The following is a 41,005-nucleotide window of genomic DNA, read 5'->3' as shown; positions in this document are numbered from 1 at the left end:
TAATGCCACGGATAGAAGGAGTTCTCACGTGAAAAAGGTTGTTAAAGCTAAAAATTTGATTGCGTTTCGTATTTGGTTAGAAAAGTTAGGGTATTCAGTTAAAAATCTCGCTGACGGGAAAGGTTTTACTTTTAGTTTTAAAAAAGAATATGGTTTGGTCACTTGTGAGTTAGCAGGTAATTCATTAGCTATGCAATTAGGTGAAGAGTTTGAGGATCACTTAAAAGCATAATTTTTTTACGACTTGATTTTAATTACAGTACTGTCTTTCCTGAAAGACAAGTAATGTTGCAGAACTTTAGAATGGCTTAATTAAAATATATTTTTTAGTTATTAAATAAAAAATCTGTAGCAGGGCTACTCTCCCAAATTGCCCTTAGCTACAGATTTTTTTATTTTGTAAGGTTAATCTGCTTTATGGTTCTTTAATGCTTTATCAAGAAGATCTTTATCTAAAGCCTTATCCCAACGTGCCACCACAATTGTTGCACAAGCATTACCAACTAAGTTTGTTAATGCACGGCATTCAGACATAAAACGGTCGATACCAAGAATTAAAGCCATACCTGCGACAGGAACAGCCGGCACAACGGATAGAGTTGCAGCCAGAGTAATAAAGCCTGCACCAGTCACCCCTGCTGCACCTTTAGAACTTACCATTGCAACAAGAAGTAATGCAATTTGTTCACTAATTGATAAATCTACATTACACGCTTGTGCAATAAACAGAGCTGCCATAGTCATGTAGATATTTGTACCATCAAGGTTAAATGAATAACCTGTTGGAATGACTAGACCTACCACCGATTTTTCACAACCTGCTTTTTGCATTTTGTCCATTAAAGATGGTAAAGCTGCTTCTGAAGAACTTGTTCCTAAAACCAACCAAAGCTCATCTTTGATATAACGAATTAAGTGAATAATTGAAAAACCGTTGTAACGAGCTACTGCACCTAAGATCACTACGACAAATAACACCGCAGTAATATAGAACGTCATAATTAATAATAATAAATTACCAATTGATTCGATTCCATAAGCACCGATTGTGAAAGCCATTGCACCAAAAGCACCAATTGGAGCAAGCTTCATTAACATACCAACCAAGTAGAAAACTGGAGCTGTTAAGTTATTTAAAAAATCGGTAATTGGGCGCGCTCGGTCGCCTAAAGCAGCTAAAGAAATACCAAATAACACCGCTACAAATAATACCTGCAAAATCTCGCCACCAGCCAGAGGACTGACTAAGGTTTGCGGGATAATATTCATGAAGAAATCGGTAATATTTGTTGCATGTGCCTTCTCAACATAAGTATTTACTTTGTCGTTGACTAAGGTAGCAGGATCGATGTTAAGGCCTTTACCCGGTTGGATAATATTTGCCACAATCATACCAACCACAAGAGCCAAGCTTGAGAAGGTCAGAAAATAAAGCATCGCTTTACCAGTTACACGGCCCACACGGCTCATGTTTGTCATACTGGCAATGCCTGTAACAACTGTTAAAAAGATGACGGGAGCAATAATCATTTTAACGATCTTGATGAATGCATCACCAAGCGGTTTTAAACTTTCGCCAAGTTCTGGGTAAAAATGACCAATTAAAATGCCCAAAATAATTGCAAAAATGACCTGTACATACAAAATTTGATGAAATTTCTGTTTTTTCTGTACCGTTTCTTGGTCAAGGGTATTGAAATCCATTATCTAAATACCTTTTCAATGGGGATAAAAAAATAAAATATAAAGCCAGCACCACAAGCTGCTTTAACAAGGAAAAGCCATTGTAAAGAATAAAAAACACCCTGTGTTATAAATTTAAAAAATGTCAAATTCAAAAATCATGCATTAATTTGTATAGAATACTTTTTATTTTAAGATTTAAAAAATTATTAAAATTATTAAAAATAAGATTAAATTATTGTTTATATTAAAATTTAACCCTATTAAAGGTAATAAAATCGGCTTTAACAACTTGTTTCACTGAGTCAGAACCATCATTTATTAAATAAATGATTTTATTAAAAACATGTAAATTATAAATTATGAAAATTTAATTTAAAAATAATAAGAAAAATTGATATATAATTTTTTAACAAGAGAAAATGTCTATTTCTTGTTAAAAAATTACCCTAATAAGCTGTGATAAATTAATTAAAATTAGGGTGGGCCTTAAATAACCGCTCTAATAAAATATGGACGTAGTCTAAGCTTAATGTACGATCAGTGAATAAGATGCGGAATAACATAGGTGCAATCACAGCTTCGATAATTTCTTGATTTTCTATAGTTAATTCACTACGCGCCTTAGCTCTGGCTTGAATAATATCAAGTTGTTGAACGATTAAAGTTTCACACTTTCGAGCGTTTGAAGATTCAGTTGCATATAGCAAATCTCGTAGCAATGTTTGCCCTACTTCAGAAGAGTACTCTTCGAAATATTGTTCGACCCATGTCGTGATATCAAGCTGAAATGAGCCTAAATCTTTTGGCTCCATATCGGGTTTAAGCTCATTAAGAGCAACATCTGAAAATAACTGATTGATATCTCCCCAACGACGATAAATTGTAGAAGGTGTTACACCTGCTTCATCAGCAATCATGGGTATAGTAATTTGGCTTTGCTCCAGATTTTTTTGAAGCTCTTTTACTGCTTGATGTACCGCAGTTTGAATTCTTTCACTACGACCACCCGGGCGTAACCCAGTAACGACTTTTGCCATTAATTAGCTCTACTTCAATAAAAACGATTAAAATAATATTTGTATATACAAAATACACTAAAGCTAATGATTTGCTTTAGTGTAAAAATCATGTATAAAAGCTAAATATTCGCTTTTATGTTATTCATCTTATATGAACAATTCAAGTTCAAAACGGTCTGGATCAGTTTTTCAGTTAGATTCAACAGTAGCATTGACCTTAAACACAATCACGCTTATGACCTTTATGGCGGCGTCTAGTGCCCCTACGCCTTTATATCGTTTGTATCAGCAGATATGGCAATTTTCGCCCGTTATCTTAACTTTAATTTTTGCAACCTACGCGTTTACCTTACTTGCTTCTTTACTCATTATTGGCTCTTTATCTGATTATATCGGACGTCGGCCCGTCATTATTTCAGCAATTTTTTTGCAAATCGCTTCAATGAGCTTTTTCCTTTTTGCCTCAGATGTTTCTATGTTATTTATTGCGCGTGGCCTACAAGGTATCGCAACAGGTCTTGCCGTTTCTGCAATTGGAGCTGCAATCTTAGATTTTAGTAAGCATCATGGTTCCTTAATTAATAGTATTGCCCCAATGGTCGGCATGGCAGTAGGCGTTTTTATTACATGTTTTATTCTGCAATTTTCAGCTCAACCCTTACATTTGGTTTTTGAACTCTTATGTGTTTTGTTTGCACTTGAACTTATTTTAAGTTTCTTTAATCCTGAGACTGTACGTAAAAGATCTGGAGCTTTGGCTTCTTTAAAACCCAACATGGCTATTCCTCATCAAGCAAGAGGTGCTCTATTAAGTATTAGCCCTATTAATATTGCACTTTGGATGGTCAGTGGTTTTTTCTTATCACTTATGCCCTCTTTACTGGCAAAAATTTTTCAGACATCTTCAGCTTGGCTAAACGGCAGTATGTTTATGGCGCTCGCTCTTTCAGGTGCGGCAGGGATTCTGACTCTTAGAAAATCTACCAATTTTCGTATTTTGCTCACGGGCACCTTATCCATCATTATTGGTGCAACCGTTTTATTTTTAGCGATCAATTTTACAAGTGCTGTGGTTCTACTTATTGGTTCTATTATTACTGGAGTCGGTTTTGGTACAGCTTTCATGGGAGCAATTCGCACAGTCATGCCGCTCGCTTTACCGGAAGAACGCGCAGGTTTAATGGCTGCATTCTTTGTTGAAAGCTATTTGGCTTTTAGTGTTCCAGCAATTCTGGCAGGCTACTTTGTGGGTAAAATCGGACTTATGAACAGTGCCAATATTTATATGAGTTTAATTATTGCTCTTGCACTGATTGCCCTTCTAATGATTTTTAAAAATATTAAAAGTAAATAAGGATGTGTTAAAAAGTCAGCCTCAAATGAAGCTGACTTAAATAATTTAAAACAAATGATACTTAAATAAATAATTTAACTTCCGATTACTACATTGATGTCTATTGAAATTCGTTAGACTATTTTTAATATCAAAATTCACTCGTGAGCTGAACTTCGATACTAAATAAATAAAATGCTCAAAAGGATTTTCTATTTATCATTATAAAATATAAGGAAATTTATTATGGATAATTTCATTTTGACAACTTTTGACTGGGTTCCAGAATTACCACGAGGTTTTGTACGAGATATAAGGATAAGATGGGCATTAGAAGAGGCAAAAATGCCCTATCAAATAAATAGCGTATCTTTTTATGAACGAGGAGCTGATCATTTTTCTCACCAACCTTTTGGGCAAGTTCCTTGGTTAACAGATGGTGATATTTCAATTTTTGAAAGTGGCGCTATCTTATTTTATTTGGGTGAACGTAGTCGTGTACTTTTACCTACAGATCCGAAACAGCATAATGAAGCTATAGAATGGTTATTTGCAGCACTTAATTCAGTAGAAATGGCGAGCCTTCCTTGGGCTTTATTAAGATTTTCTAATGCTCAGACAGATAGTCCCGCACACAAACAATTTGATGCCTTTCTTCAGTCTCGCCTTCAACATATGGAGTCATTTCTTGCAGAGCGTGAATGGTTAGCTCAGTCGTTTTCTATTGCCGATATTGTTATGGCTGACGTATTACGTTTGGTGAATAAATTTGATGGGTTGACAGAATTCCCCCATTGTCTCGCATATGTTCAGAGAGCGACTATACGCCCTTCTTTTCAAAAAGCGTATGCTGACCAAATGGCTCATTTTGCAGTGGCAGATGCCAAGAAGAATGCTTAAACATGTCATCATTTAAGCATTCTACATTTATTAAGCTAAAACTTAAGATTTACTGATCACGCCAAGGCTTCAAAAAACGTTTTACATATTTTTTAAAAGGCCACGTAAACTGTTTTACAAAACTATTTGGGATTTTATAGCCCACGGTTCCATATACACTCGCCAAATGACTAGGCATATATACGCTTTTAAAAATGACATCATAGAGTGGAATAAACGCAGCGTAATTTTTATCAATGGCAGGTTTTTCTGAAGAATGATGCCAATGGTGAAACTCTGGCGTTGCGATAATCCAGCGCAAATATGGAAAACGAAAACGCACATTAGAATGAATAAAAATAGCGTGAAATGAAATAAAAACTAAATAAGCAAAAACTGCTGAAGTATGAAAACCTAACAGAAAAATCGGTAAAGTCGCAATAAAGCGAGTCATTAGCACTTCAATGACATGCAAACGAGAAGATGCTAACCAATCCATATATTCAGTCGAATGATGAATTGCGTGAAAACGCCATAAGAAATTAACTTCATGCATAGCGCGGTGCAACCAATACACCGTAAAGTCGACCACAATTAATAGTTCAATAAATTGCAGCCAAATTGGCTGAGCTTGTACATAAGGCACAATTGGATTATCAGGTAGATGCGTAATCCAATATTGAATCGGCATGACGGTTAAAAAGCTAAATAATTGAATGCCAATATGACTGACCATGAAATATTTCATATCAGTCACCCAGCCTATCCTTAATATTTTCTGTTCAGGATTTTTAGCAAAAAAACCTTCAAGCGGAATAAAAATGAACGCTAAAATGAATAAGGTTAGTACAAAATAATCGATACCTGCATAAAACGGTACACTTGGTAAAACGGGTGCTTCAATTACCCCACACCCCAAAACCGCTGCTAAAAGTGAAAAACATAGTCCGTAAAAGCCATATCGGTTTTGACGGACAATTGCACTAAATGCACCGAAACCAGCGCTAATAATAATGCCCGTAATCAAGCCATAATAAAAAATATGATAATGTTTTGCGTAAAGAGGACGGAGTTCTGGAGTCGTTAATACACTAGGAAATAAAAAGCATAATGCACCAAACAGACAAAGTAAGCTGAGTGACATCGAAATAAAGGCGCTGATTTTCCCTAAACCTGCGTTCAGTTCTAAATTCTCAAATTTTGCTCTTAATTGATCTGTCATAATTCATATACAATTCTTATTCTGTATAACGCGAATGCTATCAAAATTTAATAATAAATTGGAAAGAACTTTAAGTTCTCAAATCAAAGCGCTTAATCTGAAAATGAAATTTTAAATAGCTGTAAATAGTTTTTATAAAACTTCAAATATTTGACCGACAGATTGAATCAGCCATTTTCTAGCAATAATATCATCACTACGATTAAACCAGTTCAAGCTCACTTTAAAAGAATCCATAGCGAAAGGTAATTCAAACATTTGGACATTACCATGTGCTAAATAATGTCGAGCTGCTCGCGATGGTAATGTAACCAACATATCTGAACTCTGCAAAACACCTTGTAAAACACTAAAATGTGGAACCTCTAAACGAATTCGTCGCTTCAAATCCATTGTTTTTAAATATTGCTCAACTTGGATATGCCCTGTCGATGACTTGATGGCAACATGATCTTCTTGCAAATATTGCTCTAACGTCAGTTGCTGTTGTAGCCTTGGATGGTCAGCTCTAGCAATGCATACATATCTTTCTTCAAATAAAGTACGCGTTTCTATTTTGGGCATTATGGTCTGTGTACTATTAAATACGGCTAGATCTAAAAAGCCATCAATAAGCCACTGTTCAACCTTAGACGACTGAATCTCTTCAATCTCAATTTGAATATAGGGCGCTGTTTTCTGCAAAAAGGCCATAAGACTAGGCAATAGGCAAATCTCCCCTGCGTCGGACAGTCCGATTCGGAAAGTTTTATTGGAGTTTTGAGGATGAAACTCCTGTGCTTGAGCAATCGCTGATTCAATATTAAAAATTGCTTGATGAAAAATTGGATAAAGCTCATGTGCAACTTTTGTAGGTTCGACGCCACCTCTGCTTCGGGTGAACAACTCGTCATTTAATTGACGGCGTAAGCGGTTCAAATTATAAGTCACAGAAGGCTGACTCAAATTCAATTTATCAGCAGCTTTACTAATATGCCGAGACTCATAAATACAGACAAAAACTTTAATCAAACCTAAATCCATGGTTCTGATCCTTTAAATACTCTAAACAAAGACTTTAACTTCTTTGTTTAGAGTTTAGTTCCTTTTACAGGAATAAAAATGCTTAATTCTTATGGAGATATACTTGAATTTAGCATTACACGTTTGGTTCGATTACAAATACTTATGGCAATAACACTTAAGGTTGCCAGTACGCAAGGAATGGCTAGTGCGATAAAATTATATTCAATCGGTAGGTGCAAACTTAAAAGCCAGCCGCATAAAATTGGACCTAAAATCGCCCCAATACGGCCTACACCCAAAGCCATACCAATGCCAGTACTGCGAATTGGTGAAGGATAAAACTGAGCCATATAAGCCAGCAATAAAATTTGCCCGCCAATAGACGCCGCTCCTGCAATGGCAATACAGAAATATAAGATGACCATGGGTAAAGCATAGCTCAGCAAGTAAAGTGAAATTGCACCCGCTAAGAAGAGTGAACAAATAACTTTACCTAAATGAAAACGATCAGCAAAATATCCTCCACCGATTGCGCCCAACATCCCACCTAAGTTTAGCGCTAATAAAAAGACCAGACTGGTTGATAAATCATATCCTGCCTCGACCATGAGTTTTGGTATCCAGTTACCGAGCGCATACACCATCAATAAAGCCATAAATACACTCAGCCAGAAAAACACAGTGACTAAAGCACGGTTTTCGGTAAAAAGAGCAACCAAAGGTCGAGCCGCAGTTTGTTGATTTTCTTGGTGTAATACGATGCTCGTATAATCAGCTATGTTTTGTTCTGGCGCTAACTGTTTAAGTAAATCACGCACCTCATTCCATTTTTTCTGGCGAACCAGATAATCAATTGATTCGGGTAAAAATTTCCAAATAATAGGTAATGAAATGAGTGGAATACCCGCCAAAATAAACATGATTTGCCAACCAAATTTAGGAACCAACCACATGCCTAAAAGCGCTGAGCTCATACCACCAATCGCATAGCCACTAAACATAAGCGATACTAAAGTTGATCGTAATTTCTTTGGGGCAAATTCGGTCATTATGGCAATAACATTTGGCATTACGCCACCCAAACCTAGGCCGGCAATAAAACGATAAATGGCAAACTCTTTAGGACTGTTGGCAAAACCACATAACACCGTAAAACCGCTAAAAATGAAGACACAAAGCATAATTAAACGCTTACGGCTAAAGCCATATGACTCTAATTTGTCAGCCAAGCTACCGAAAATCATGGCACCAAACATCATGCCAAATAATGCAACACTGCCCAGCAATCCAGCAGTCATACTATCTAACTGCCAATGTTGCATGAGCTTAGGCAATGCAACACCATAAATAACTAAGTCATAGCCATCAAAAATAATAATGAGCGCACTCAGCAAGATCACCCGCCAATGTAATGGTGTTAATCTTGCATCATCAATCAATTGATTTGCATTTAGTTTTTCCATAATTGCTTTCCTTAGCAAATTGTGTGTAAAACAAAAATTTATTTAAATGGTTGCCATTCCTAGCTGATGTAATTGTTGCTGTGCTTCTACAACATCCTGTTCTAGATCGTGTTGCCATAACCAGTCAAATCGATGCTCAAGATGTTCGCCAATTTCGGCAAACGTTGGGTACTGAGTCGAATAACACTCATAAATTTCGCCAGACTCACGAGAAGTTTGTTGAACACGACAAGCACGTTTTAAACGGAGCTTTTCATATATTGAAGACACATCGGCTAACTGATCTGCTTGTAAGTTTTTTGTCGACAATAAGGCCGCAAGGATTAATGCATCTTCAAGACCTTGGCCTGCTCCAGCACCTTGGTGAGGTAACATGGCATGTGCAGCGTCGCCCATGACAATGACATGACCTGAGGTACTTTGATAAGTTGGAAGCTCTTCAATTTCATGTAAGGCCCAAATGGTAGGCTGTTCAATTAAACCGAGTAATATTTGGCAGCTTTCGCTCCATTCTGAAAAATCGGAAAGCATTTGAGCTTTATCGACAGGCTTAGTCCACGGTGTATCGGCTGGTAGTATTGTATCTTCGCGGTTTGAGCAGAAAGCAACGATATTAATTTGCTCCCCCTTACGAATTGGAAACGTTAAAATATGTTTGTCTTTGCCCAATAACATTTGTGGAATATCTGCTAAATCTGTATCGCCATTTATTTGTTGCAAAGCTTCTTTAAATGAAGCGTGAGAAATAATGCCACGATAAGCCCAAGTTCCTGAAAAACGTGGATGAACTGGTGGTAAATGATGAGAAGCTAAAACATATTGGCGAGCCACCGAGCGGATACCGTCAGCCCCTATCAAATAATCGCACTCATGCTGACTACCATCATTAAAGTATAAAATCACCTGATCATCTTGTTCTTCAATCGCCTCTAGGCGTTTAGAAAAGTGGACATTTTGCGTAGGCATGTGAGGAATAATGGCATCAAGAAAGTCAGCACGATGAACAGATGACTGCCCTACACCTGTTGCGATCGATGCAGATAAATATTCATCGGTATAACCATTGCGCCATTGAAACCAAACATCTTGAAATGGTGGCGATACTTTATCTGCAATTGCATGATATTCGTTAGCTAAACCTAACAATTCAATGGCTTTGACTGCATTGGCACCAAAAGAAATCCCTGCCCCAATTTCAGAAAACTGAGGTGCAGATTCAAACATTTGGACATCTAAATGGGCGTGTTTACTTAAATTACTTGCTAAAGCCAGACCAGCAATACCACCACCGACCACGGCAATTCGAATATGTGTATTCATGTGTTTGTTCCTTAAACATCATTATCGTTTTCACATATTCATTTTTGAGAAGTTGGCTTATAAAGTCCAATTAGTATTTTTTTTGTTCAATTATTTAAAAATTAAATAATCGTCATTTGGGCGAGCCTCTATAAAGCCTAAAGGCCGCCCATGCTAATAAATGATTATTAAAACACTTTATGGTGTGCCTGGCGGGGTTCCAATAGCATATTTCATTGGAGCTTCATAAGTTGTCTCTGCAACTGGCGAAACGCGCCAAATCGTATTGCCCACATCATCTGCAACTAACACAGCACCTGAGAAATCAATTGCCACACCCACAGGACGACCATACGCTTTGCCTTTATCGCTGAGGAATCCCGTCAAGATATCTTGCGGCGGACCAGAAGGTTGACCACTTCTAAATGGGACAAAAATGACTTTATAACCACTGTGAGGCTTACGGTTCCAAGAACCATGCTGACCGATCAATGCACCTCCTCTAAATTGCGGCATGAGTTCGGCTGCATAAAATGTGAGGCCTAAAGAAGCCGTATGGTTACCTAGTGCATAGTCTGGTTTAATTGCACGGGCAACCATTGCTGGATTTTGTGGTTTAACTCGTACATCAACATGTTGACCATAGTAGCTGTAAGGCCAGCCATAAAAAGCTCCATCTTGAACTGACGTCATATAATCGGGTACTAGGTCACTCCCAATTTCATCTCGCTCATTAACCACCGTCCAGAGTTTTCCACTTTGAGGTTGCCAAGCCATACCATTTGGATTACGCAGACCTGTTGCAAATGGGCGTGACTGACCACTTGCGATGTCAAACTCCGTAATTTGTGCTCGGCCTTTTTCTTGATCTAAACCATTTTCAGCAACGTTACTGTTAGAACCAACGGTAATGTACAACTTGGTACCAGCTGGGTTAGCAATCACATTTTTGGTCCAATGGTGATTTAAAGGGCCACCTGGTAAGTCCAACACTTTGGTTCCACTGGCCGTAATTTGAGTTTCACCTTCTTGATAAGGAAAACGCACCAGTGCATCTGTATTGGCGATATATAAGTTATTACCGACCAATGCCATACCAAATGGAGAATTTAAGTTTTGAAGAAATACTGTTTTTTGGTCAGCGATGCCATCCCCATTGGTGTCACGAAGTAAGCTAATACGGTTTGCACTTGGATGAGATGAGCCTGCACGTCTCATCACAAAAGACATAATTTTACCTTTAATTCCTTTACTGTCTTCTGGTTTAGGCGGGGCATCCGTTTCAGCAACCAATACATCGCCATTTGGTAATACATAAAGCCAACGTGGGTGTTCAAGTCCTTTGGCAAATGCTTTGACCTTTAAACCTTCTGCTGGTTTTGGCATTACCCCACTCGGCCAGCCTTCTGCTGGAGCTATATTAACAGTTGGTAATAAGCTTGATTTAGGTTCAGGTAATTTTGGGTCTGGCCCATAACTGTCGGTAATTGGATATTGAGAGGATGAAGCGCATCCAGCTAATGTAATTAAAACCGTAGTGCCAAAAATTGGCAGTAAAAAACGTGTCGCCATGGGTTATCTCCATTTATTTTTTGTCGTCATGGAAATAGCGTAATTTATGTTTGCAATTAAACAAGCAACTTTAATGGAGTCTTTTGTTTATGGCTTGAAAAAAACGTTCTTTATCTTTTGGTGAAATCATCACTGAAGTAATTTCTCCATTTTTCATATAATAAATTTTGAGTCGATCTAATGAGAGTGCTGGAGATGAAAGTGGATTATGAGTAGGCTCTATTTGGGTAATATCATCAATATTAATTTCCCATCGGAATACCAAACTCTTAATCATTAAAGTTTTGTTCTCTATCAAATAATAAGTATTAAAGATGGGAAGCCAAATAAGAAAAATGATTAAACTATAAATGAGGAGATGTGGAAAATTTGAAGCTAAAGAATAATGATAATTTGCTTCATAAATCTTCATAAGGATATTGGCAGTGATAACAACAAATATTAATAAAAGCCACCAATCAATTTTTGATCTAAATTTCAAAAGTTATCCTCCACGTCTAAATCTCATTTATAACAAGTATTTCTATATATTTTTTATAAAATAATTGAACTAAAAATTAGCTTTAAATGTTAATGATACAAAATCTCGATCATCTATCGTGCTAAATTCATTAGAACCAAAAAAGTTATTATAGGCAATCTCTGTTGTATATTTTTGCTGATAAGTCATAGCTAACGCTGCACTTACACTCATTTGCCCTTCTTGAAAGTTTTGGCTATATCCATAAACATCATGTCTAAAACTAAGACTTGGCGTAATCACTGTAGAGGGTAAAATATCTTGATAATTTAATGCGCCACGTAATCGGTAGCCAAAGGACCATTCATTAAAAAAACCATTTTTATTACAAAAGCGTTCATTTAAATTGTCTATTTCTGCATTTGTAAGATGAGCTGTACCATACGGCGTACATTTAAACTCGCCTGTTTCAGGATTATATGCCCCTGTTGACAGCTCACTACGGCCAAATGCGCCTGTCCGTCCAATCCGATGATTACCAATATCTGCAATATGGTTTAAGGCAAACTCTGTAGACCATGTCATCGAGTTTGCGCCCCAAATATTGAATATGCTATCAGTTGCTCCAACTGAAAATTGTGTTACGGGCAAGCGTACATGTCCTTGAATATATTGACCTAATTCAACAGTTTTTCCCGGCGGCGCAAATGGTGTTCCTTCCGATAGCACTTGAGCATAGACAATGTCTGTACCGTTTAGTTGTAAAGGTTGATTAGGTTTGTGGGTTAACTCACTAAAAACAGTTGTTGTTCCAACTTTCCCAGTCAAACTTAATCCAAACATTTTGATATTTTCAGGATAGATAGAAAAATAACTCGCGGTATTAAAATGTTCAGGTCCCGATGCCGTTACAGCGGTTCCATCAAAGTTTGCATTACGGCTATGGTAGTTCGCATAGTAAATACCTAACTCAGCATTATTTAAACTTGGTAATGTCTGTTTTAAAGCAATACCATATTGGCCATTATCCTTTGCTTTTCTACTTTCTGCACGTGGAATATAGGTACGTAAACGAATTGCGGTATCTGATAATTTATCTCCCCCTCCAGCAATCAGAACTGGACCTGCATTTTCGGGCACAAAGTCTGAAATCTCAAAAAAAGTTCCGTTACCATCAACAACTGAAGGTCTAAATTTAAATTGATAGAACCCTTCTATTTTCAAATTTTTATTAATGCTTGTGTCGAACGAAAACATTTCGGTTGGAATGATTCTTTCTTTTGCATCACCACCCGGTCGGTTAATTGCAGCAAAATCAAAGGCACTCACCGAATTTAAACCGTTTTGAAAAAACTGAGATTTCCCCCAACTTAATGTCTGTTTGCCTAATTTTAAATTGATGCTTTTTCCACCATCTAATTCAAAATCTTTCCATATATAGGCATTCCATAAATCGATACCTTTAAACTTTGCGAGCCTTGGCCACGCTGAATCATTAAAGGGTTTAAAGTCTCCTTGTCCTGTCTCATAGGCATGGTCATACCAGTATTTAGTGCTAATGACCGCACCTTGTTGTTTTCCATTTAGCTTAACTTCAGTTATGCCTCTAATAATCTGTGAAATGGCATCATATTTACTAAAATTCATACGCCCATCATCACCATTCACATCAATGCTAGCGCCTTGTTTCCCTATTTTGTTTGCGTCAGGCCGATAAAGTAATGAAACAGATGGATCTTGGGTACTCCAACTGGCACCTAGGCTTAATGTCGTTTTTGTATCGACCTTCCAGTCTTTATCAATATCAAAACTGGCTGCGTTCGCTTTAGACATGAATAAAATTAGGCTTAATGAAACACCTATTTTTTGAATATATAAAACGTGATTATTTCTTTGATTTAAATAGACGTAATGACCCATCATATTATCTCCTTATCAATATGATTTTTCTTATTTATTGCTTATTACTCAAAGCCATCCATTGGCTTTTAAATGGTTTACCTAAGCAGGTATTTTTTGTACTAGGCTGGTTGTTCGACCTGATCTAACTGTTGAATAAATTGTTCAGCTAAAGGCCAATAGCCAAAGCCAGATGCAGGGTTTAAATGTCCTACTTCACCCAAATTTACGAGTTGACTCCCCCACTTTTCTGCCATTTCACTTACAGCCTCATAACAAGCTAAATGGTCATTGGTGCTTGCAACCAAAATGCTGGGGAAAGGTAGTGTTTGATTAGGTAAAGGACTCCATCCTTCTTGATGAAGTACAGTTGGGCTTGGATAATTTTCTGGCCAGCTTTCGTTTAAGTCAGGCGGAGCTACAAGTAAAGCACCCTGAATTGGTCTTTGATATTTTGCAGCCCAGTGTGTTGTCATCAATACGCCTGCGCTGTGTGCAACCAAAATGACAGGCCCTTGTATTTGTTCTAGTTGTGCTTGTATTGCAGCAACTCTATTTTCACAATTGAGTTTGTTGGTTTCTACAGGTGGTACAGAACGAACCTTTGCTAGCTTTGTTTCTAAGATCGTTTGCCAATGCTCGGGAACATGATCGCGTAACCCCGGAATAATTAAAATTGTTGCTTTGGTTTGTATTTTTTCCATTTCGACGCCTGTGAATTTTGCCATCTAGGAGGCTTAAGAATTTTTATAAAACTCCATTCACAATAAAGGCTCATTTCAGTTAATGGTGTACATAAGGCGTCACGGACTTTTCATTTGACGACACATCTTTTTAAAATTTAATAAATTAATTACAATAGTTTTTGTAATTACAAGTGAATTAAAAGAACAGGTTTAAATTGAATCGACATCACGATTAGGCGCTTAAATAAAAGCTTTTGTAATGCAGATATTTTAGTTATAACTAGATATCAGCTGTAAGGAATATGGCTGATTAAGAACAGGAGATAATAAAATGGTGCCTCTTGCGCATACCGCCTCTTTAAAAAATTATTTGGCAGTTGCTCAGCAATTAGATCTAAATCCCTACCATTTATTATCACGTGTTGGGCTTAGCCAAACTCAATTGAATGATCTTAAACAACGTATTCCTGTAGATAAAGCCATTACCTTGCTTGAAGACTCAGCCCAAATGAGTAATTGCGATGTTTTCGGTTTACATATGGCAGAGCAACGCGAAATCGCGGATTTTGGTGAACTGAGCTTATTATTAAGTTACCAATATACTTTGAGAGAAGCGCTACAAACGATTGTTCGTTATAGGAATTTACTCAATAACTCACTTGAAATATATATAGAAGAAATTGATGATACGGTTGTTATTCGAGAAGAAGTTATAACCACAACTTGCGGGTATAGCCGTCAGGCCACAGAACTTGCTTTAGGAATCACCCATCGTTTTTGTGCAGCACTCATGATGCAAAAATGGCGGCCGTTAAGTGTACACTTCACTCATAACCCGCCTAGTGATTTAACTTTGCATCGGCGGATTTTTGGCTGTGCGCTAGAGTTTGGTAGTGACTTTAATGGCATTGTTTGTACGGCGGCCGAACTTGATACAACAAACCCTCAAGCAAATCTGGCTATGGCCAACCATGCACAGCGTTATTTAGATATTTTGCAGAATAGCAATGAATCGACCATGATTTTTGATATTCGTAAAAGTATTTATCTTCTTTTGCCAATGGGCCGCGCTACGATTGATCAAGTCGCTCAAACACATGGTATTCACGTACGGACCTTACAGCGTCGATTAGAAGAAGCTCAGACGAGTTTTAGTGATTTAATCAATGAAGTACGCAAAGATCTCGTATTTCGTTATTTAAAAAATCTAAATTATTCACTTGCTCAGGTGTCTGATATTTTAGGTTACTCAATGCCGAGTTCTTTTACTCGTTGGTTCATTAGCCAATTTGGTATGTCACCGAATATGTGGCGTAGTCATAACAAATCGCTACTGAATTAAGCACGTGTGTATTTAGAACAAAGAGGAAGTTTTGTGAATAACCCAAAACCTCCTCTAAAGATTTAAAATTAAGTTAAAACCACAAGCGCATAAGCCCAAGAACCAATACCACTAAAAATATGCTTTCACCGACCATGAGAAGAATTGGTTTAATCCCGACAGATGCCAATTCTTTCAACTGAGTTTTCATACCCAAAGCACTAATTGCGATGACTAAAAACCAGCGTGATAAATCATTTACTCCATTTTGAATCATTACTGGCACCCATCCTGTACTGTTAATACCAGCGAGTATTAAAAAGCCAACTGCAAACCAAGGTAGTAATGGTGGACGCTCCCCCATTGTATCTGCACCTTGCATGCGGGTAATCATTGCCGCACAAACAATCACTGGAAGTAACATTGCTACACGCATCAGTTTAACTACAGTCGCAGTATCACCTGTTTCGGTAGACATGCTATAACCAGCGCCGACAACTTGTGCTACATCATGAATGGTAGCGCCGAGAAAGACACCCGCAGCTTGTGGCGATAGCTCTAACCACTTCGCAATCATTGGATAGACAATCATTGCTAATGTTGAAAGTGCAGAGACCCCAATGACAGTAAACAAGGTCGCTTTTTCTTTTTGGGGATGATTAGGAAAGGCAGCTGACAATGCTAGCGCAGCTGAAGCACCACAAATTGCGGTTGATCCACCGGTCAACATACCAAATAGCCTTTGGAAACCTAAAATTTTAGCAGCAATCACAGAGACGGCGATTGTTACAATAACCAGAGTTATGACTAAGGCTACAGGCTGCCAGCCCAGTGCAGTGATTTGTCCTAAAGTTATACGCATGCCTAGTAAGGCAATACCCATTCGAAGCACAGTACGTGCGGTGAATTCAATACCTGCCTTACATTTACTTTCAGCTGCTAAAAAATTTAGACTCATACCTAGCAGTAAGGCAAATAACATGACTGGGGCACCATAGTGCTCAGATAAAAAACACGCAGCCGCAGCAACGACCGAACTGACCACAAAGCCTGGTGCTAATTCTCTTGTACGCTGTGAAAAATTTTTCAAAACTAAGCTAGCCATGATTTTCCCCAGAGCTCATCACAATAAATACTTTTTCCTCAATCACTTCTACGGGATAGGTTGCAACTTTGAGCTGAGAAGAATTAAGTAAACAGCCATTTGTTAAATCAAAGCGTAGACCATGGGCACAGCACTGAATTACTCGTCCTTCTAAACGTCCACTAAATAGTGATGCGCCCTGATGAGGACAGCTGTCATCGATTGCATAAAATTGAGCCGCAACGTTAAATAGTGCGAGAGTTTTATCTCCAATTTTTAAAAAAGCCCGTTCGCCTGAATTCGGTATTTTGTCTAGGGGCACTTCAAATCGAGTAGTCACATTAATTCTCCCTGAACAACAAGTGCCTCATGCATCGCTTGATAAAGTGTATCTGCTGATTGCGCTCCAATTAATGCAGCAGCCCGATCAAAAATAAAGTAAGGCACACCATTACCTCCTGTACTTGCAGAGATAAAATCTTGATGATCTTGAATAAGTAAGTTTTTGATTAGCTCAGGTGGGAAGCTACAACGTTTTGCAATTTTGTATAAAGTGGTGGTATTTCCGATGTCTAAGCCATCATAAAAATATGCAGCAAAGAGTTGTTCTAACAACGCATTGCACTGCTCAGGAGTGCCTATCTTTAAAGCTTTATCAAATAAGCGATGAGCTTTAGCCGTGTTTGGCATGCGCTTAATTTGTTCAAAATCGATCTTGAGTCCAACTTTATTTGCGGCTTTATTGACTTGTTCCTGTCTCATGCGAACTGCTGTCAAGCTACCTAATCTTTTCAAATAAAACGTTTGAAAAGGTACACCTTCAACTGCCAAGTCTGGTATGAGCTGAACACCTCGCCAATGCACGACAACTTTGACGCTAGGGTGAAGCTGATAAAATCTATTTATAGCGATCAGTAACTGACGTTTTCCGATCAAACACCAAGGACAAATAAAGTCAAAAAATACATCAATGTGTAATTGCCGAATCATCATTTATTATTCATCCTGCATTTTTGTATTTGGTTATCTGAATGATTTTTCAGTTCAGTCATTCCTTGATGCTCAAAGCGTGCAATATCTTTGTGATAATGACGTTTGGCATAAAAAAATACGGCTGCGGCTGCAATACTGACCAATGGCATCAGTTGAAATGCGCTGTGTAATCCAATCACATCAGATACTTTGCCAACGACTAAAGGACCAAGAGCTAAACCAAGAAAATTGTTAGCTAAAGTGAGTGTTGCAAATGCAGAGCCATGAACTGAGTTATGTGTGAGATTGGCCACCATGGCACTAGATGGTCCATTGGTTCCTAGGGCAATAAACATTCCGAGACAAATGAGAAGTAACTGGTTACGTCCCACAGGCACAGCAAAAGCAATGAATAAAAGAACACAACCGAGTAAGCAGTATGTAATCGCTAAACTGACCTTACGATCTGGACAGTTACGGCCCAAATAATCACACAACATCCCGCATAGAATTGTGCCTACTGCACTACATAGCAAAATGACCGCTGCCATCACACCTGCCTTGTCGGTACTCATGCCGTAATAGCGATTGAGATAACTCGGCATCCAGACAATTACTGTCCCACCAACAAATAATTGCAGACCACTACCAATGTAAGTGGCAATGACTGAACGACTTGAATATAAAGTTTTTAAAGGGCTTTTAATGTGCTGGGTTTTACTACGAATTTTATTTTGAGGTGCTGCGTTTATTCTGTTTTCTTTCACTAAAATTGGATATAGAAAAGCCAAAATGAGACCAAATAAAGCAATGCCTCCAAAAGCCCAACGCCACCCGAAGTGCTGTGCAAGTACACCACCTAAAGCCACACCCAAAAACGAGCCAAATACACCGCCTGCCATAAAAGCACTAGCAAGTGTTGCACGCATTTCTCGTGGAAAAACAGCCACAACCACCGCGATTCCAACGCTGCCATAAGCAGCTTCACCCACACCAACCATAAAACGAGCAATAAACATCTGCTCATAATTTTCAGCAAGCGCACATCCTAGAGTCGCCAAACTCCATAACGTCGCCATAATGGCCAAGCTTTTCACTCGCCCAAAACGGTCTGCCATTAAAGACAACGGCAGAGTCAATAAACCCACCATTAACGCGACAATGCCACTGAGCAAACCTAACTGGCTATCGCTAAGCAACCACTCATTTTTAAGCAAAGGAAAGACTGCGTTTAAGACTTGCCTTGACATGTAATCTGAAATGAGCAAACCAAATGTCAAAGCAAAAACAAGCCATGCATAACGGCGAGGTATACTGATTGACGTATCAACATCGCTCATCTGATCTGAATACTGATGTGCATTCATACGACCTCCTTGTATTTTTTATAATTTCTATTTAGCTAGTGCAGCAACGCACTTTTAAAAACAAAGCGAATAAGCTGCACTACATTTGAGGTCTAAATTCCGTTAGACCTTGTCACATTAGTTACGCTGCGGCACGCCCTTTTGCCCTGCTTTACGGTTGGGTGCCATACCATTTGCGATTAGGGTTTCTTCGATACTGTTGTATTGCACCCCAATACGATAAATTTCACGGGCTTCTTTTCCTGAGGCAATTTCACGGCCTAATTCATGGGCAATCCGAACGGTTTGCTTAATTTGCTCTACAGATGAAAAACGACGTCCGTGATGATCAATGATCGTGTCTTCGTTACCCACTCGAGCATGTAAACCCATTGCCATCGACATAGTGTTAAAAGGCAATACATTTTTGAGCAAAGATTCTGATGTCAAAGTACATCCATCGGGTACGCGATGAATAAAATTAAAGAAATTAAATGGATTTGGGCCATCGAAACCACCGCCAATTCCAATCCAAGTTAAGTTTAACGGCCCCATATACAATCCTTTACGCACCATACGTTCTAGCGTCTCAAGACCATGCATACCGGTTAACTGAAAGTGCGGTTGAATATTGTTTTTACATAAGCGCTTAATATGTTCGGCAACCCATGCAGGACCTGCTGGCACGGTCATTTCTGCATATGCTGCTTGAGTCGCTGGATGTGCCAATGAAGTCCCTTCTAAATATTCAGGATAGAGCAATTCCATAATATTCATTTGTGTGGTGTTAATTGCCACCGTAACCTGATCGGGCTTTGGTGTAAGTTCAGCCAACATATGTCGGGTGTCATCACTTAGCCATAGAGCTGCCTCACCTTCACTTTCTGGTGCAAATGAAATCGAACCGCCTACCTGAATAATCATGTCAGGCACAGCTTCTCGAACCCCTGCGATAAGCTCATTAAACTTTGACAAGCGTTTAGAGCCTTTGCCATCAAGCTCACGGACATGTAAATGCAGCACCGTCGCGCCCGCTTCATAGCACTCAACCGCTTTTTGTATTTGCTCATCCATGGTCACTGGAATATCTTCGGGAAAGTCTTCTGGCATCCATTCGGGTCCATACGGCGCAACGGTGATTACCACTTTTTCCATATTTTCTGGGTGCAATGAGTCGTCAAAGAATTGCATGTGCATCTCCTTATGTATTTTTAGAATTTTCAATTAGATAAAATTATTTAGCCAATAACCTTAATAGGTTGCGTCACCAATAATGCCAGCCCGCTCCATTTTTCGATGGCAAGGTGGATAATCCATGACTGCATAATGTTGTGTACTGCGGTTATCCCAGATAGCAATGCTGTTAGGCTTCCAGCGCCAACGCACTTGAAACTCTGGAATATATGCTTGAGAAATTAAGTAACGTAATAGTTCGGCTGCGCCTGGATTGGCATCTTGTCCAAATCTGACCCGCTCTTTGGTGTGATAGTTACTGAAGTGGGTCGTAAACGCATTGACGTATAAAATTTTCTCACCTGTTTCAGGATGAGTGCGTACCACAGGGTGCTCAGCATCAGGAAACTTTGCTTTTAAGTCCAAGCGTTTTTCAAGTGGCATAGCCGCGCCAAAACTCGCTTCTATGCTGTGATAAGCGCGTAAGTCTGCAATCTTAGCCTTAATATCGTTGGGTAAAGACGCATAGGCCATGACCATGTTGGTCCACATGGTGTCGCCACCTACAGGTGGGCATTCAACACAGTGCAACACGCATCCCATCGGCGGAACCTTGCGCCAGCTTGCATCACTGTGCCAAGCATTTTCATAACGATCGACAGGACTTTCCGGATGTTTATAAATCTGTACCAAACCCGGATGATCAGGATGGCTACCTACCGCAGGATGGTCTTCTAACTGTCCAAATTTTTCTGCAAATGCGACATGATCTTGACGGGTTAAGTGCTGATCTCGTAAAAACAACACGCGATGTTTAAGTAGTTGTGTGCGAATTTCAGCAAATAATCCATCATCATAAATCGCATCAGCAAGTTTGACGCCACTGAGCTCTGCACCAATATTGCAAGTTAACTGTTCAATTTGCATAAGAAATCCCTTCAAATTACAAAGATTGATGAACCTATTGTTTTACGTGCTTCCAAATCACGATGAGCTTGCACAGCATCCTTTAGCTCATAGCGCTGATTAATTTCAATTTTGATTCGTCCATGTCGAACATGATCAAATAATTCATTTGCCAGTTCTTTCTTCTCGGCAGGATCTGCAATGTAATCTGCCAAAGCTGGACGTGTGACAAACAATGAACCTTTCACGGCGAGTAATACCGGATCAAAAGCAGGAATTGGACCAGACGCTGTTCCTACACAGACCAACAAACCACGGCGTTTGAGTGAGTCTAATGAACTCATAAAAGTGGCTTGGCCAACACTATCGAAAACGACATTTACACCAACGCCACCTGTTAACTCACGTACACGTTCGGCAACATTTTCATGGCTGTAGTTAATGACATGATCACAACCATGAGCTCGTGCTACGGTAGCTTTTTCTTCTGAAGATGTGGTACCGATAACAGTCAAGCCAAGTAATTTAGCCCATTGAGAAACGATCAGCCCAACACCACCTGCGGCTGCATGTAATAAAATTGAATCGCCCGCTTTAAAGTCATAAATGCGGCGCATCAGATAAGCAGCGGTCAGCCCTCTCATGGTCATGGCTGCCGCTGTTTCACAAGAAATTTCTTCGGGTAGTTTAATTAAAGCATTTGCTGGAATTAGACGATGGGTGCTATATGCACCTAAGGTATTTAAAAAACCTGTATAAGTAACTCGATCACCGACTTTAAGCTGAGTGACTCCTTCGCCTAAAGCTTCGATTACGCCTGAAGCTTCGACGCCCATGCCATTAGGCATTGGAATTTGATAGGTTCCATTACGAAAATATGTATCGGCATAATTTAAACCGACTGCCAGATGACGTAGGCGTACTTCTCCAGCTTCTGGATCTCCTACTTCTACATCTTCATAGCGCATTACTTCTGGCGTTCCTGTTCCATAGAAACGTATAGCTTTCGTCAACGTCATGTCCTATTCCATATTTTGGTTTTTTATTGAGTGCCTATAAAAGCAATAACCAAAATTACAACAGTTAGGATATGGGCCACTTTACATTTCACGACACAAGCTTAACGTTTAATGACAAAGGATATTCCAAATATTGCTAAAGAATACTCCCAGCAATTGCAGCAGACTTATGTAGATTGGCGCTATTAGAGTTTTTATTTTCATTTAAGCTAAAACTGACCGCCTCTTTTGCATGAATGGTCGTAGTATCAAATAAAGGAACTGAGAATTTAAGCTCACCAATCAACATACAAATTTCAGTACAACCCAAGATAACGCCTTGGGCGCCTTCAGCTATGAGTCTTTCTACAATAGCAATGTACTTTTGCTGAGAATCTGGGTTGATCACACCTAAACAAAGTTCTTCATAAATGATGCTATGAACTATCTTTCTATCGGCTTCATTTGGAATAACGACATCAATTCCATAATCCTGCAATCGAGCTTTATAAAAATCTTGCTCCATTGTAAAAGCTGTCCCTAACAGTGCAACTTTACCAATGTTTTGACTCAAAATTTCTTTTGCAGTTGCGTCAGCGATGTGTAAGAAAGGAATCGAAATTGAATCTTCGATCTGTGCAGCAACTTTATGCATGGTGTTAGTACACACCAAAATACAATCTGCTCCTGCCTTTTCTAAATTTTGTGCTTGCTCAGCTAAATATGCGCCAGCTTTTTGCCATAAACCCTTCGCTTGCAAAGCTGCTATTTCTTCAAAATCGACACTATTAATAATGACCTTAGCAGAGTGTAATTTTCCTAACTTATGATGAACCATTTTATTGATTTGTTGATAATAAAGTGCTGTAGATTCCCAACTCATTCCGCCTAATAAGCCGATTGTTTTCATTATTGAATCCTTCTATTTATGCAAAACTTATCTATATCTCTTATGGGTAAAGCACAGCTAGAATAAAATTGCTTTATTAAATTTTTTCTAGCTTATCTTATTTATTAATTTTAAACGGTGTGACGTCCAAAGAAACGTCTAAGTTGAATAGACCTAATTGATGAAAATTCCAAAACAGAAAATGCTCTCCATTAAACCCAAATCATAAAACATAAGAATTCACGCAAACTTCACGACCAGCTCTTTAATTTAATCTTATAAAGTTGGCTCGGATATAGACATGAAAATTATAACTACAGCCCTAGGGCTAATTACCTTGGCAGGTTTAACAGCGTGTAAAAGTGTGCCTAGCTACTCAGGTGATTACGGCAAAGCTGAACAAAAAATTACTGGAATAGAATTAAATGACCAACAAGCGCTAGAGATTGGCAACCGTTTTGTTGCCGCATTTAATACGCTTGGTACCCCTTCTTTTGTGAATAACGCGAGTCATCTTTACGCTGATCAACTTTATATCAACGATACACTCTCGCAGTTCTCTCAGAAAGCAGATTTGATTAAGCATTTTGAAGGCATGAATGCCCGAGTGAGTAATGTCACTGTAAAACTCATTAGTGCAACTCATCACCAAGATACAGCCTACATTCATTGGTACATGACCTATGACTTTAAAATGTTAGGTCGCTCAAAAACCATGGCTTCTTATGGAATTAGTCAAATTAAGATTAATGAGCAACAAAAAATTATTTTCCAGCAAGATTATTGGGATCCGGCGAATGGCCTTTACCGTTCTTTACCAATATTTGGAGGAGTATATAAATGGGTATTACCGTTCAAAAAAGTCGAATCTTGATATTTCTAGGAATCTTAATCGTATCTCAAGCGAACGCGGCTGAACTAAAAAAATGCAGTTCAGCACCTTTAACGGTTACGAGTAAGAAGGTGGGAAATGTCAGTTACTTTGCTGAAGATTGCCTAAAAAATTGGCAAAGCCAAAGCATCAAAATGGAGTTTAGCTATAACCGTGATATTCCCGAGTGGGCATTTAAACGGGCAGCAAGCCACTTTTTGAAGAAAAATGTTAGCGGATTTGATGCAAAATCTCCGCTTAATCATATTAATGAACTATATAGACCAATTAAGAGTGGAGATCTTTACAGTCTTTACTATCAACATGAAAATCAAAAACTAGAACTAAAATTAAACCAGAAGCTGCTCGGTTCTATAGACAATCCGAATGCAAATCAATATTTTAAAATCTGGTTTGGTAGCGAACCGTTTAATGCTAAATTAAAACAACAACTATTAAATTAATGGCTTAATAAAATCTCATGGGTAATCACTTTATCCTCATGGTTGAGGACCATTTTGAACTCGCAGCAACGGTCTGCGAATTTCTTGAAATGCATGGTTATGTCGTCGACCATGCGCGTAATTTAGATGCTGCACGGACTTTTCTTAAATCTCAGCATTATCACCTTTTACTGCTCGACATAAATCTACCTGATGGCTCGGGTTATGACCTGTGCAACTGGCTACGTACCGAACAAGGTGTTGATATTCCAGTTCTTATGCTGACAGCAAGAGATACTTTAGATGACAAACTTAAAGGTTTTACTGCTGGCACAGATGATTATTTAGTCAAACCTTTTGATTTTAACGAATTAGTGATGCGGATTCGTGCATTAATAAAAAGAGCAGCTGGCGAAGTCACTCATCATAAAATTCAAATTCACGACTTAATTCTTGATAGCGCAACTCAAACTGTAGTTCGTGCCGGCAATAATATCGAGTTACCACCTATTCAATTTAAACTATTAAAAATTTTGATGCGCCAGTCTCCAAAAGTGGTGACCAAGCAAGAACTGTTGATGGAATTATGGGGCGACGAAGAACCTGAAAGCGATGCGTTACGCAGTCACATCTACAACTTAAGAAAAATGGTTGATAAACCTTTTGACCTTAAACTATTACACACAGTGGCAGGTGTCGGTTTAAAAATTGCTTTAGACAGTTCAGCAAGTTAACTCAAATAGACCACAACAATTAAGCCCGTGGTCGGCTCCAAATCGAGTTCAGGATGAGTAGTTAAATAATATTGCCGATCAAACAACTCGACTCGCCATCCTAATTGTTTACAAAGCTTTTGTACCAATTGCAAACCAATTCCATGACCTTTAGCCTTTAAAGAGAGTTGTGAATCGCTGAGCTCTTGTACTTTCACATCGTTAGGTAAAGAAATTCCAATTCCATTATCTGCAATAATTAGGCTGTTTTTTTGTTGAATGATGTCGATTTGTGAGCCTTGAGAATAGTTCAGCGCATTACGTAAAATATTGCTTAACACCATTTGTGTCATAGAGGGATATAACCAACGCGGCTGTTCAGAAAGATCGGGTTGAATATGAATATGTATCCCCTTACTCTCACTGACCCCCTCTAAACTTTCGACTAAATCCCTCACAATTCTGGATAAAAAATTCTTTTCAGATGGTAAGCTTTTTACTGTATTACGTGCGATTGCCAGTAAGGTGTCGACTAATAACTGCATATCTTCAATTGTATTATGAAGTCGAACTAGGGCTTTATCCTCTCCATACTTCGCCTGACAAAGTTGCACATTACCCTTCAAAATTGTGAGTGGAGTGCGCAACTCATGACTCACATCTCCTGTAAATTCTCTTTCACGTCGAATAAAATCGCTTAAAACCTGATGATATTTTTCCAAGGCTTGTTTGAGATATTCTGCTTCCATATTGCCATTGGTATTAATATCTTTAAAAGGAGAAGCTTGAGTGTCTTGATGTGCCCAATCAATATTTTCCAAAGCATTTGCTAAACGCGTAATTGGGGAAAAATAGCGTCTTGCTCTTCGGTTTGACCACCATAAAAAGCTATATAAAACAGATAAACTGAACATCAGTGGAGCAAGTCCAAATAACCAGATCAGTTTATTGACATTACTTTCGCCAAATACCAATAGAACATGCTGACCGTTATGCTCACCATATACCGTCATCCGTTCTTTACCATCAACAAATACTCGATGCACACCACTTTCTAAACGCATGTCTTTAAAAGGTTGAGGTGCAACCTCTGTATTCCACCGATATCCATATAAATTTTTGGTATCTGGTAAATCTGCATTTGGATTATGTTCGATGCGTAACCAATAGTGTTCCATTTCCTGCTCTAAAGCAGTTTTAAGTAAAGAGCCTTTAATCACCCAAGCACTACACGCCAACCCGACCACGATTGATAATGCAATCAGACCAATCTGCAACCAATAATATCGATTGAACATTTGGGCTAATGGATGACTCGCTTTGCCATCGTTTCGAGTTCTTATCATATCTTTATCGCCGGGATAGGCTGTAGAAATTACAATGCTCTCTTTTTAAATAAAAAGTGACCAATGACCCATTCTTGTCCTTGCTCAAAACCGAATAGCTCAGCACAAGCCATGAAGAAAATACGCCAGCGTTGCCACCAAATATTGGCATCTTTTCCATAGATTTTTTTAAACAGTGGCTTCAGTTCGACTTCTTGGTTATCCATATTCTCAAGCCAAGCATTTGCCGTTCTCATATAATGCTCACCTGACCATTGCCACTGTTGAGCCAACTCTAAATGCTCTTGAAAATGCAAAAAAGTGGAAGTCGAAGGCATTAAACCGCCAGTAAAGAAATACTTGGACATCCAATCATAATCTGATTTTACTTCAAAAGGATAATGCAAAAAGCGATGGCAAAAAATATGACACCAAAGTAAGCCATCTGCCTTTAACCAGCCCTGAATTTTTTCAAAAAGACGTTGGTAATTACGAACGTGTTCAAACATTTCAACCGACACAACACGATCAAACTGCGCTTGGTCTAATTCAAGTACATTGACATCACAGGTGAGCACTTCAACATTGGTTAAACCTCTCAACTCTGCTTGCCGAAGAATATGCTTTTTTTGAGTTGCAGAATTTGAAACAGCTGTAATCTGTGAGCGTGGATAGTTTTCTGCCATCCACAAAGTTAAAGAACCCCAGCCACAGCCTAACTCTAAAATATGTTGACCATTTTTAAGTTGTGCACGTTCACAATAAAGCTGAAGAGCCAACTCCTCTGCCTGATCTAAAGTTGTTGTTTTAGTCGGAAAATAACATGCACTATATTTGAGTCTTTTTCCAAGCACTGCCTGAAAAAATTCAGTGGGTAATTCATAGTGCTGCTCGTTTGCCTTGTCCGTTTCAACGGCGATTTCACTCCGTTTTAGCATATTAAGCACATCCATGTAGCGCTGTGCCCCTTGTTCAGGGTCATAACGGCCTTCTTGAATTAAGCGTTTTTTGCTTAAAGCACGAATTGCTGCCCGAATTGCATGATCTGGAATCACACCACTTTCAACAATTTTTAAAGACTGATGAACAATAAAATCCATATGCGCACCTATTTTTTGGGTTTTCGCGGAATAAACATTGATGTTTTTTGTTGATAATCAAGATAATTTTGACCGCGGCTTTTAATTGCTTGTTTTTCACTAAATGGAATACCCGTGACGTAGTATAAAAATAGCCACATCAGTAAGGGATAAATCCACAATAAATATTGGCCCGCAGCTAAACCAATGATTGGATAGGCAAACCAGTGTAACCATTCAAAAAAATAATTGGGGTGACGTGAATAACGCCATAAACCCTGATCCATCGTTTTGCCATGATGATCTGGATTTAATTTAAACCGATATAACTGCTGATCAGCGAGCTGCTCTCCAATCAAGGCAATCGCCATGATGACAGCCGCAATCACTAAAGTGACTTTATATCCACTACTCCATTCAGTTGCTTCTACATTGAGTAGCGTCCACATTGGTAAGAAGAACAAAAGCACTAAAAGTGTTTGAAAGATAAAAAATAAGAAGAAGCCAAAATGCTGAAACTTTCCCATGGCTTGACGCATTCTCGCGTAACGGCCATCTTCTTTTTGTTCAGATTGATAACGTCTTAACAGATGCCAAAATAATCTTAGAAACCATAAGCCGCTAAAAATACCAATAAATAGACGCACTTCAACAGGAGCAACTGAAATGAGTAAAGAAGACACAATAATGTTTACTGCCAGACAGAAACTCCATGCAGCATCTACAATTCCAGCTCGGCCATTTAGAGTGGCAAGTAGCCAGCTCAGTAACATGATCATTAAATCTAGAATCAGTAAATTCAAAAACATCAGCAGTCTCCTTACTTGAGCTGTTTGAGTTAGTAACTAGCACTCTCAAACAACAAGTGAACATTGCTTATCACGCCTTCTTTAAAACCGCCTTCGCAATAACATAAATAGAAATCCCACATGCGAATGAAGTTTTCATCGAAACCCAGAGCCAATACTTCTTCTCGTGCGGTTAAAAACCGTGCTCGCCAGTGATGAATTGTTTGTGCATAACTTAAACCGATATCATTTAAATACTTTAGCCTTAAACCACTTTCAGAGGCGGTTTGAGTCAATACACTTATGCTAGGAATAAAGCTACCTGGGAAAATATAGCGCTTAATATAATCAACTGTATTTAATGCTTTTTTATATCGAAAATCTTCAATGGTTATGGCCTGAATAAATGCTAGACCTTTTGGTTTTAATAGCGCTTTACATTGATCAAAGTATGTCGATAAATATTGCGCACCAACGGCCTCAACCATTTCAATTGAAACCAGCTTATCGAACTTTCCTTCGAGCAAGCGATAGTCTTTCAGTTGCACATCAATTCGATGAGCTAAGCCTGCGTCATTTACACGAGTAACGGCTTCATCGTATTGAGCTTGTGAAATGGTAATGGTGGTCACTCTACAGCCGTAATGTTGAGCTGCATAAATGGCAAAACCGCCCCAACCACTTCCGATTTCAACCAAATGATCCATTGGTTTTAAATCTAACTTTTTACAGATCAGCTCTTTCTTAAAATCAGATGCGTCTTCGAGTGTCATATTTTCATTTTCAAAAACGGCACTCGAATACATTAAAGACGGATCTAGAAATAATTTAAAAAAGTCATTACTTAAGTCATAGTGCTCAGCAATATTTTTACGGCTACCGCTTAAAGAATTCTTTCTATTTTTATACCAAGCTTTAAGAAAAAGCTGGCTCGCTTGTGCAATAACATTCTGGTTGAACTGGTCTAGTACATCTCGATTACGTGCCAAGATCTGCACCAACTCTACAAGTTGCTCGCTGCTCCAATCCCCACGTATATAGCCTTCCGCTGCCCCTAAAACCCCATTTTTTAAAATCAGATCCATCAACAAAGGATTGCGGACTTCAATCACAGCATGTAAGTCTGAAACCTCGCCAACCGTACCACTCCACGCGCCCTGAAAAGTAATCTGTCCATGACGTAGCTTAAGAAGACTCTTGAGTAACAATGGTAGTGACTCATCTTCACCATAAAGAAATGTTTTTATCATGTCTTATCTACCTTGATCTTTTTAGGATGGCGATAAAATGGAACTTTTTTTCGCCACAACTTAAATGCCTGTAAATATATTGAAAACAACATTTTAAAAGGCGCTAGGCTGTTTATAAGAGCATAACGATATTGCTGTGAAGGAAATGTGATGGGCACAAGTTCAAAGCGCATAGTGGCATCAAAGATTTGTTTTTGTTCTTCAAAGAGCTGCATATGAATGACATTTTGCTGATCTGAAAAACTAAACCGCCAGTGATAAGTCAACTGCATGGGCATGAACGGCGAAACATGAAATGATTTTTCAAAATGAAAATCAAAACTCTGATAATCACCCATATTTCTTTGTTGTTTTGAGCAGTCATGTATATAAACTTTTCGTTCATTCCACGGGGTATTGGTAATTTCACTGACAATAAATACGGGTTTTCCAGTTTTATTTAAAACAAAATAAAATACGACCGAATTAAACCTAAAACCCAAACAACGAGGCAAAGCCAAGACTCGGATTTGCCAGTCTGGCCGAAGATGTGAGTTGTTATTTTGCAGTATCGCTTTCTCGACTCGATCCTTTATAGAACCGCGATACATATTTAAAAAATCATTTTTAGATAGTGTTAGTACATTCCAATGATCAGTCGACCAAAGTGAGCAATCTTTTGTAATATCATCTAATTGATCTGGATCGAACCATAAATAATTTAGGGTCGATGTGAATTGATGCGGTTTCGGGCTATAGCGTCTGTGACGAATAAGTGCAGGAGCGATAGCAAGTTTATTTAATAACATTTGAAAGCTCCTTACCTATTTTTATAACGCTAAGAGTTGCTCTACAACACGTGCTGCACTGCGGACACCATCTTCGTGAAAGCCCCAGCCCCAATATGCTCCACAAAACGAAGTCCGATTTTGCCCATTAATTTCGTGCCAACGAGATTGAGCTTGAATCGCTTTTGCATCAAACACAGGATGACGATATTTACGCTCAACCAAGATGTCTTCGGCTTTAATTTTCATATTCGGATTTAACGTAGAAAAAATCTGAGTAGCACAGGATAAATTCTGCAAATTATTCATCCAGTAGGTAAAACCATAATGTATGTCGGATAATTCGTTTTGAACTTGAGATTTTGGTGTTACATGTACATGCCAGCTTGCCCACTGCAAACGGCTTTTAGGCATAATTGAAAGATCACGGTGAACCACCATTCGATTATCTTGATAACCAAATTGACTTAATATTTCCTGTTCAAGCACTGACGCATCTTTAATTAAATTTAGGCTATCGTCAGCGTGGCTTGCAAAAATCACCCAGTCGTATTGGGCTTGTCCTTCAACGGTTTCAATCAAAACTGTTTCTGATGAACGGCTCACAGCTTTTACTTCTGCAAACTTCCACTCAATGGATGGGCAATGCTTTTGAATGGCACGAATGTAACTTGCTGAACCGTGTTTAACCGTTTGCCATTGTGGCCGCTCTTTTAGCTGTAACATGCGGTGATGTTGAAAAAAGCTCACCACAAATCGATATGGAATTTGGCCTACCTGCTCAACCGGAGCTGACCATAATGCGCCGCACATCGGATAAAGATGCTCATAACGGAACTCATGACTATATTTATGGAGGTCCAAATACTCTTCAATCGATAAATTTGGATCAATATCTGCCACATCTATATCTTTATTATCATCATAAAAACGTAGCAAATCTGAGAGCATTTGCAGGAATTTACGGTTTAAAAAGTTCTGCGGACGGGCAAAGAGCGACCATTTTTTTGAAGGATTATATTGAAGTCCACTGACCAAATTATTCACCGAAAAACTCATATCGCTGCTTTGAGCTTCTACGCCTAATTTTTTAAGCATGTTGGTAAATAACGGATAGTTATAGTCATTAAACACAATAAAACCACTATCTACCGCGACTTTAGTGCCTTCTATCTCTAGCTCGTGAGTGTCAGTATGACCGCCAAAATAGTTATTTTTTTCATACACAGTGACCTGATGTTGTTCTGACAATCTCCAAGCTGCGTAAAGTCCAGATATACCTGAACCAATAATGGCAATTTTCATAACACTTCACCGTTTTCAATTTTTTCTATCGATAGGTTTTTAATCTTTTTATATTGATAAACCTTGTCTGGTACGGGCTTTAGTCCCCACACTAAACCAAATAAAGACATCAGTTTGAGCACATAAAAGGTGATATCAATCTGCCACCAATAAAAACCTTGCCGCACACTGCCGGCGTAAAAGTGATGATTGTTGTGCCATCCCTCACCCAAGGTAATTAAAGAAAGTAGAAAATTATTACGGCTATCATCTGGGGTATTAAACTCACGTGAGCCATAACGATGAGCGAGTGAATTAATACATAAGGTTGCATGCATTAACAGAACAGTGGAAATCACAAATCCCCACACCAAAAGCTGTAAACCATTGGTACCCAAATCAGGAAAATGTTGTGCAAGCCATGAACCGAAACCATAAATTGCTAAAGCCGTCAAAACCACAATAGGCAAACTAAATCGATCTAGCCAAATCAACTCAGGATATTTCAACCAGTCTTTAATGACTTTTTTTCGAGTAGGAAAATTCTGCTCATTTAAAAACCAGCCTACATGGGAATACCAAAAGCCTGCTTTCGATGAATGCGGGTCTTGATCAGTGTCTGTAAAATGATGGTGATAACGGTGATGTGCTGCCCACCATAAAGGTCCGCGCTGCGCACTCATGGTTCCGATCAGTACAAAAATGAATTGAACAATACGTGATGTCTGAAAAGTTTTATGCGAAAGATAGCGGTGGAAAAAAGCAGTAATTGCAAACATGCGAAGAAAATAAAACCCCAGCATGAAGAACACAGCGAACCAAGATACGCCCACCCAAAACGCTGCTAAACAAGCGATATGTAATAAAATAAAAGGAATAATTCTTAACCATTGAATGTTCTTTTCAATGACATATTCGCTAGAAGCACCCACTTGCACATTTTCTGAATCTGACCAGCTATCGATCCAGCGCAGAAAAAAATTAGACATTGATTCTTCCTGATCTAAAGCATTTCTTTTGGTTCTAATTTAGAAAATGCGCAATGAATTTTATGTGAAGTTCACTCGGTTACGAGATAAATATAAGAATCTACGCAACCAGCATTTCACTATTTAGACTGTGTTGTCTTAACGAGTTTAGAAACGTCGTAGCCATAGCTTTTTGCGGTTTGCAGATAAGATTGATATGTCGCCTCATCAAGTTGAGGGCTACGAGAAAGAATCCATAAATATTTCTGGCTTGGGCCACCCACTAAAGCGACCTGATAATTTGGGTCAACTCTTAAAACCCAGTAATCGCCTTTTATAAAAGGAATCCATCTAAGGCCAGAAGGTAAAAAGCTCACCTTCAATTTACTGTTGCCTTCATTTTGCGAATAAGCAATGCCTTCAGATGAGATCGTTTCTCCATTTTTATTCGTACAACTATTTAAAACACCAACGGTTTTGTCTGCGTTAATAGAATAGTTTGCAGTTGTATTGGCTACACAATTACGCTGAAAAAACATAGGTAAATGCGCAATTTCATACCACTTACCCGCGTATTTATTAATATCGATAGAATCAACAGCGACAGGCTTAGTAGTGGTGTCGGCGTAAGTGCTTAAAGGAAGGATTAAGCTAACTGCTGCAAGGCTGCTGCTCATGACCAGTGACTTAAATAATAATTTCATGACTACCCTCTTCTGTTTATTTCATATGATCAAACATACGTCAGAGGGCTGTGAACAAAGTGTGAATTTTAAAAAATTAAGCAACATTAATAAGGATTTAATTGTATTTCTTTGCAGCATATGCAACCAGAAAATCAAGCTCAAAGCACACACCCTCGACCGTGTTATAAACTCGATAAAGGCCATGGTGTAGATCCATAATTGAAGCAACAATCGATAAGCCTAATCCACCTGTTTGATTCTCATCACTTCGACTTGAGTGACATTGGTAGAATCTTTCAAAAAGATGCTCAAGTTGATGAACCGCAATTGAAACACCTCCCGTTACCACAGTCAGGCTCACCCATTGCCTATTTTCAATCATCTTATTTTTAGTTGCGATATAAATAGTTCGGTTATTGCCACCGTGAACCAGCGCATTTAACACAAGGTTATAAACAGCTCTTTGAAAGAGCTCAGGATCTGCAAATAACGTTTGAGCTTCTAAGTTAAAGCTAAAATGACACTCTTGTTCTTCAGCTTGATATTCAAAAATCTGGCATAGCCCATCTATAACGTCTTGAACGTTTATTTCCTGTTTGTTTACAAGCACCATTTTCTGATCGGCTCTTGCCAAGAAAAGCATACTATCAATCATGCGTTTTAATCTGTGGTAGTCGTCTAAATGAGACACCAGCAAATCTTCATATTGCTCAACCGAGCGATCGCCAGTTAAAGCAATCTCGGTTTGCCCAATCAAATTATTTAAAGGCGTACGGAACTCATGAGCAATATCTTCAGAAAAACGGTTGAGCTGGGTATAGCCCTTTTCAATACGCTCAAGCATGTGGTTTATATCTTTTGAAAGCCGCTCAACTTCTAAAGGTGAATTAGATAGGTTTAATCTTTTCTGGAGCTGATTTACGTTAATAGAATGAGTTTGCTTACGAAGCTGTTGTAGCGACCGTAAACCTAAATGACACACTAAAATGCAAAGTACAAAAATTGCAAACACGCCCCCAACCACATACATCAAGAGATTTTCTTGAAAAGGTAAAAGAATGTTGATGCGTTCCGACCACTGTTTACCTGCAATCAGTAGATAAGGCTCGTTATTAATTTTTATGGTTTTCCAAGCAATACGCGTTGGATATGAGTTATTGGCTAAATCTTGAAATTGAAGACTGTCGCGCTGTGCAAGTTCAGGTAACTGAATATGGAGCGGATTGATATTAATTAAAGTTTTATCTTTATGAATAAGCAGAAACAAGTTGTCTTGATTGCCAAGCATGTTTTGATATAGCTTAGGACGCGCAATGATTTGCTCTACATTTTCGCTATCTTGCAGCAAAATTTCCAAACGGTTAATTCGCTCTGCTAAAGCTTTATCTTGCTGCTTTAATAAAATCTGGTTAATGCCTAAATAGGTCATAAAGCCGACGGAACATAAAATTAAGGCAGAACAAAGCGTGACCAATAATGTAATACGGACTTCAAGCGAACGCAGAAATTTAAAGTTCATAAGCTAACCGAAATTTTATAGCCCAAGCCACGTATGGTATGAATGAGTTTTAAGTCATAGCCCTCATCAATTTTGCTTCGTAAACGGCGTACAGCGACATCAATAAAGTTGGTATCGGTGTCAAAGTTAATGTTCCAAACTTCGGAGCCAATTTGTCTGCGTGTCACGATTTGTTCTTTATTAAGCAACATGTAACGCAACAAATTAAATTCGGTTTTACTCAGCTCAATTAAGTTTCCATTACGCCATACTTTATGAGCAACCAAATCCATTTTTAAATCACTAATAGACAATTCGTTTTCTTGCAGATATTGCTGTCGTCTTAACAGACTTTTAATGCGTGCCAACAGTTCAATATAGGAAAATGGTTTAGCCAAGTAATCATCTGCACCCAACTCTAAACCTTTGACTCTATCCATCACCTGATCTTTGGCCGTTAAGAAAATCACTGGAATTTTTGAAAACTGGCGTAGGACCTGTAATACGCTCCAGCCGTCTATGTCCGGCAACATCACATCAAGAATAAGCAAGTCATATTGATCTCTCTTTAGCATTTCCAAACCTTGCATCCCTAAGTGAACACACTCCGCTTGATATCCAGACTCTTTCAATCCTTTGACCAAATAAGTGGCGATCTTGATCTCGTCTTCAATAATAAGGATACGCATTTTGTAGAGACTCATTTGAAAGATGACAACTTTGTAATGTGATTGTCACGCTTGAAGTTAAGCAATTTGTTTAAGATTTTCAAAGCGACATAGAGGCAATCAACATGAAAAAATTGAACTGGCTGATGTTAGCAGCCGTGCTATTCGGTAATAGTACTTTTGCACAGCCCCCTGCTTTGAATCAAGTTTATTCGTTAGATCTAAAAACTGCCCACCTGCTAGCCGACAGTGCAAAAGAGGCATGCAAAAAATTAAATCAAAATATTGCGGTTGTTGTTGTAGATCGCGGCGGTAATCCATTAACTGCCGAACGGCATGAGTTGGTGGGCCCGCATAACTTAATGGCTGCCGAGAAAAAAGCATATACCGCGTTATCTACCAAAACATCGACCTTAGTTTTAAGCCAAAATAGTAACCAAAACCCCGATGCAAAAAATTTAACCACACTGGCAAATTTATTGTTGTTAGGAGGCGGCGTACCTGTCCGTTTTGAGAACCAAGTGATCGGCGCGATTGGCGTTGCGGGTGCTGGCGGCGCACAAAATGACAATCAATGCGCAAGCAAAGCCATTGAAACCGTTTTTCATTCATAAGGAGCTTCAACATGCCTAAATCATTTATTGCTTTATCTTCGTTATTTATTGCTTCGGCTACATTTGCACAAACTAATCCGCTAAGTGTGCATGTGTTAAATCTAGAGACGGGTTTGCCCTCTTCTCAGGTTGAAGTGGTTTTAGAAAAAAACACCAATAACCAGTGGATTAAACTTAATCAGCAAGTGACCGATTCAAATGGACGTATTACTGCGCTCTATCCAGAAAATAAAAAATTAGAGCAAGGGGTTTATAAAGTTACTTTTAAAACTGAAGACTGGTTTAAAAAGAATAAACAACAAACTTTTTTTGCCGAAGTACCTGTAATTTTTAAAGTCGATGGAAGCGTAAACCACTACCATATTCCTTTATTACTCAGCCCTTACGGTTACTCAACCTATCGAGGCAACTAAAATAGAAAACCCCTTTATCTGTTGTACACAAATAAAGGGGTTGGTTAAAAGCGATATGTTTTACGAACAAACACCATTGCTAATAACCGATTTTTTGTTTGAATCTAACGCCACAATTGAAGCAGAAACCGTATTAATAATTTGAGTCATTGCCTCACTTGAAGCACTCACAATCGCATCCATCTTTTTAGCTTTTTGATCAATCGGCTGCTGAAAAGCAATTCGACAATTGAGCTGAGATCCTGCATTCGTGATGACTTTTGCATTGTTTGACTCTAATTGACTAGGCGGTATTTGACGCTTCACCACCCAAGACACTGCAATATTAATATAGCTTTTATCTACAATATCAAAATGAGAAAAGTCTGTAGAAACTCGATATAAAGGCTGATTGTTTCCAGCTAGGCCGCTGCTATAACTGTCAATTGCGCCTAATTTTTGTTGCAAACCCGCCGACAAAGTATCGCGTAATTGCGTACTCATGGTTGATGTCCAGCGCTCATTGTTTAACACCGTAGACTTGCCACTACTGTCTTGCAGCACCAAAGGCGCACGGTCTAAACGGTCAGGTAGTCCAACTGGTAAAACTTCAATGACTCGAATACTCGAGCTAACTGCCGGAGTAATTTTAGGGGAAATCGTATAATAGTTTGGCGTTGGCGAACTCGAACATGCCGTCATGGCAACTGCCGTTAAAAACAGGCCGCTCCCAAGCAGCCATTTGGCTGCTTTAGGATGTTGAAAAGATAGAGTGTTTTTATTTTTCATCATCGGCCTCTGGTGTCTTACCACGAATAATTGATTCGGGATGTTGCTCAATATAATCTGCCATTAACTGTAGTGAAGCTGCCGCACGTGTCATTTGCTGCAATGCTTTACGTACGTCTTGTTGTAACGGCGCATCACTCGACAAAATAGACTCGGACGATCTTACAGTTTTACGAACATCGTCTAAGGTTGCTTGTAAACCAGGGGCAACTTTTCCATCTAACTGTTTAATCAGTTTGTCTGTAGAGGCAATGGCAGTGTTCATATTATTGAGCGTTTTACGCACATCTTGCCCAATCTCAACTAATGGGAATTTCGTTAACTTATCAGCAATCTGAGAAACTTGAGCTTGTAAGCCACTCAGTTCGGTTGGTGTAGTCGGAATTACCACACGGTTATCACTCAAAATTTGTAATGTCGCTGGTTTCGCTTTAGGGAACTTATCTAGTGCAATGTAATTTTGACCCGTGAGCAGATTGCCTGTTCTCATTTGAGCACGCCAGCCATGTTCAACAAAATCTTTGAAAATTTCACTATTTGGATTAAGCGCTTGACCATTTTCAACACGTGAAGGATAGATAACCGCCTCAACACGCATACGAATCTGTTTATAGTGGTCATAAAACTCAGCATTAATTGATTTAACATTACCAATTTCAATACCCATGAAATCAATTGGCGCTCCAACAGAAAGCCCACGTAATGAATGATCAAAATACATAATCACACCACGAGGTTGTCCGTCAGGCTCTTTTAATGCTTCAGATTTTGAATCCCAAAGATTAAAGCGACTCTGATTCGCTGCCATTGTGGCATGTGAACTTTCAGGGAATCCAAATGCAATACCACCTGCGACAATACTTGCCAAAGATTGAGTATCTAAATTAAAGCCTGAAGCATTTAAGGTTACATCGATCCCGCTCGCCTGCCAAAAACGTGCATCGGTAGTGACAAACTTGTCATACGGCGCACGAATAAAAGTTTGCAGCTCTACAGATTTACCATCATTAGATAATTTATAGGCTGTAATTTGCCCTACGTTAATTCGACGATAATAAATTGGAGAACCTATATCTAAAGATCCCAAATCATCTGCATTTAAGAAAAATACTTTTCCGGGAACGTCTGAAGATATGACTGGTGGCACTTCTAATCCAGTAAATTCAAACTTATCCTCTTCTGATTTACCGCCATCCACTTCAATGTATGAACCTGACAATAAGGTGTCTATTCCTGAAACTCCACTCGTCCCAATACGCGGTCGCACGACCCAAAATCGTGAATCTTTTGCTGCAAAGTTACTGGCGCCTTTACGTAAATCAATTCTAGCAATAACATGTGAACGATCATCTGAAAGATCAATCTGCCTTACTACACCAATATCGACCTGCTTATAGCGAACTGTTGTTTTACCGGCAACTAACCCTTCAGCTGTGCGAAAAGACACATCAATGCTAGGACCATGAGACAGTAACGCCTTTATAGCCAACGAAAGCGCGATTAAAAGAGCAATTAATGGAATGAGCCAGATTAATAAAGGCTTCCATCGACTTTTCTTTTCTTGGGGTTCTGGCAAATCATTCATGTTATCCAGTTCAACATCCGGATCACGATGATCTGAGTTACCAGTGGTTATTTCATTTTCAGACATACTCATTGTTCTTTTATTGACTGGGATTAATGGAATCATTATTCAACGGCGGATGTTCTGCCTGAATAATCTTTGGTTTTTCTGAAGCAAAAGAAGAAGGTTTATTTGTATTTTGAGATATGTAGAAATTATCCCAAATAATACGTGGGTCAAAACTTAACGATGCAAACATGGTTAACACCACGACCGCGCCAAAAGCAATCGAACCTGGCCCTGCTAAAATGGTAGCAAGCGATTGAATCTGAATGAGTGCTGTTAATAATGCCACAACAAATACATCAATCATTGACCAACGGCCAATAAACTCAACAATTCGATATAATTTTACACATTGCTCGGGTAAAAATTTCCAACCTGCGGATTGTTGAAGATAGACCGCCACTAATAAAAAATACAAAATCAGTAGCTTCAACATGGGAATAAAAATACTGGCCATGAAAATGACCACTGAAACTAGATAGTCTCCACTTTGCCAAAAGTAAATAACCCCACTCATGATGGTATCTTGCTGACTTCCCAAAAGTGAGTCAGTCACCGTCATGGGAAGTACATTGGCCGGAATATATAGAATAGTTGCAGCCACCACTAAAGCAAAAGTTCGATTTAAACTCGCTGGTTTACGTGAATGCAGCACGCTATTACATCGAATACAACGTAAAACTTGAGGGCTTTGCTTGAGTCGTCTTTTCTCATTTTGAGCAGAATTTACAACACCACAGCAGTGACACACAATTAATGAAAGATCTTTAGCTCTTGGATATTGCTTAAGCACTGACCCTTGCTGCGAGCTTTGGGTTTGGGTCACATTTTTTATCGTTTTCATGGCAATGACCTATCAATTTCATTCCATATATCACTCACCTTTATGGAAGTAATATAGACCAACAATACACTTAAGATCGCAAACGCCCATAAAGCAATCTCGGGAATCACCAAGACCATTCCCATTAACTTCACAAGCGTGACCAAAATTCCGATTAAGAACACCTCAACCATTCCCCACACTCTCATAAAGAAAAGTGTGCGTAAGGCCATCACCAAAAACGTCGGTCTTCTCTTTAATACACTTACCGTACCCAATACATAGGAAAGTAAGAGAAGATAGGAAAGCGGCACAACAAAGGTAGTGATTAAGATGAGTACCCCAACGAAAGCTCGATCATAATGAAACATCACCCAGACCGCCCCAAGTAAGGTGGTTTCAGATGTATTGCCTTGTAATTCAATTTTTACAATCGGAAAGCTATTGGCAATAACAAATACGATTAATGCCGTTAAGATCAAAGCCAATAATGTCGAAAAAGGTTTGGTGTGCCGATAGAGCTCAGCACCGCAGCATAAGCAATAAGCTCTTTTTCCATAAGCAAGTGGGGTTCTACGATAGACAGTATCGCATTCTTCACAACCTGCTAATTCTTTAAGCTTCATAGTTATACTCTAAGGTTTATCGTTTTACTGTGTCACACAAAGCTCTTTTTATTACTAAGATAAATTAAAATATAAATCAATCTAAAAGCTATATCAGACAATGGAAATTACCATAAGTACTGTTCAATATATTGTTGAAACTGCTAAATAATCTGTACACATTCGGTGATCAAATAAAAATAGTTATATAAAGTCATAAGCTTAAGCTCAGATAATACACTTTTTGGCCCAAGTAGCTGAGCGTCAAATGAGTAAACCCTAACTATTGCTTAACATCTTTCCCTATTGAAAAGTTCATGATGCTCTAGATCACTTTTATCCCGTGAACGCCGCAACAAGAATCAGATTTAATGCAACATGTGACAGAACAGTTCCTGCAAAAAATTTAGTATTACTAAGCAGGATGTCATGTTTGTGATGGGGCAAAATAAAGCAGAAGATTGGTACTTTGGTCATGCAAACGAGTAAATGTTTTATTAAAAAAGTTAGTATCGATAAACTAGCTCTCAAATTTTAAACCACAATAAAGCTCTCATTTTAATATGATAAATTTATTTAAATATAAAAATTAAATACCAA

At 38.7% G+C, this 41,005-nt stretch carries 41 protein-coding genes; 9 read left to right on the top strand and 32 right to left on the bottom strand.

What is annotated here, in order from left to right:
- Positions 1-28: 28 nt before the first annotated feature.
- Positions 29-232, top strand: a complete 204-nt coding sequence (locus I7H67_RS18285) for a hypothetical protein (protein ID WP_003652518.1) — start codon at positions 29-31, stop codon at positions 230-232.
- Positions 233-405: 173 nt separating this feature from the next.
- On the opposite strand, the gene I7H67_RS18280 is transcribed toward I7H67_RS18285, so the two are convergent.
- Positions 406-1,704: a dicarboxylate/amino acid:cation symporter gene (locus I7H67_RS18280; RefSeq protein WP_004791418.1), complete on the bottom strand. Its 1,299-nt coding sequence runs from the start codon at positions 1,702-1,704 to the stop codon at positions 406-408.
- Between the two features lie 446 nt (positions 1,705-2,150).
- A complete protein-coding gene (locus I7H67_RS18275) occupies positions 2,151-2,723 on the bottom strand; it encodes a TetR/AcrR family transcriptional regulator (protein ID WP_005306800.1) in 573 nt (190 codons plus the stop codon).
- Between the two features lie 133 nt (positions 2,724-2,856).
- Between I7H67_RS18275 and I7H67_RS18270 the strand changes: the two genes are divergently transcribed.
- Entirely contained in the window at positions 2,857-4,059 is a 1,203-nt protein-coding gene (locus tag I7H67_RS18270) for an MFS transporter (RefSeq protein WP_005306802.1), read from the top strand.
- 225 nt (positions 4,060-4,284) lie between these two features.
- Positions 4,285-4,938, top strand: a complete 654-nt coding sequence (locus I7H67_RS18265) for a glutathione S-transferase family protein (RefSeq protein WP_198308525.1) — start codon at positions 4,285-4,287, stop codon at positions 4,936-4,938.
- 49 nt (positions 4,939-4,987) lie between these two features.
- On the opposite strand, the gene I7H67_RS18260 is transcribed toward I7H67_RS18265, so the two are convergent.
- From I7H67_RS18260 to I7H67_RS18225, 8 genes are all read right to left on the bottom strand, one after another.
- Positions 4,988-6,139, bottom strand: coding sequence for a sterol desaturase family protein (locus I7H67_RS18260; RefSeq protein ID WP_005306805.1), 1,152 nt, complete (start codon positions 6,137-6,139; stop codon positions 4,988-4,990).
- Positions 6,140-6,271: 132 nt separating this feature from the next.
- Complete coding sequence (locus tag I7H67_RS18255; protein WP_151302432.1) at positions 6,272-7,162, bottom strand: LysR family transcriptional regulator; 891 nt, start codon at positions 7,160-7,162, stop codon at positions 6,272-6,274.
- Positions 7,163-7,251: 89 nt separating this feature from the next.
- Positions 7,252-8,607, bottom strand: a complete 1,356-nt coding sequence (locus I7H67_RS18250) for an MFS transporter (protein ID WP_198308524.1) — start codon at positions 8,605-8,607, stop codon at positions 7,252-7,254.
- Positions 8,608-8,649: 42 nt separating this feature from the next.
- Entirely contained in the window at positions 8,650-9,927 is a 1,278-nt protein-coding gene (gene salA, locus I7H67_RS18245) for a salicylate 1-monooxygenase (RefSeq protein ID WP_198308523.1), read from the bottom strand.
- A gap of 177 nt (positions 9,928-10,104) precedes the next feature.
- Entirely contained in the window at positions 10,105-11,478 is a 1,374-nt protein-coding gene (locus I7H67_RS18240; RefSeq protein WP_198308522.1) for a PQQ-dependent sugar dehydrogenase, read from the bottom strand.
- Positions 11,479-11,548: 70 nt separating this feature from the next.
- The gene (locus I7H67_RS18235) at positions 11,549-11,959 is read right to left on the bottom strand and encodes a PH domain-containing protein (protein WP_198308521.1); all 411 of its coding nucleotides are present in this window, start codon (positions 11,957-11,959) and stop codon (positions 11,549-11,551) included.
- 69 nt (positions 11,960-12,028) lie between these two features.
- Positions 12,029-13,858 (bottom strand): DUF1302 domain-containing protein, encoded by a 1,830-nt coding sequence (locus I7H67_RS18230; protein ID WP_198308527.1) that lies wholly within the window; start codon positions 13,856-13,858, stop codon positions 12,029-12,031.
- Between the two features lie 101 nt (positions 13,859-13,959).
- A complete protein-coding gene (locus tag I7H67_RS18225) occupies positions 13,960-14,565 on the bottom strand; it encodes an RBBP9/YdeN family alpha/beta hydrolase (RefSeq protein WP_198308520.1) in 606 nt (201 codons plus the stop codon).
- Positions 14,566-14,854: 289 nt separating this feature from the next.
- Between I7H67_RS18225 and I7H67_RS18220 the strand changes: the two genes are divergently transcribed.
- Positions 14,855-15,865, top strand: coding sequence for an AraC family transcriptional regulator (locus I7H67_RS18220; RefSeq protein WP_198308519.1), 1,011 nt, complete (start codon positions 14,855-14,857; stop codon positions 15,863-15,865).
- 73 nt (positions 15,866-15,938) lie between these two features.
- On the opposite strand, the gene I7H67_RS18215 is transcribed toward I7H67_RS18220, so the two are convergent.
- The 8 genes from I7H67_RS18215 to I7H67_RS18180 all read right to left on the bottom strand — a co-directional run bounded on the left by I7H67_RS18215 (position 15,939) and on the right by I7H67_RS18180 (position 23,233).
- Positions 15,939-16,949: a YeiH family protein gene (locus I7H67_RS18215; protein WP_198308518.1), complete on the bottom strand. Its 1,011-nt coding sequence runs from the start codon at positions 16,947-16,949 to the stop codon at positions 15,939-15,941.
- Positions 16,942-17,250 (bottom strand): Rieske (2Fe-2S) protein, encoded by a 309-nt coding sequence (locus I7H67_RS18210; RefSeq protein WP_198308526.1) that lies wholly within the window; start codon positions 17,248-17,250, stop codon positions 16,942-16,944. The genes I7H67_RS18215 and I7H67_RS18210 overlap by 8 nt, the downstream gene beginning before the upstream one ends.
- A gap of 14 nt (positions 17,251-17,264) precedes the next feature.
- Positions 17,265-17,921, bottom strand: coding sequence for a DsbA family oxidoreductase (locus I7H67_RS18205; RefSeq protein ID WP_198308517.1), 657 nt, complete (start codon positions 17,919-17,921; stop codon positions 17,265-17,267).
- Positions 17,918-19,267 carry an MFS transporter gene (locus I7H67_RS18200; RefSeq protein WP_198308516.1) on the bottom strand — a complete coding sequence of 450 codons (1,350 nt, stop codon included), beginning with the start codon at positions 19,265-19,267 and terminating at the stop codon, positions 17,918-17,920. The genes I7H67_RS18205 and I7H67_RS18200 overlap by 4 nt, the downstream gene beginning before the upstream one ends.
- A 117-nt stretch (positions 19,268-19,384) precedes the next feature.
- The gene (locus tag I7H67_RS18195; RefSeq protein WP_004643365.1) at positions 19,385-20,437 is read right to left on the bottom strand and encodes a 3-keto-5-aminohexanoate cleavage protein; all 1,053 of its coding nucleotides are present in this window, start codon (positions 20,435-20,437) and stop codon (positions 19,385-19,387) included.
- A 60-nt stretch (positions 20,438-20,497) separates the two neighbouring features.
- A complete protein-coding gene (locus tag I7H67_RS18190) occupies positions 20,498-21,346 on the bottom strand; it encodes a TauD/TfdA dioxygenase family protein (RefSeq protein WP_198308515.1) in 849 nt (282 codons plus the stop codon).
- An 11-nt stretch (positions 21,347-21,357) separates the two neighbouring features.
- The gene (locus tag I7H67_RS18185; RefSeq protein ID WP_198308514.1) at positions 21,358-22,344 is read right to left on the bottom strand and encodes a quinone oxidoreductase family protein; all 987 of its coding nucleotides are present in this window, start codon (positions 22,342-22,344) and stop codon (positions 21,358-21,360) included.
- 136 nt (positions 22,345-22,480) lie between these two features.
- Positions 22,481-23,233: an aspartate/glutamate racemase family protein gene (locus tag I7H67_RS18180; RefSeq protein ID WP_198308513.1), complete on the bottom strand. Its 753-nt coding sequence runs from the start codon at positions 23,231-23,233 to the stop codon at positions 22,481-22,483.
- A gap of 280 nt (positions 23,234-23,513) precedes the next feature.
- Here I7H67_RS18180 and I7H67_RS18175 point away from each other — a divergent pair, with 280 nt between their 5' ends.
- Genes I7H67_RS18175 through I7H67_RS18165 form a run of 3 tightly spaced genes read left to right on the top strand, consistent with a single transcriptional unit; the run spans position 23,514 to position 25,260 of the window.
- On the top strand, positions 23,514-24,086 hold the full coding sequence (locus I7H67_RS18175) for a nuclear transport factor 2 family protein (protein WP_151743211.1): 573 nt from the start codon (positions 23,514-23,516) through the stop codon (positions 24,084-24,086).
- Complete coding sequence (locus I7H67_RS18170; protein ID WP_005306848.1) at positions 24,053-24,547, top strand: chalcone isomerase family protein; 495 nt, start codon at positions 24,053-24,055, stop codon at positions 24,545-24,547. Before I7H67_RS18175 ends, I7H67_RS18170 begins: the two co-directional genes overlap by 34 nt.
- Positions 24,548-24,564: 17 nt before the next feature.
- A complete protein-coding gene (locus tag I7H67_RS18165) occupies positions 24,565-25,260 on the top strand; it encodes a response regulator transcription factor (RefSeq protein ID WP_198308512.1) in 696 nt (231 codons plus the stop codon).
- On the opposite strand, the gene I7H67_RS18160 is transcribed toward I7H67_RS18165, so the two are convergent.
- The 10 genes from I7H67_RS18160 to I7H67_RS18115 form a co-directional block, all read right to left on the bottom strand.
- A complete protein-coding gene (locus I7H67_RS18160; RefSeq protein ID WP_151988505.1) occupies positions 25,257-26,585 on the bottom strand; it encodes a sensor histidine kinase in 1,329 nt (442 codons plus the stop codon). The genes I7H67_RS18165 and I7H67_RS18160 overlap by 4 nt on opposite strands.
- A gap of 29 nt (positions 26,586-26,614) precedes the next feature.
- Positions 26,615-27,664 (bottom strand): SAM-dependent methyltransferase, encoded by a 1,050-nt coding sequence (locus I7H67_RS18155; protein WP_198308511.1) that lies wholly within the window; start codon positions 27,662-27,664, stop codon positions 26,615-26,617.
- Between the two features lie 8 nt (positions 27,665-27,672).
- Positions 27,673-28,452, bottom strand: coding sequence for a DUF1295 domain-containing protein (locus I7H67_RS18150; RefSeq protein WP_198308510.1), 780 nt, complete (start codon positions 28,450-28,452; stop codon positions 27,673-27,675).
- A 29-nt stretch (positions 28,453-28,481) separates the two neighbouring features.
- A complete protein-coding gene (locus tag I7H67_RS18145) occupies positions 28,482-29,681 on the bottom strand; it encodes an SAM-dependent methyltransferase (protein WP_005306860.1) in 1,200 nt (399 codons plus the stop codon).
- The gene (locus I7H67_RS18140; RefSeq protein WP_198308509.1) at positions 29,678-30,469 is read right to left on the bottom strand and encodes a DUF1365 domain-containing protein; all 792 of its coding nucleotides are present in this window, start codon (positions 30,467-30,469) and stop codon (positions 29,678-29,680) included. Before I7H67_RS18140 ends, I7H67_RS18145 begins: the two co-directional genes overlap by 4 nt.
- Before the next feature lie 21 nt (positions 30,470-30,490).
- Complete coding sequence (locus I7H67_RS18135) at positions 30,491-31,753, bottom strand: NAD(P)/FAD-dependent oxidoreductase (protein ID WP_198308508.1); 1,263 nt, start codon at positions 31,751-31,753, stop codon at positions 30,491-30,493.
- Complete coding sequence (locus I7H67_RS18130; protein ID WP_198308507.1) at positions 31,750-32,721, bottom strand: acyl-CoA desaturase; 972 nt, start codon at positions 32,719-32,721, stop codon at positions 31,750-31,752. The genes I7H67_RS18135 and I7H67_RS18130 overlap by 4 nt, the downstream gene beginning before the upstream one ends.
- Before the next feature lie 119 nt (positions 32,722-32,840).
- Positions 32,841-33,404, bottom strand: coding sequence for a lipocalin family protein (locus tag I7H67_RS18125; protein ID WP_198308506.1), 564 nt, complete (start codon positions 33,402-33,404; stop codon positions 32,841-32,843).
- Positions 33,405-33,501: 97 nt separating this feature from the next.
- Entirely contained in the window at positions 33,502-34,905 is a 1,404-nt protein-coding gene (locus I7H67_RS18120) for a heavy metal sensor histidine kinase (RefSeq protein ID WP_198308505.1), read from the bottom strand.
- Positions 34,902-35,573 (bottom strand): heavy metal response regulator transcription factor, encoded by a 672-nt coding sequence (locus I7H67_RS18115; RefSeq protein ID WP_198308504.1) that lies wholly within the window; start codon positions 35,571-35,573, stop codon positions 34,902-34,904. Before I7H67_RS18115 ends, I7H67_RS18120 begins: the two co-directional genes overlap by 4 nt.
- 125 nt (positions 35,574-35,698) lie before the next feature.
- Between I7H67_RS18115 and I7H67_RS18110 the strand changes: the two genes are divergently transcribed.
- Positions 35,699-36,166, top strand: a complete 468-nt coding sequence (locus I7H67_RS18110) for a GlcG/HbpS family heme-binding protein (protein ID WP_081399285.1) — start codon at positions 35,699-35,701, stop codon at positions 36,164-36,166.
- A gap of 11 nt (positions 36,167-36,177) precedes the next feature.
- Complete coding sequence (uraH, locus tag I7H67_RS18105) at positions 36,178-36,579, top strand: hydroxyisourate hydrolase (RefSeq protein WP_005306885.1); 402 nt, start codon at positions 36,178-36,180, stop codon at positions 36,577-36,579.
- Positions 36,580-36,639: 60 nt separating this feature from the next.
- Here the strand turns inward: uraH and I7H67_RS18100 are convergent, their stop codons facing one another.
- From I7H67_RS18100 to I7H67_RS18085, 4 genes are read right to left on the bottom strand one after another with little or no spacing between them, the layout of a single operon-like run.
- Entirely contained in the window at positions 36,640-37,347 is a 708-nt protein-coding gene (locus tag I7H67_RS18100) for a membrane integrity-associated transporter subunit PqiC (protein WP_198308503.1), read from the bottom strand.
- Positions 37,337-39,004, bottom strand: a complete 1,668-nt coding sequence (locus I7H67_RS18095; RefSeq protein ID WP_151988496.1) for an intermembrane transport protein PqiB — start codon at positions 39,002-39,004, stop codon at positions 37,337-37,339. The genes I7H67_RS18100 and I7H67_RS18095 overlap by 11 nt, the downstream gene beginning before the upstream one ends.
- A gap of 7 nt (positions 39,005-39,011) precedes the next feature.
- Entirely contained in the window at positions 39,012-39,821 is an 810-nt protein-coding gene (locus I7H67_RS18090; RefSeq protein WP_198308502.1) for a paraquat-inducible protein A, read from the bottom strand.
- A complete protein-coding gene (locus I7H67_RS18085) occupies positions 39,818-40,426 on the bottom strand; it encodes a paraquat-inducible protein A (protein ID WP_198308501.1) in 609 nt (202 codons plus the stop codon). The genes I7H67_RS18090 and I7H67_RS18085 overlap by 4 nt, the downstream gene beginning before the upstream one ends.
- Positions 40,427-41,005: the final 579 nt, after the last annotated feature.

The sequence above is a fragment of the Acinetobacter sp. ACIN00229 genome, assembly GCF_016106645.1.
GTDB lineage: Bacteria > Pseudomonadota > Gammaproteobacteria > Pseudomonadales > Moraxellaceae > Acinetobacter > Acinetobacter oleivorans.
The sequence above is the reverse complement of the archived record's forward strand: the minus strand, read 5'-3'. Positions and strand labels throughout refer to the sequence as shown.

Excerpts from the sequence above, each read along its gene's own strand:
- I7H67_RS18280 (WP_004791418.1), bottom strand. The coding sequence starts at position 1,704 with ATGGATTTCAATACCCTTGACCAAGAAACGGTACAGAAAAAACAGAAA.
- I7H67_RS18275 (WP_005306800.1), bottom strand. The coding sequence starts at position 2,723 with ATGGCAAAAGTCGTTACTGGGTTACGCCCGGGTGGTCGTAGTGAAAGA.
- I7H67_RS18270 (WP_005306802.1), top strand. The coding sequence starts at position 2,857 with ATGAACAATTCAAGTTCAAAACGGTCTGGATCAGTTTTTCAGTTAGAT.
- I7H67_RS18265 (WP_198308525.1), top strand. The coding sequence starts at position 4,285 with ATGGATAATTTCATTTTGACAACTTTTGACTGGGTTCCAGAATTACCA.
- I7H67_RS18260 (WP_005306805.1), bottom strand. The coding sequence starts at position 6,139 with ATGACAGATCAATTAAGAGCAAAATTTGAGAATTTAGAACTGAACGCA.
- I7H67_RS18255 (WP_151302432.1), bottom strand. The coding sequence starts at position 7,162 with ATGGATTTAGGTTTGATTAAAGTTTTTGTCTGTATTTATGAGTCTCGG.
- I7H67_RS18250 (WP_198308524.1), bottom strand. The coding sequence starts at position 8,607 with ATGGAAAAACTAAATGCAAATCAATTGATTGATGATGCAAGATTAACA.
- salA (WP_198308523.1), bottom strand. The coding sequence starts at position 9,927 with ATGAATACACATATTCGAATTGCCGTGGTCGGTGGTGGTATTGCTGGT.
- I7H67_RS18240 (WP_198308522.1), bottom strand. The coding sequence starts at position 11,478 with ATGGCGACACGTTTTTTACTGCCAATTTTTGGCACTACGGTTTTAATT.
- I7H67_RS18230 (WP_198308527.1), bottom strand. The coding sequence starts at position 13,858 with ATGGGTCATTACGTCTATTTAAATCAAAGAAATAATCACGTTTTATAT.
- I7H67_RS18225 (WP_198308520.1), bottom strand. The coding sequence starts at position 14,565 with ATGGCAAAATTCACAGGCGTCGAAATGGAAAAAATACAAACCAAAGCA.
- I7H67_RS18220 (WP_198308519.1), top strand. The coding sequence starts at position 14,855 with ATGGTGCCTCTTGCGCATACCGCCTCTTTAAAAAATTATTTGGCAGTT.
- I7H67_RS18215 (WP_198308518.1), bottom strand. The coding sequence starts at position 16,949 with ATGGCTAGCTTAGTTTTGAAAAATTTTTCACAGCGTACAAGAGAATTA.
- I7H67_RS18205 (WP_198308517.1), bottom strand. The coding sequence starts at position 17,921 with ATGATGATTCGGCAATTACACATTGATGTATTTTTTGACTTTATTTGT.
- I7H67_RS18200 (WP_198308516.1), bottom strand. The coding sequence starts at position 19,267 with ATGAATGCACATCAGTATTCAGATCAGATGAGCGATGTTGATACGTCA.
- I7H67_RS18195 (WP_004643365.1), bottom strand. The coding sequence starts at position 20,437 with ATGCAATTCTTTGACGACTCATTGCACCCAGAAAATATGGAAAAAGTG.
- I7H67_RS18190 (WP_198308515.1), bottom strand. The coding sequence starts at position 21,346 with ATGCAAATTGAACAGTTAACTTGCAATATTGGTGCAGAGCTCAGTGGC.
- I7H67_RS18185 (WP_198308514.1), bottom strand. The coding sequence starts at position 22,344 with ATGACGTTGACGAAAGCTATACGTTTCTATGGAACAGGAACGCCAGAA.
- I7H67_RS18180 (WP_198308513.1), bottom strand. The coding sequence starts at position 23,233 with ATGAAAACAATCGGCTTATTAGGCGGAATGAGTTGGGAATCTACAGCA.
- I7H67_RS18175 (WP_151743211.1), top strand. The coding sequence starts at position 23,514 with ATGAAAATTATAACTACAGCCCTAGGGCTAATTACCTTGGCAGGTTTA.
- I7H67_RS18170 (WP_005306848.1), top strand. The coding sequence starts at position 24,053 with ATGGGTATTACCGTTCAAAAAAGTCGAATCTTGATATTTCTAGGAATC.
- I7H67_RS18165 (WP_198308512.1), top strand. The coding sequence starts at position 24,565 with ATGGGTAATCACTTTATCCTCATGGTTGAGGACCATTTTGAACTCGCA.
- I7H67_RS18160 (WP_151988505.1), bottom strand. The coding sequence starts at position 26,585 with ATGATAAGAACTCGAAACGATGGCAAAGCGAGTCATCCATTAGCCCAA.
- I7H67_RS18155 (WP_198308511.1), bottom strand. The coding sequence starts at position 27,664 with ATGGATTTTATTGTTCATCAGTCTTTAAAAATTGTTGAAAGTGGTGTG.
- I7H67_RS18150 (WP_198308510.1), bottom strand. The coding sequence starts at position 28,452 with ATGTTTTTGAATTTACTGATTCTAGATTTAATGATCATGTTACTGAGC.
- I7H67_RS18145 (WP_005306860.1), bottom strand. The coding sequence starts at position 29,681 with ATGATAAAAACATTTCTTTATGGTGAAGATGAGTCACTACCATTGTTA.
- I7H67_RS18140 (WP_198308509.1), bottom strand. The coding sequence starts at position 30,469 with ATGTTATTAAATAAACTTGCTATCGCTCCTGCACTTATTCGTCACAGA.
- I7H67_RS18135 (WP_198308508.1), bottom strand. The coding sequence starts at position 31,753 with ATGAAAATTGCCATTATTGGTTCAGGTATATCTGGACTTTACGCAGCT.
- I7H67_RS18130 (WP_198308507.1), bottom strand. The coding sequence starts at position 32,721 with ATGTCTAATTTTTTTCTGCGCTGGATCGATAGCTGGTCAGATTCAGAA.
- I7H67_RS18125 (WP_198308506.1), bottom strand. The coding sequence starts at position 33,404 with ATGAAATTATTATTTAAGTCACTGGTCATGAGCAGCAGCCTTGCAGCA.
- I7H67_RS18120 (WP_198308505.1), bottom strand. The coding sequence starts at position 34,905 with ATGAACTTTAAATTTCTGCGTTCGCTTGAAGTCCGTATTACATTATTG.
- I7H67_RS18115 (WP_198308504.1), bottom strand. The coding sequence starts at position 35,573 with ATGCGTATCCTTATTATTGAAGACGAGATCAAGATCGCCACTTATTTG.
- I7H67_RS18110 (WP_081399285.1), top strand. The coding sequence starts at position 35,699 with ATGTTAGCAGCCGTGCTATTCGGTAATAGTACTTTTGCACAGCCCCCT.
- uraH (WP_005306885.1), top strand. The coding sequence starts at position 36,178 with ATGCCTAAATCATTTATTGCTTTATCTTCGTTATTTATTGCTTCGGCT.
- I7H67_RS18100 (WP_198308503.1), bottom strand. The coding sequence starts at position 37,347 with ATGAAAAATAAAAACACTCTATCTTTTCAACATCCTAAAGCAGCCAAA.
- I7H67_RS18095 (WP_151988496.1), bottom strand. The coding sequence starts at position 39,004 with ATGAGTATGTCTGAAAATGAAATAACCACTGGTAACTCAGATCATCGT.
- I7H67_RS18090 (WP_198308502.1), bottom strand. The coding sequence starts at position 39,821 with ATGAAAACGATAAAAAATGTGACCCAAACCCAAAGCTCGCAGCAAGGG.
- I7H67_RS18085 (WP_198308501.1), bottom strand. The coding sequence starts at position 40,426 with ATGAAGCTTAAAGAATTAGCAGGTTGTGAAGAATGCGATACTGTCTAT.